A 57,671-nucleotide genomic window follows, 5' to 3' on the forward strand; every position below is an offset into this window, starting at 1 on the left:
CCAATTTTGACGCCTATTTTTCATATTTTTGTTATTCAACAATCGGGCGCGATTGTTGGGCAAGAATTAAAAGGGTGATACATATTAGTCATGTATAATATGTATTGCCCTTTATTTTTTTTACTTTTTACAAATTAGGTCTTGATAACGTAAGCCTTGGGTGAACGGAAATACAGCAGTAAATTGGAAAACTCAAAAGCCATACAGAGGAATTAATACAATGTTATTAGATCCAGGTGAGTATGTTAAGTTTAAACAAGTTCAGGAAGCAAAAGGAAAAGTCAAAAAAGGAGCAAAATCAGAAATCGTGGTTTTCTGGAAGTGGATTGAAACAAAAAATAAAGATACAGGCAAAGAAGAAAAAATCCCATTCCTTAGATACTACAGGGTTTTTAATATAAATCAATGTGAGGGCATTGAAAGCAAACGTCAAGAAGAAGAAACTTTTGAACATGACCCAATAGAAGAAGCTGAAAACATTATAAAAGGGTATATAAATTCTCCAAGCTTTAGCTATAACAGTGGCAGAGCCTATTATCAACCTAGTATAGACCACATAAACATTCCACCGATGAAGGATTTTAGACAAGTTGAAGAATATTACGCCACAATTTTTCATGAGACAGTCCACAGCACAGGCCATACCAGCAGATTAAAAAGAAACGGAATTACCTCAGCTACAGCCCATTTCGGATCAGAAGAATATTCACAAGAGGAACTTGTGGCAGAGATTGGAGCCAGCATGTTAACAGGTTTAGCCGGTTTCGTGGATGTGACTTTTAATAACTCAGTTTCTTATATACAGTCTTGGTTACGAAAATTAAAGGATGATAAAACATTAATCGTTAAAGCAGCTAGTCAAGCACAGAAAGCAATAGATTATATATTAGGAGTTAACTACAAAGAAGAGGATTAAATAAAAACAATAACATATAAAATCACAAGTACAAGAAAATGGCAATTTTTTGTAAATATTAATTGAATAGATAGTGTCTAGATGGTATAATTAGGGTATGAGAAACGACATAAACACATGACCAAGGAGCAGCTTGCTCCTTGGACAGCAAGAAATAAATGAAATGAAATGGAAGGGAAGAGGATGATGATGAAAATTTACTATGTAAGTTATTTTGCAGACGGTTTTCCAAGGGTTTCAATTGTAACTGGAAACAGTGAAAAACAAGCAAAAAATCTTATCAATCATAACCTTTGTGATTTCCAACTAATAGACATTCGTGAAATACCACTTTCATCACCAAATATTATTCACACTGAAATAATCGAAGTCATTTAAAAAAACGTGTGGACATCCAGTTTTTTTAAAATTTAAAGGGGAGGCATAAAAATGAAAACATGTCCTTATTGTGGAAGTGGTGTTGAAACGGTTGATACTTATTTATATTGTGCGTTTTGTGACTTGCATCTGTGTGTAAAGGACGTGCAGGAAAACGGAAAACGAAAAAATCTTCTGCCTGAATCGCAACCATCATATGAGGACTTAAAGTGCACCACTCCGGAATTGATGAAAAAGACTACCATTGAATTATTATTTCTATTGAAGTTTGCCCGAGCGGAGCGCAGCTCCATTTATGGCCGGCGTACTGTCTTTATAAAAGCGATGAAAACAGGAGAAAACGACTTTACAGAGGGTGAAAGGTATACTTATGGGGAGTATGAATACTGGACACGTAAATGCTTTGTATTAGAAAATCTTATTCGTGAACGTATTGGCTATATTCCCCAAAAATTAACAGAACCATATCTCCAGAACCTTGTGGAGAGAATAAATGAATCAACTAAGAAAAGGATGATTATTCAGCAGTCTACACTGGTTTAGAATTCACTCCAACTTAATTGACATTAGGGGATACAAAGAAAGAACAAAAATAACGGTGATACAGCTTTTATTTCATAAGATAATCCCGTATACTTTAATTGTAATACTCTTGTGCTTGAGTATTATATGTTACTAAATACTCCGGCTGATCCCCGGAGTTTGTTTTTTATAATGATTAGTGTCTTAGTGGTATATAATATTAATGTGTAATAAAGCGGAGGGGATTAAAATGAAATTTGAATTTCTAAATTCAGAACATGAATCTAATTTTACAAAATATCGTGTTGAAAATATGGGAGATCGCTTTCGGACAAGCAAAGAGTATTTATCTGTTGTTTATTTAATGACCGGAAATACAGAGTTGTATCAAAAAATGAATCCTTATTTTAATGCAAGAAGTGGGGAGTTTGATTCAAACAAGATGTTTGTAGAACAAGATTTTTGTTCTGGACTGAGTATATTAGCAAAGCTTGCTGCTCATTTATTTGATTCGAATGAAGTAGTTCAACCCCTTGATATTATTTCATCTCTCGATGAACAAAGCTTTAAACTAGCTCTCAATTCAATGATTTTACATCGCTTTGGTGTATCCACTTCTTATGATATTCCAGAAGAAAAGTTATTCATGTAGGACCAAATTGACTCGAATAGCAAATTAACCCGAAACAGTAGGAGCTGCTTTATATGAAACAAGTATCTTTTTCCTTGTTCCCAGAACAAGCGAAATCATTCAAATCTTTGGTTGAACCATCCATACAGTCAAAGATATTAAGAAATTATGTATTGAACGAATACCAATTACCAGAAGACCTAAGCATTTTCAATAAAGGTGAAAAAAAAGGACTTAAACCTGAAAAATTCCTTTTTGATGAATACTCAGATGAAAGACTTAATGAATTGGTGAAAATAGTACGTTCTGCTGGATTTACTGCAAATCGTTCTTCAATAATGCGTCATCTCATTAATCAACTTATAACCAAATTGGAGAAAGAAGATGACTCGTTTTTAAAGGATCGGGAGATCCGTCATTCAAGCTTTTATTTTGAAAAAGGTACCAAAGACGTACTTGAACAGTTTGTTACCTTCCGTAATCGAAATTCTGTTATAGAGAGATTTATTCTTGAAGAATATAAACCTTCACAAAATAAAGCTTCTTTATTTGATAAGCCGAATGAACCTGAATCAGTGAGAATTGGTATTGCAGCTGCAGCAATTGATAAGCTTGATCAATATGTAAAGGAAATTAACACTACTGGGATTTCTAGAACGGCACTTATGCGTGATGTTGTTGAACAGCTAATTACAAAGTTATCGAAGACCGATGCTCGTAAGTTAATCGTGGAGAAAAAGCTTGAAAACGCCTTACGTGAGTTTGAACAAACCCATGGAACTAACATCTTAAAAGAACGCCTGGAAGAATATAAAAAGCATCGAGAGGAGTAAAAAGAAGGTAACCAGAATTCTTAATTGCGATAATAATTTTCGTGGAGACTTATGGGAAAATAATGTGGGGAAGAAATTTGATGGCCAAAAATTCTTATTTATATCCATCTTCAGTATGGTTAATAAAATGTTTAAAAAGATCGAAAGCGCGATCAGATAGACAGTGCGATTTATGTAAAATTGCTGTTTTTCAAAATGAAGACTATCCAGGTGAATATTTGAAGATTAGTAACAAAACAATCTTATGTGTAAGATGTGCGTTTAGGTTAGTTAGTCATCCTGATTTTATGTATTATCATACGTTCACGTATGAACAAATCATGTCTTTAGACTTTAACTTTATATTGTTTTATAAAAAGCTTAAGGATATATATAAATATAATTGGGATTATAAAAAGTTAATTTATTTGGATCGGCAAAAGGAAGGCAAAATTTTGACTGATGCTGATTTTGACAAAAATTTAAGCAGTTACGAAAAATAATCCGGCATGGATTATGATATTGAAAAAAGAAATTGAAAAAGAACAGGAATGAGCAAAATGAAAGCACCCATTCCAGAAGCTGAAGAAAATCTTATAGTTGATTACATTTACACGACCTATCTCATTCAAATTCTTGAAAACGACCATCAAGCAGCTTTAACATTGAAATTTAAAATTCCTGAAGTATACCAGCATTTTATTGAGTCCAAATTAAAGGAATTACGGAGGCAATTGGTTGATTTAAAAGCAAAAATGAAGGAATTAAGAATAAAAGTAGCAGATCCTGTTAGAGTTAATGAGGAGTTTATTGAGTACTCTTATTTTCCACACGGCTATGAAGGAAAGATGCGTTTTTGGGATGCTGCAATGGAATACGAAGGCACCAAAAGGTTAAGACAATTGTTTAATGTCCAATTATAAATAAATCAATAAAACACCGACATTCAAATCGGTGTTTTATTTAATCTCTAGGCTGTAGGGTTATATGTAGGAAACAATAAAAATCAGGTTTATTGTTTATGTATCTTATTAATAATGTGGTCAACTATTGCATTTCCATTTAGTAGTTGTTTTTTGCCATCTACGCAAACATGTAGTTCATTACCTTTATAAAAATATACTGTTTTTTTGTCTCTTACAGGGGTACCACCACATGCCCTAGCTTGATGGGCATGCGGTGGTACCCCTTATATAGAAAAAAATTCTTTACTGATATAGGCTACTTTCTTCAACAATCAGGCCACTAAATTGAATAAGACTTATGGGCTTACATGCATCTTAATTCAATAAGAACATAAAAAGGGGACTAATTGAGATGAAGCGACCCCCTTGAGTTGGACTAATAATCCAGCTTAGGGGGTTTTTTATATTGTTTATTGTTTATTGTTTTTAGCTAGACCTTGAGAATGAATAATCAATAATATCATCAGAAAATATTTAAATCCCATTCTCCTGCTATATGCTTTAATAACTTCTTCCCTGCTATGCTATTTCCACATTCATCTATTGCCGGACTATAAATTCCAATACCACAACCATCTGGAAATGGAGATTTCTTTGTACTGGCATGTGCCGGAACAGCTGCCATGATTCCTCCTGAAACTCCGCTTTTTGCTGGCAGACCGACATAAGCTGCAAATTTACCAGAAGCGTTATACATTCCGCAAGTAACCATCAATGCTTTCGTTAACTTAGCCACTTCTTTTGGGAAAATCTGTTCCATTTGAATTGGATGAAATCCGTCGTAGGCAAGAACTAAACCAATCATGGCTATATCTTGTGTATTTACCTCAATAGAACACTGCTTTAAATATACTTCTAGAGCCTCTTCAACAGTAGATTCTAGAAATCCAGTTTCTTTTAAGTAATACGCCAAGGCTCGATTTCGATGGGCCGTTTGCCATTCTGACTGAAAAACTTCTTCATTGATTAACGGACGTTTTCCCACCATTTTTTCAAATAAATTTAGGAATGACCCTATCTTTTCTGATGTTGATCTTCCTCCTAGTAAAGAAGCCACTGTGAGGGCACCCGCATTTATCATAGGATTAAATGGTCTCCCCGGCTTATTCATTTCTAAACGGATAATCGAATTAAAAGCATCTCCAGTGGGTTCTACATCTACCCTATCCAGAACATATAGAGTACCAAAATCTAAACAGGCAGCCATAAAGCTAATAACCTTTGATATGCTCTGTAAAGTAAAATAGGTTTCACAATCTCCAGACTTTAATACCTTTCCATCAGGACCTGCAATCACAACACCTAATTGTGATGGATTTGCCTTTTCTAGGGCAGGAATATAGGAAGCACATCGCCCTTCCGTTGTGTATGAGCGATAGTGCTCTACCCATTTATCTAAATAGATGTTATCCCCTAGTTTTCCGTAAAGTCTATTTTGGTCATATCGGATTATCTCTTTTGCTACAGCCATTCCGATCTTTCCTTTCTGCAGAAGCACAAAATAAATAATTCTATCATAAACTATTACTATTATACGCGGGCTGCTTTTCGGGGCTGCTTCACATTTTCAGGGATTAAAGACTCATAGGTTTCCCCTTCTAAGCGTTCTTTCCATTCTAATCTTGCCTTTTCGATGATATCTTGATTTTCCATAGCTTCAATTGCAGTGCAAGCGATCACTTTTCCCGCTTGAAGCATGCCTTTGTGGGCGATAGGCATAGCACCTTGCGATACCACTTGCCAGGTATGCAGAGGAGTTCCTAGCACAAAACATGTTGTCATACATTGCATTGTTGGAACAGCCCAACTTACATCACCAACATCAGTGGATCCCGATAAGGCAACCTCATCACCAAGAGGCGGAATGATATCTGCAATGTATTTATCTTTTAATATTTTTGCTGTTTCTTTACACAATCCTGCTAAATCAGCATCAATGTCTTCCTGAGAAAGAGTAGCCCGGATTTTTTCAGCAAATTTCTGATCCAATTCATCATAAGCAGGAACACCGACTGCAGTTAAATTTTTGTACATAATCTCCGCTAAAGTTGTATTCGGTACTAAATTTGAAGCAGTACCTACAAATTCGTCTTCCATCGTTGTTCCAGTCATCAAGGCTGCACCTTTAGCAATATTATAGACTCGTTCGAATAATTCTTTTACCTGCTGCTTTTTCGGTGCACGGATTAAATAAACAACTTCTGCATGAGGTTGTACAACATTTGGTGAAGTCCCGCCAGTATCCGTAATCGCATAATGCACTCTTGCTTCCGGAACCATGTGCTCTCTTAAATAATTAACACCTACATTCATCAATTCCACCGCATCTAGTGCACTACGGCCTAAGTGAGGGGCAGCAGCGGCATGCGCACTCTTGCCATTAAATTTGAAAGTCGCAGAGTAGTTTGCGAGAGTGTTAACGTTCCAGATAGTAGGGATTGTTGATGGATGCCAGGAAAGCGCCAGGTCGACATCATCAAATAATCCGGCCCGAACCATAAATGCCTTTCCAGACCCCGCTTCTTCAGCCGGACAACCATAAAAACGTACCGTCCCTTGCAAACCTGTTTGCTTCATGTAATCTTTAATGGCAACTGCAGCAGCAAATGCCCCTGAACCCAGCAAGTTGTGACCGCATCCATGCCCATTTCCCCCTGCAACAACCGGATCATGTTCAGCAAGGCCCTTTTTCTGGCTTAAGCCTGTTAAAGCATCGAATTCTCCTAGAATAGCTACGATTGGTTTACCATTTCCATAGCTTCCAATAAACCCTGTTTGTATTCCGGCAACCCCTCTATCAACTTGAAACCCTTCATCTTCCAATGCCTTACATAAATATTCCGATGATTGATGTTCTTCGAAGTAGATTTCCGGGCAGGCCCAAATTTTATCACTTAGCTCAATAATCTTGTCTCTCTTTTGCTCAATTAGATCAGAAATAAGTTTTTGTAAATTCATTCAAAAGACCTCCCTCAAAGTTTTCTTGCAATGACGACTTTTTTTCTTATGCATCTAATGCAATGGCTTCTTGCTCGTTTTTTTTGAGAAGGTCCACTTTTTTATCACTTAAGGTTAAAAGTGCTACAATACAGACAATTGCGAATCCAATTAACATCCAAAAAGCAGCATTAAATGAACCATTAAATGCATCAACGATAAATCCAATCGCCATTGGTGTGACAAAACCAGCCAATTGACCACCTGTATTTGCAATTCCCATAGCCGTTCCAGTGACAGAAGATGGCAACTGTTTAAGAACGATTGCCGGTAATAAAGTAATTACAAAAGCAATAAATAGATTAACAATCGCTTGATACGTAATAAATGATGTTACACTCGAAGCTGTAAACATTAAATACAGCAATATTCCGATACATGCACATGAAAAGCTTCCTACCAATCTTTCTCGTCCTTTAGGCAGTTTATCGATGATATAACCACCTAAATAAATCCCTACTAACATGGTCAATCCTGGAATTGTCTGAACCCAGCCAAGTGACATTAAATCAAGACCGCGATTTTTAACTAAATAGGTTGGGATCCATGCTGCAAGTCCCCAGTTAACTGCATAAATACAGAAATAAGCAATAATCAAATTCCAAATCATAGGTATTTTAAACAACGAACGGAATATTCCTTTTTGACTCAAAACAGCGGTATGATTTATTTTGTCTTCTGTATTGTCTGGAAGTTTAATAAAGTACCAGTAAAGAGCTGCAATAATAGCACCTACGGAACCTATTATGATAAACGTGGTGCGCCAGCCAATTGTCGTAAGCAGTGTTGCAGAGGCAATCGGGATAATAAGTGTGATAATCCCGCCTGATGACAGCATGATTGACATCGCTCGTCCACGTTCCGCTTTGGGAAACGTAAGCGATATGATTTTAGAACTGGCAGGCTGAAAGCCGCCTTCTCCGATACCAAATAGAAAACGGATAATCACCATAGATGCTAGAGACCAAGCTGCACCAGTCAATCCAGTAAAGATTGACCATGAAATAACTGCGGCAAGAAGAACCTTTCTAGGTCCAAATCGGTCTGCCAGCCATCCTCCAGGCATTTGCATAATCGCATATCCGGCAAAAAAACTGCTCAGTAAAAGTCCGGTAGTAGATGCACTCAAATGCAAATCCTTCGTAATGGACAATACGGCATAATTCATAATATAACGATCGACATTTCCTAAAGACCAACCCAGAAAAAGTAAAGCTAGAATCCAATTCCTTGTGCGTTTTGAAATCATATATCCAACTCCTCCTATTAAAAAATAATTTAATGTATAGATGTTGAAAGAGAAAAAAATTTTGAAAACACTTTAAAAACGCTTACATTTCAAAAAAGACTATTCATTATATCCATATAGTGTGTCTACACGATTTAACATTTCCATCTTTAAATGAAACGGAGTATTAATGGAACTTGCTAAACCCAATGGTTTCCTCCTTTATCAACAGAAGATAAGATAAATCTTTTCTATTTACGAAAATTTAACGAATACTTAACGAAAATTTCGTTAAATTTATTTTACGAAATATTTTGACTCCCTACAATAGTTTTTTTATTCCAGAACACAAAAAATAAGCATCCTTAATTGGAATGCTTATTTTAACCGGTAAATTTTAATTGGCCTTCCTCGATTGTGATGCAACTCTTCACCAATACACTCGGCTAAGCCTATCTCACATAATTCAGCTACAATTCGCTGAGCATTGCGTTCACCCATTTGAAGATTTGCAGCCAATTCCTTCGTTGTAAAATCACTCCAGCCCATTTTTTTGATCAAAGCGTCTATTTTCTTAAAAGCTTTTACACTGATGTTTCCCTTTTTTAATTTCTCCAAAAAATTTTTATCATCCGTTCGATAGGCATAAGTCAGTTCTTCCTCTTGTCCTGCTGATTCAATAATCGTTCCATCATCTTGAACAATCACAATCCCTTGCTCAGTGTTTTTCTTCGACTGTTGAAGTGCACGGTGAGCATTTATTTCTGCCAATAATACAGTTTTTCCGAAACCAATTCCTACGGAAACCGTTGTATTCGCTTCAAGGGCCAAGTATTGGACTTTTTCCTTTAATGTCTGTATCTCCCTTTCAATTGCCCCCCGAGAACTGAAAATGGTATAACGCCCATTTCCTTCCTCGAAAAGAGAGCCATCTATTTTCTCACAAAGCTGGATAAGTGTCTCCTTCATCCTAAGCTCTAAATACTGGATTTGATAGGTTTTCTCCATTTTCTCTTTAATTGAGTCAAAATCTTTTACCTCGATTTTTTCAACCCCAATTTGTGTATCTTTATAGTAAGAAGTCTTTATCTTCTCGAAAAAAATCCTTATGGTTTGAAAAATTTCAATACGTGTCGGTGACATCAAATTCGCGGGAACACCAGCTTTATTTAAGGCCTCATTAACAGTCGGGTAACATGTCAAAGCACCATCAGTCTTTTTTTGTTCCCATAAATCATAATGGAATTTAAACAATTCTTGGGAATCAATCTCCACATCAAACGTTTTCACGTAAAGATCTTTTACCGTCTTCTTTAACTGTTGCACGCTTTCCCCTTCCGCAACATTTGTGGCGGGAATCATGTCGATGCTTATTCGGTCCAATAATCTCCCTTCGGAATAAACCAGTTCCATGAAACTTTTATAGGTACTTGATTCCGTGGAGAATATATAAACCGATTTTTCATCCGTAGATACTGTCTTTGCAGCCACCCTATAAGGGATATATCCTGAAAAAAGCCAGAAATCAACTTGATCATCATGTTCTAGTACAATTTTCTCTACTTCCTTTGCCTCTGTATAGGAGTATGGTATAAATTCCATTTCTTGTTCAATTTCATTAGCCACTTTGAGAATTCGCTTTACTGACGAACTTGGGCCAACTACGCCGATTCTATACATTCTCTTATTTCCTACTTTCTAGATTCTATATAAAAATATTTTAACTTCAGCTTATAATTAAATCCATTTTTTTGTAAGTTGGTTTAACCTTTCTATTTCTTCCTTCATTTATCGAAACCACACTTATCCAAAGTAGGGAGCCTAATAAGCCTTATTCCATTTAATGGCCCAAATGTTTCCATTTTATGGAGGTATTTATTTGTTACAAAACTCGTGGTTATAGATATATAGATTTTGAGTAATGATTTGAAACATAAAAAGGTTATTTTTTAATCGTTCAAAATTAGCCCAAAAAAAAAAGGTCTCAAAAACAATCGTTTTTGAGATTCATAACACAGAAAAAATGTCACCCTTCAACATGCTGAAAGGTCCTTTTACTTCGAGAGCAGAATAATTCAAGAAACACGTTCGATTTCTTTTTGGAAAATCTATGCCCAAATATTATTTGAAATAAGCATCTGTTAGGGCGTACAAAATTTACGTTTTCTTTGGATCCCGAAATAAAAATTATCTTAGTGGAGATTCCTTTTCTATGGCTCTAAAGGGGTATCTTGAATAAACGATAAATTTTTCTCGTACGTAGCAACCTTTTTCTTCATAGGGAAATAGTATAAAACAGAGGCTGCGATAAGCCCAACAATCCAAGCAATATCGGCACCGTTCAAATATTTAGCTATTGGACCTACATATAAACTTGTATTCATAAATGGAAATTGCACAAGGACAGCGAAGACATACACCGCGATCGCAACCCAGTTGAATCGTCCATATTCCCCATTTGGATCGAATACTGCGTTAACATTATACTTCCCTTTCCTCACTAGATAGAAATCAACAATATTAATAGCTGACCAGGGGATCATGAAATACAATAAAACAAGCAAGAAATTGAAAAAGTTATCCAAGAAGTTACCTTGTCCCCAAATGCTAAGGAAAGTTCCAATGACAGGAAGGATCAGAATGAAAAGAATTCGGTTCCTGGAAGTGATTTTCGACTTTGAAAAAGCACTCACGGTGGTCATAACGGACATAAAACCGCCATATAAAGTTAACGTATTAATGGCCAAAACACCAAACACTGTAATAATATAAGTAATCGTTGTTAACCCTGAACCTGATATACCTGCCAGATAGGAGACCATTTGTGCAGATTGTTTTGGAGCGATAACGGTGGCTAAAGCTCCAATAATCATCAACCAGCTGGCGCCAAAGACTGATCCAAGATAGGTATATAGGAAAGTTGATCTTTTGGACGTATTGGTTGGCAAATACCTAGAATAATCGGCTGCATATGGGCCATAGGTCAATTGCCAAGATGCCATAATGGACAAAACGAGCATAAATGGACCCCATGAAAACTCCTGAACATGTGTGCTAACTGGAATGGGATGCTGTAGAAGACGAAAAGTTAAGTAAATAAATAACAAAAAGAAGAGAATAGATATAATTCTTTCAAAACGATGGATAAAGTCATAACCATATATGACCAATATCACGGCTAAGACATTGACAATCACTACACATATAGGGTAGGGGATATGGAATACCCCAGAAAGTGCCTCGGCCCCAAAAACAGTTCCAGTGGAGAAAAATCCGACATAAATCATGATGACGAGAACGAGAGGAAAAATGGCTCCGATGATTCCAAATTGTGCTCTACTTTGAATCATCTGCGGGATTCCTAATTTAGGCCCCTGTGCTGATTGTAATGCCATGAAAATTCCACCAATCGCATTACCCAGAATGATGGCAATTACGGCCTGCCATAGATTTAAACCTAATTTAATAGCAAGTGCTCCCGTTACCACTGTGGTTATATGCGAATTTGCCGAAAACCAAAGCGGGAACAAGCTCCGAGGATTCCCGTGACGTTCCGATTCCGGAATAAATTCAATACTCCGCTGTTCAATTTGCATCCAATTAACCTCCTTTTAAGGCATCTTAATTTCCATATTGTTGAATATATCGAAACCGCTTTCATATTTTTAAAAATTAAAAGACTAAGAGGCATGTCAAAGTTAACCCGAGGATCAAACATAGCCTCTATAGTCATTTTAAACGATGAAAAAATTAATTTTCAAAAAGGTTCCCTAACTAAACGTTTCGTCCCTCAAGGCCGGCCAACTCTTCTTTTGAAGCAGCTGGTGCCTTCATTTCGAATATTTCGTTGACAACAGTATAATCATAATATCCAAGGCGGGCAATTGGTTTAATTTTCAAGATATCTAGTTTCCCACTAGGTAGAATGATGTCATCTGCAATATGCACATGAGCTACTCTTCCGATCACAATATCGACTGTGGAAACCTCATTACCAGTTGGGATTCTGATAGTCTGAACATACTCACATTCAAATTGAACTGGTGACTCGGCAACACGGAACCCAGGAGCCTCAATGCAACTTTTCTTCGTTACACCCGCAGCCTCAAACTCATCAAAATCTGCCGAAGACGCCTTTGCAGAAATATTGACGGCTTCGCGTAAATCCCAAGTGGCCATGTTCCAAACAAACCAACCGGTTTCCTCCGCGTTTCGAACCGTATCCTTTCTTCCGCCGTATATGGATTGATTGGCCGCAAACATGACCATAGGTGGATCCCAAGTAAGATTTTGATATTGGCTGTATGGTGCAAGGTTATCTATTCCATCTTTTGATTGGGTTGAAAGCCATCCGATAGGGCGTGGTATCGCACTGCTTTTAAAGGGATCATAGGGTAAACCGTGGTGCTGACCTTTCTTTGGTGAATAATGCATAAATATTCCTCCTCTTAAATAGATTGAATTCTCTTATTAGTTATAATAGTAATGAAAAAAGAAAGGAATATCCATAGAGGATATTCCGAATTTTAGTACTATATATTTTTTTCTTCAATTATTTCTTATCCGTTTATCAGGTAAACTGGATTATTTTAATATATCTGCAGAATTTTTAGTTTTCCATGCCCTTGGAGAGTTCCCCGTAATGATTTTAAAAACACGGCTAAAATAATTAGGATCCAAATAACCGACGGCTTCAGCCACTTCCGATACACTCATGGAAGTGGTTTTCAAATATTCCTTTGCTTTTTCAATCTTTTTTGCCTGAAGATACTCTGTAAAAGTAGAACCCATTTGCTGTTTAAATAATGAACTGAAATACTGACTGCTTCTTCCGACTATTCCCGAAACATCCTCTAATGTTATGGGCTGGCAGTAATACTGATCGATATATTGAACCGCTTTTTTAATTAACAGGGACCCGTATTGTACATTTTCCTTTTCCACACGATCAAAAAGTAAAGAACAAAACTGGAGTATTTTTTGAATGATATCGTATAATACCTCTCCGTATAAAACTTCGCGAAATACTTCCTGATATTCTTGGTCATGATAGAACAAGAATTGTTTTTCCGTCATAAATCGACGAATATGGGAAAGCACATTGGTTAACTTGATTCGGACAAAATCGGAGTGAGGATAGCTGCCATCTTCATAGGGAAATCCGCCAAAAACCTGATAAAACCAGGTTTTTGTCATTTCTCGATTGCCTTCATTTAGATAACGAGTTAATTCATCACTCTCAGTTGGAGACAGAAAATGCTCATACGGATCATGTAGTTTTTTAGTCATAGAAGGGAAAATTTGGTTGCCGCCAAAATAAAATCGGCGAAGCAATGCTTGTTTTGCTTCAAAATAAGATTTATAGAGAAGTTTTGGCGAAACATACTGATTTCCAATCCCAACAGAAATGGAAAGATTATTTTTTTCTTTCATCCGTTCGCAAAATACCATCATGACCAGCCATAATGAATGGATGGGATCGTTACCTTTTGGGAGATATTCCTCACTAACCAGAAGGGCAATATGTTCTTCTGCTGACAAAACAAATGGACGATATTCCTGAAGTTCATCATGAATATACTGAATCAAGGTAATCGGTTCAAATTCTTTTTTATTTTGTTGATCTAAAGCCAAAACGGCCACAATACTAGGAACTTGATCATATCCCCAATTCTTAATTTGTTCACTCATAAATGACTCATTGAGAACGCGTCCAAATAAAAGATCGTATGCCCAGCCATGATATAACGAACTTTCTCCTTCATTTTTTGGAATATTCCTTTGGTTGCGTATAATTTGTTTAAATGCTTTCAACCATTCATCGGCAACATATGGTTTAACAAACAAAGCTTCTGCCTTTATTTTTACTGCTTGTTCGGCTGCCTGAAAGGTTTTATGACTTGTATGCATAATCGTTTGAATCCCCATATTCCTAACAGTCCGGAATAAATTTTCCCGCTGATTTGGTTGAAACATTTCAAGCTCCATGACAAAAATATCAGGCTTCCATTCTATCAATAATTCCATGCATTCCTCATCGCTACTTGTTTCTTTTAGTTCATCAATGGGTACTTGATTGGTTAGTAGAAGCCATTTCATTCCTTTTCTTTCTAATTCATCCCGTTCGGCAAGTAATATTTTCATAATTTATCACCTGTTATTGTAAAATTTACACATAAGTTGGAATTCATCATTCATTTAATGGTTTTGAACAGGAAACTGACCTGTATAACCATTATACAGTTTTTTTATAACCCCTAATATTCAGCTATTTACAATTTAATTAAGCAACTCTACTGAATAAAACTTGTAACAAAACTCGTCCTTTTCTGAACACGATCAGTCTAGTTCAAAAAAGCTGAGTTTTTATTATCTTTTATGTAACAAAACCCTGTTCATTATTCAACGTTCAATAACCTATTGATTTTCATCTTATGTTACAATAAAAACAGATTAAAAGTTTGAAAGAGTGATAATTAGTGTTAATTGGATATGCACGTGTGTCGACAGGATTACAAAATTTGGATTTACAAACAGATGCGTTAACGCAACATGGTTGTACGAAAATTTTTCACGATAAAATGAGTGGGACAAAAAAACAACGTCCTGGTTTAGAGGAAGCATTTCAGTATGCACGTGAAGGAGATACAATTGTCGTTTGGCGATTGGACCGACTAGGACGCAACATGCAAGATTTGATTCAAATTGTGAATAACTTAAATGAACGAGGTATTGGCTTTCGGAGTCTGCAAGAAAACCTAACAATGGACAAAAGCAATGCAACGGGGCAGTTGATGTTTCACTTGTTCGCTGCGTTTGCAGAATTTGAACGTAATCTGATTGAGGAACGCTCGGCTGCAGGACGAGCAGCTGCAAAAGCGCGTGGGCGTCTAGGTGGGCGCCCGGAGAAGTATGGACCAAAAGATATTGAAATGATGAAAGCTTTAATTGAAAATGGTACACCGATTAAAGATGTTGCTGAAAAGTGGGGGCTATCTCGCACGACGATTTATCGCTATTTAGAAAAACAGTAAAGAAACCCAGCTATTCTCATGTGAGGGTAGCTGGGTTTTAAATTTGGATGTGCAAAATAGCACTTAGAATAAGCGCAAATTACTTCTAAAGTGACCTTTAAGGCGCTTCTACTACTTCTATATTACTTTTTTTGTTTTAGTTTTGGTTTTGTTTTTCTTTAACTTACTGCGCCGTTGCTCTACGTGTTGAAGCAGCCCAGAAGAGGTTCTCTTATTTAACAAAGGATGCCCAAACAAAATTGCTGAAATTTCGATGTCTGTTCGATGTGGAAGATTAATAATGGTATTGTCGATCAATTCATCTTCTTGAGGAGACCAAAGTTTATTACCAGCCATTTTATCACCCTTCTTTGTTTTTTAACGTAATCGATCCAATCTACTGCTGCTTGAGCCAACCGAGCTCTGTAGTTAAAGTCTTACTGATGGGATCAATCTCATTTTGTTTAAATTTAAACCTCTGTTAACATAAATTGTTCTACAAATAGAGCTACTTCGTGTGTATCAACCTTTTTGAGTTTTGCTTCCGTTGCTATGATATGTGTTTTTAATTCTTTTATTTTTTTAATGTCCTTAAGGGATATGTCACCATTTAATAATTGAACGGCGATATTTTTAACTTCCACATTATCCGATTGGTATAAAAGATAAGATAAACAACAGATTTTGTCCATTTTTACCCTCCTTTTTACAAACGTATTTATAATTATTTCGATTTGATGCATACAATTCCCTGCAAAAATGTAAATTAGATGGAACAAATTAGAAATAGGTACTCGTTTAAGCAACACCCGCAGGCTTAAGCCTGCTTTATATCCTTCAAGATTTTTTCAAATATTAAGTATCGACCTTGTTCAACTTGTAAGGAATAATTCTGATCTAAGGGCATATCCAACAAGTTCACGATCTTTTAAAACTCGCGTCTAAAAGATATATAACTTCCCGTACATTAATTAAAGACTAGCTTTTAGATGTGAAACGAGAAAGAAAAGAAGGAAAAATCCGGATGTTTTGGCAGTGTACATAATTTACAACTTTTAGACTAACTCCACGACTTTTTTGGTCGGCAAAGGGTAGAAAAAAGAAAACACTAATTTTCGTGGAAAATACTGTATGAATAAAAGTATTTTAGTACAATAGAACTAATAGTAAATTTAAATGGACAACGATGTTACTAGCGACAATTTGACTAATAAAAGTGAATGGAGGAATACAATAGCTGATGTGATATTTGGGATTTGATCTGAAATTCGGACATTAAGTGTTGAAATTTTTGGTAAAGGGGATAAATAAATGGCGGATATTCAAAAGTTTTTTTTAGATTTTCATGAGGCAATTAAATTAAAAAGATTTAAAGAAAATAAGGAATTAAGAGAGAAAAGAGATATCATTATTAATAAAATTAAAGATGGTCTAAATAAAAAGTTTGAAAATAGTGAAAATTGTGTCCCTAATGTTGAATTTATTGATCAGGGCAGCTATGCAGTAGATTTGGGAATTATTCCTGAAGATAAGGATTATGATATTGACGAAGGAGTAATTTTTGATTTATATATTGAAGATTACCAAGACTGCGTTGAGTTGAAAAAATGGATAAGGGATATTTTACAAAACCATACGAGTACATTACCCAAAATAAAGAATCCATGTGTAACCGTCACCTATTCTTTAGATGAAGAACCCGTATATCATGTTGATCTCCCAGTTTATGCAAAATCAAAAAATGATGATAAGTTGTATCTTGCTTGGGGAAAAGAGTTTTCAAATTTGGAAAATAAATATTGGAATCCGGCTGATCCAGAAGGTTTAAATGACTTTATTTCTAATAGTTTCAGTGAAGATGATAAAAAACAATTTAAAAGAATTGTAAGGTTTATTAAAAAGTGGAAAGACATATGTTTCTCTTCTGAAGGGAATAAAAGACCTCCAAGTATTGGAATTACAATCACAGCAGCAGATATGTTTTCCCCTAATAAAACATATATAGCCCTTACAGATAAATATGAATATAATGATTTGGCCGCATTAAAGAATTACATTCAATCTTTGAAATCGAAATTTTCATTGAAGTGGGATCAAGATAAAAATCAATTTCTTTATATAATCGAATATAACTTGCCAGTTGAACCTTATAAAAACGTGTTTTCGAAGATGTCTAATGTTCAAATGAACGAATTTTATAATAAACTTGATGATTTATACAATGGACTTTCTTCTGCAGAGCAAAAGGATGATCCATATGAGGCCTGTAAAATCCTAGTTCCCTTTTTTGGTGAAAAGTTCCCAGTCCCAGAATCAAAAGAAGCCAGATTTCAAAAGGTTGCTTTATCAAGTGCACCATCTTCCCACTCTGCGTTGAAAGGATAAGTTGAATAATGGAATTAGATTTTGAAGCATTGTTAAATGAAAAGCCGTACTTACAGGATATTCGTAAAATTGATTTATTTAAGTATGAGTTAATTTATTCATTAAGGAATGGTCGTGATATTCCCCTTATTATTTATTTTGATAAGTTCTTCCCTTCTAGGTTACCGATTATTTCTATTAATGAAAAATTATCTCCAATTCCCAAAATACCACATGTATTAAAAAGTGGGGGAGTATGTTACATCGACACTGAAGGGGTAATATGGAACCAAAATCCTCAAATTACACTTGATTTTGTATTTGAACGAGTTGAGAGAGTTCTGCTTTCAACTCCTCATACAATAGAGTATCATCGGGAATTTAGTTATTATTTTGGTACGCAAACGGAAAAAAAGTGGGCAATTGCAAATTATGAAATACAAACAGATCTTGATGAGGTTAATGTATGGACTATAAAAAATCGGCCAGTTGCATTTTTAGGAAAGAATAAAAAGTTTAATGTTGTAATTGAAAAATTTTTTAATGCAAAAGTATCCACACAAAATTTAGGTAAGGCAACCTTTATTTCACTTGATAAGATATATTCTGGTGATGTCCCCCAATATGATAAAAATTGGAGTTATCAAGAAATAATCAAAATTGTAAAAGAGAATATATCTAGCCAAAAATTGGACAAGTTAAAAATTTTAATTGCAAATAAGAAAGATTATTATTATCTCCTTCAATTACCATTATTAACCGGGAACAAAGTGGTAATTGGACTCTGGTATCAAAAGACCGATTTATCGTTTAAACAAAAAACAAATCCAATTATAGATGAAACTGTATCAGACAAATTTAAAGTCACTCCAATTGAGATTTATCAAATTAATGACGATACATTGGTACAAAGAGGTGGCGGCGTCAAAAAAAATCCCAATATATTACTTGTGGGCTGTGGTGCTGTTGGAAGTGATTTATTATTCCTTTTGGTAAGGTCTGGCTTAAAAAACTTTACTCTTATTGATAAAGATTACTTAGGTATGGCAAATTCATATCGTCATTTTCTTGGAATGAACAAAGCTATAAAACTTAAACCCAAGGTTCAACTGTTAAAGGAAGAAATGGAAACGAGATATCCTAACTTGAATGTCATCTCAGTTGAAAAAGAGGTATTAGAAGTGATTGATGAAGGTGAAATTAATCTAAATGAGTATGATCTAATCATTGTAGCTGTTGGGGATCCTAATATTGAAAGAAAACTTAATGAGTTGATATATAAGACAAGTACTCCTACTATCTTTACCTGGGTCGAAGCATATGGAATTGGAGGGCATGCTCTTCTTGTAAACAATGGTGATAATGGGTGTTATGAATGTTTAATAGATAATGATTTACAAATAAAGTCCTCATTTGCTAGCAGAAGTGATAAACCTTACATTCAAAATATTAATGGATGTGCTGGATCTTTTACCCCATATGGTAGTGTTGACTCAATGGAAACGGCGTTAATTGCCTCAAGACTTATTTTAAGATTTTTAAATGGTGATATTGAAGGAAATCCGCTGGTTTCTTGGAAGGGATCAGCAAATGAATTTCGATCTCATGGGTTTAAGACTTCGAAGAGATATGATGAACCTTCAGAAAAATTAGCTGAACCAAACTATGATTATATTGAAACGCAATGCCCAATTTGTAAAGATAAGGTAGTGGTTTCCACTTCATGATTATAATGAATTATAAGAATTCCTCTATGTTTATTGAGGAAAATGTAATAAAAGTTATTTCAAATTGGAGGCAGGTTAATTTGTCAGATAATGAATCCGGGGGCATGTTAATTGGCGCCATTAGTGATGACCAAAAGATAGTGATGATCAATGATCTAACCCTTCCTATTAAGGAAGATATCCAGTCGAGATTTCAGTATATTCGTAGTGAAAAACACAACAATCTTTTAAAAGAAAAATGGCTTGCAAGTAATAAAACACTAATGTACTTTGGAGAGTGGCACACCCATCCTCAAGATGACCCAATCTATTCTACTCAAGATTATAAAAATTGGAAGATGCTGCTGAATCATTCCAATACGTTCACAGAAGATCTATTGTTTTTAATTGCTGGGAGAAAGCATTTTAAAATTTGGTTAGGGAATAGAAAAAATAATAAAATAACCCTTTTGTTCAAAGGAGAATTTAGTGAAATTGATACAAAAAACAATTAATCTACTACAGTTGGTTATTAACCACCTATTGGCAAGTGTTATTTTAATGTTAATTTTGTTCTTTATGATTATTATAACTTACAAAAAGTTTGGCTGGATCCAGGCTATCTTTAATTTGGTAACAAATTGGATTTGGTTTATAAAAAAAGAATATGTTTTGCTTGCTAATTTTTCAAAAAAGGATGGCCATATTTCAGCCATAAAAAATAAGTATCAGGAACAAGGCTGTCTTTATTTAATTAACAATTTTACAAAAAAATTTAGTCACGACGGCGTAATTGACAAAAATGCACTGGAAGAAATTATCTTTAAACAAATAAAAACTGTTGAAAAAGCCAAAAAAAGGGTTAAAAAGTCAAACTCACTAATTTATCTTGGTTTCCCTCATGTACCTTTAGGGTTTTTAGACGGGAGGCTTTACAAAGATCTTGATGGTGCTATTTTATATGAATACCAAGGAATGGAAAGTGAAACTCTGGGAAAAGGGTTTTATGAATTAAATAAAAAATACAATACAGAAATGGAATTATTTAATAACCGTGATAAATATGAAGAACTTGAGAAGGAGATTGCTTTAAAAATTGAACAATCATTTCCTATACAGAATGAAGACATAAAAAAAACAGTTAAGGTATCACAAATTCTTTCTTTTGGGATTTCAAAACCAAACCGATGGAAAATTAACAATTATGCCCAAATTGAACGTTATCAAACAGAATTTGAAAAATTGCTCAAAGAACTAAAAGAAAATGGTGTTGAAAAAATTCACTTATTTGCAACAACGCCAGTTTCATTAAGTTTTAGTTTAGGAAGAGTAATTCAACACTATCATCCTGAAATAATTATCTACAATTACAATAATAATCGTTTTGATTGGGGAATTAACTTAAATAGTAAAGAAGTTATTTTTTTTACATGAATATACTTTACGACATAAAATTATTTTATGAAGCTGGAGGAAATTTGTACACGAGGTAATAAGTTTTCCTCGTGTTTTTTGTTCCACTTCATGATTTTTGCAATCCAGGCCTTTCGTAAGATAAATGAGAACCAAGGAAGCTTACAACCGCGCAGCTCTTCGTATTCTAGTACGATCTGTAATGCCGCATCTTAAAATTGTATCAAATCATAAAAGTTATGACACTACATATTTTATTTTAGCTAACTTATGGGTTTCCCTTAACTATTTTTTAAAATGCACAAAAAACTCCCGTACAAGTTTAACAGGAGTTTTTATCAGATATTATGATTAATTTTTTTTTAACTGATTTTTACCTTTGCAGTTTCTTTTAATGACTGTACTACATTTACGATATCATCGACCGTCTTATCATCGAATAAACCATAAACACCTTCATTGTGTAGCGAAACAAAAGGCTGATCCAAAAGTTTACCTGGCTCTAGGATGCCATTTACACTTAGATAATCAATGATCATGTTGATAAAATTTATCTGATTGGCATTTAAATTTGTTCTTTGGATAAGGGCTGCAAAAGCATCTTGTGCTGCACTTCTTTCAAGTCCTACAAGGCTCCGGACAAATATGCCAAATGAGTTCTCATCCCCTAAGGAAAACTCCTTATTAAACTGTTCTTTTGTGCCAATTTGTTCTTTTTCAAGCATATCCGCAAATGATTCAATGTCGGTTAAGGTAATGGCTCTATTTCTTTTTAATTTCTGAATGGCAATATGGTCTTGGTGTTTTTGAACGTATTCACTAATATGCGCTTTATAGTCCTTGAAATCACCAAATGAAGGCAACGATTCATCAAAATTTATTTCTTTTAATTCATCCTCAAAGTTTGTGTGAACGATTACCTTTTTATCTTTATCGATCAGACGGATTAATTCACGAAACACTTTTCGGACTTCGTTTAAATCCACCGCAGATGTTCGTTCGAAAAAACGCAAGTCCATTACTTCCTTAATCATTTCGACATGATCCGCTACTTTTGGTACTATTCTTTTTTGGTAAATCGCTTCGGCGATTGTTTGGAGCTGCTTTTTCTTTGTGTCTGCACCTGGTATTACCGTAATTCCTAGAATCGAACGTTGAAGTCTAATTACCAACAGATCCACCCGTTTTTTATCCTCCGGCTCAGAATCATATATAAGCTTTGCAAACCCCTCTTCCTCTGTCAGGCGCTGCATGTCAAGATCTTCAAGCCTTTCCCAGCTCTCGGGATGGCGGAATTTTAAAAGTGTGGTCATATACGGTCGAATGGCGAAATGATGCTCATCCATTCCTTTAAGCTGTCGGGTCAATAGCCCAATCAGTTCGTTTCGGATTTGGTCGTACATTCTGCCCGATGCGTACAATTCCCTGACCAAATGCGCTCGTTCAATGAAGAGTTGCCCTGTTAAATGCAAGGGCGTTGGTTTGGCTTCCTCTTTTTTTCCAAATTTAAAATATTCCACATTGCCACAAAGGTCAAAAAGCAGGGCATGTGTTTTATGAACACCAGGTTCAAACAAATCTTCATGCAGTCGCGTACCCCGACCTATCATCTGCCAAAACTTCGATAAAGAAAATACAGGTTTAAACATGACTAAATTGACAACTTCAGGTACGTCAATCCCAGTATCAAGCATATCTACTGATACAGCAATATGAGGAGCTTTATCCCCTTGTTTAAAATTTTCAATCAAAGTGTCTGCATATGGTACTTTGTAATGGATTTCAGCTGCAAACTTACCCTTTAGATGTGGCATCATCTCATCGAATACTTCAACAATTTGGTGAGCATGCTCATTGTTCCGGGCAAATACGATGGTTTTGCCTAACCGATCCCCGCCTGCTACTTTTATCCCGTGTTCAAATAGAACCTCAATCGCGCGCCTTATTGTATCCTTATTATATAAAAACTTATATACTTCCTCTTTATTAACCTTTTTATCTTGCTTATGTGGCATAACCCGTTTATCGTATTCTTCTTGCTCCTCCGGAGATAACTCATCACGGTCTATTCCCTCATGAAGAAACTTGAAAAATACGGATACAGGTTTAACAGGCACAAGATTTTTATCTTCAATTGCCTGTTCATACTCATAAGCAAAAGTGGGGATTCCCTTTTTTAATCTGAAAAAGTCGTAAGTATCATGGTCGACATCAGATTTTGGTGTAGCAGTTAGTCCGAGCAAAAGAGAATCAAAATACTGAAATACTTGCCCGAATTTGTTGTAAATAGACCTATGTGCTTCATCTATGATAATTAAATCAAAGAAACCGACACTAAATTTCGGTTTAACGCCAGGTTGGATAAAGCTCATCATCGTTTGGTAGGTAGAAAAATATATTCGCGCGGACGGATCATCTTTATCCTCAAGTAAATTACACGTAGTCACACTTGGTAAATGTTTTTTAAATTCCTTGGCAGCCTGTTTAACCAGCTCCCTACGATCGGCAAGAAACAGGGCATTTTTTACCCAACCGGCACGTTTTAAAAAGTCGACCAAGGCGATTGCTGTCCGTGTTTTTCCGGTACCTGTTGCCATAACAAGAAGAGAACGACGATGTCCTCCTTCATAGGTTTCAGCAACACGCTTAATTGCTTCAATTTGATATAAACGACCGGCAATCATTGAATTTGTCTTATATTCAGCTGTGTTTTTCCGTTCTTTTCTTTTTTGAATTGCCCAATCTAAATCTGACTTTGAATAGAAAGAAGCAATTTTTCTAGGAGGATAAAACGTATCATCCCAAATCCATGTTTCATATCCATTGGTGTAAAACATGATTGGGCGCTGCCCATACTGTTGTTCAAGCTGATTCGCGTATAAAAATGCTTGATTTTTCCCTTTTTGAGCATCCTGGATTGTGCTTTTAACTTCTATTACGGCAAAAGGTAAACCATCATTTGCCCATAAGACATAATCACAGTATCCAAGTCCTGTTCGGTTTGGCATCCCCTGAACTTCGTACTCTCTTACATTTTGACCATGGGGATTCCATCCTGCTTCACGAAGCATAATATCAATTATAAGCTGTCGTGTACGAGCTTCATTTTCCGGAGTGAACTTTGGTATAGGCTTTGATGATTTATGCGTCAGTTCGTCAATTTTAGTTTTTAGTTTAGCGTTTTCTTCTTCAACTTTTTGAATGCGAGCATCTTTTTCGGCAATTTGTTTTTCCAATTTTTGAAGGTGTTCTGTCGTGTCCGTGGTTTTACTTGTATTCGTTGGTATCAGTCCACGATCAAAAGATAAATTTTTTAATGGTTTGTCTAAATAATAGTCTTGAAGCCAATCCAAAAAAACAAATAAATGCTCAAATATAAGTAAAGATTGTTCTGAAGTAAGCGGCGCATCATCATGTACGGCAATATTACCAAGCTTAATAATCAACCTTATGGGTTGAAAAAGATCAGGTGAGATAGTTTCTTGAAACGATTTCGTATGAACAAGATCACCTAGCATGTATTTTTCTTTTTCCGGGTATTCCAAATAACCGTCGGTGCTGTACATCCAACGCACGGCACGTTCAAGTGCCGCGCGACAATAAAATAGCGATGTACGTGGGTTCGCAAATACATTTGTTTCCGCCTCAGATGCGTATTCATGAAGTGTTTGCCATTGCGGATATTCTTTTAAAAAATCAACATTTAATGGCATAATCATTCACCTTAGTTTCATTAAATTGGAGTTCTCCGGTAAATGCATGATGTAATATAGATTGACGATACTCTTCCAGTTTTGATAATTGATTTTCAAGATGTTTTTTTTGAATATTTATTTCACAAATAATATTAGAAAATTCCTTTTGTAGTTCAAAAGGTGGTAAGTATATTTCAAAATCTTTTATCTGTTTAAAATTAAATGCTTGCCTTGTAGCACCTGCATTTTGTGAAAGAATTTTCTTCTGATAGTTATCATTAGATAAAAAATAGCTCAAAAATTCTGGTACAAGCATATTTAGTTTAGGCCTAATAATACAAACGTGTTGGTTAACATTAGCGTTATCGTCCTCTCCATAATAAACAGCTACTCTTCCAATGGAAGCCCCTGTAATATTAATTAGAACATCATTCTTTTTTACCCAAGTACGTTTCATTTTTTTGTGTACTTCATCATCAATGTGAACAATGTCTGAATAATCGATTCTATTCATAAGAACATTTTGGCTTCTTATAAATAAAATTCCTTCAGATTTATAAACCTTTTTTCCCCCTAAAGGAGTTGAACCGCTTGAGACAAGAGAAGAGATTGTTTCAATGTTAGTTTTTTCAAAATTATGTTGATTGGCTGTTGGTTCCCCAAACATCTCAAGAAAAACAGAGCGAACCAACTCATCCATCTTTGTAATTACTTCTTTACGCTTTTGAATAAGAATTTCTAACTCTGTAAAAACATCTGCAATTATCTTTTGGATGTTCAGAGAGGGTAAAGGAATTTTTAATTTAGATAAAACTGAGGCATTTACACCAGGCTGAGTCGATCCGTTTGAAACAGTATTAATCTGATTCCAATATGATCTAGATTGCATAAAAGTCCATAAATATCTAGGTAAGACAAGGTTTTTATTTGGTTTTATTCTAATTAAGTAAGAGGCAAATACCGATTCTGGAGGAGATTTTATTAAAAAGCTCTTTCCTGTAGTGGCCCCTGTCCTTGCAACTACAATATCACCATCGAATAGTTTATATTTATTTGTTTCTGCATCACTTATTTCACAGTAAGGAGTCTCTTCCCAATTAACATTATTATCTTGTATATCAGTAATTCTAAGGAATTTAGGTCCAATTTCCTTTTTTGATGAAGATTGTGTATAACCATATTGTATTTCTTCACTAATATCTTTTAACGTTACTTGCCGTAATTTAAATATTATTTTCTCTATTGTATTCTTCACCCTAACATCTCCCCTATTTTTTGAAGACCTGCTTTAATTTCATTTTCCAGGTTATTTATTTCCTGAAGGATCTGCTTTGGGGAAGAATAGCTTACTTCTTCAAAAACTTGTTCCATATAACGTTTAATACTTAAATCGTAGTTATTGGCGCGAATTTCATCAACTTCAACAAAGAACGACTGTTCAGTTCGTGCTCGCGTTCTTTCTGCATCAAGGTTGTGAAAACGATTAATAATATCCGGAATGTTGTTTTCTTCATGATTAGTTAAATCTAATTCACGGCGGTTATCATCAAGTGAATAACCATCTGCTTTCATATCGTAAAACCACACCTGATCCGTTCCACCGATGCTTGTTTTTTGAAAAATCATGATTGCAGTTGAAACCCCCGCATACGGCTTGAACACACCTGAAGGCATCGAGATAATTGCCTCTAATTTATGGTTATCTATAATTTCTTTCCGAATAGCAACGTGTGCATTAGACGATCCAAATAGTACACCATCCGGTACCACAACAGCACAGCGACCACCGTTTTTGAGTAGACGGAGCATTAGCGCCAAAAACAATAACTCCGTTTTCTTTGTTTTAACTTTGGCAAGCAGGTTATCAGCTACTTCGCTATAATCAAGGGACCCTTTGAATGGAGGATTGGCTAACACTAGAGTATATTGTTCTTCCTCCAAATTCCCCTTTGAAAGAGAATCTTTATATTCCATATTGGGATCTTCTACTGCATGAAGCATAAGATTCATGCTGGCAATACGGAGCATGGTTTGGTCCGTATCAAATCCATAGAACATGGATTTTTTATAATGATCCTGAAGCGATTCATTTCCTGACTTAATAAATAACTCTTCATTAAAGTTCTTTGTAATGTATTCAGCAGCTGCAACAAGAAAACCAGCGGTCCCGGCAGCTGGGTCCACGATTTTATCACCTAAAGATGGCTGCATAAGCTCCACCATCATTTTGATGATGTGGCGTGGTGTACGAAATTGACCATTTGTGCCTGAAGTGGATAGCTTTGAAAGAAGGTATTCGTATAAATCACCCATGGTGTCTTTATTTTTGTCCGTCATTTCTTCCAAAAGCGCATCAATAGCCGTTACGACTCGCTGAAGCAGCTGCGGGGTAGGGATAATAAAAACAGCATTGTCCAAATGCCTTGCAAACTTGGAGTCTTTTCCGCCTAGCTCTTTCATGTGCTGAAAGGCTTTGTCTTTTACAATTTCAAACATTTCTTGTGCATCAGTCTTATTTTTAAAATTAGACCAGCGGATATCACTGTCTTCCTCGGTAAATATTGGGTTTGTTATTTTACCACCGCTTAGTCTTGCACGGCGCTCCTGTTTTGTTTGTTGTTCATCAAGTTGCTTCATGAAAAGTAAATAAGTAATTTGTTCGATAACAGACAGTGGGTTAGAAATTCCACCTGTCCAAAACGTTTCCCATATGTTATCAACTTTATTTTTAAATTCACCTGTAAGCATGGTTCTCCCCCAAAATATGATTAAATTATAAAATTCTATGAAGATAGGTAAAAATCCTCTCGACCTTTATTTTAACATAGTAAAAGAGCTCAAGCATTTGCCTGAGCCCTTTAATATTTTACCAACTTTAGTTTATTATTTCTGACAACTCTCCCACTTTTAGGGCATTTAAGCTGGGGACTTTCGTTTTAGATACCAAATACACACACTTTTTTCAACGACCATACATTTGCGAATGGCGTTAAGTTAAAAATGAACGTATGGTGGATAACGATCCGTTGATGGAGCAAGCATTTTAACAGAAGCAGGGCGCTTTCTTCCTCTAAAAGTTATTGTAGTTCATTGGATACCTAAAACAGGCTTAAGCCTGTAATATAAGCCTAAAAGCAAAAAAAACCCCTTAATCATCAAGAAGGGGTTAAATTGGGTACCAACAGATTGATTAGAGAGTAGAAATACTCGCTTTTTTATTGAAGGAAAAAACGGTTAAATAGCGAAAATAAAACGAGGGGAATTTTGGTGTGAAAGGAGTGGTAAAAAGTGAAAGAAGTAAAGCTTTGTTTACATTGTGGAAATAAAACACAGATGGAATTAATAAGTTCTCATCAGCACAATATGCCAGATTTTACATACGAGCCTGGGTTTGGTGAAGTTCAAATTGGTGAAGCTTGGGATGTATATAAACTTTTTCAATGCCCTGTATGTGAGAAATTTACTTTAGAAAAAAGCTCGTCCAGTACATATGAGTGTGATCAAGAAGGGGCCCCTTTTTGGAGTGAAAAAATATTGTATCCTTATATAGAGCCTCAAATTAAAAGGTTGCCTTCCGGTGTGAAAGAAGCTTTCGAAGCAGCACATAAAGTAAGGAACATTGACGGAGCTATTACTGCCCTAGCATTAAGAAGAACTCTTGAAAGAATGTGCAAAGAAAAAGGTGCAGAAGGAAGAGATCTTTATAATAAATTGAAAAAATTATCCGAAGACGGGGTAATCCCACCAATTCTTTCGGAAATGTCTACAATAATCAAGGATATAGGAAATGAAGCAGCACACGGCGATAATGTAAAATTTGACGATGAGTTAGTGAGTTCCTTATTTAAATTTACAGAAATAATCTTAGAGTATGTATACGTAATACCTAAACATCTAAAGCAGATACAATATGATATGAGTCTAAGAAAAGAGGAAAAGCATGAGCAACCAAATTAGGTTGCTTTTTTATTTTTTCCACTATACTCCTTTTTTACGGTTTATTAGTTATTATTTACATTAAAAGTAGCATCTGCAGTAGAAATGTATTGTGTGGAAGAGAAAAATCATCTGTTTGGTTCATTACGTTTTGTACTCAAAATTGCATATTGGGTTTACTCTTTTTTGTTAACTATATATTGTAGCATCCCCCCACAAATATTGAGAAAGAGCCGTAAGAAAAGGAAGAAACCTACAAAAGGGGTGAAGAATATGAGACATAGGACCATGCTTCCTTGACGTCTCCTTTCACAAAGTGCATATGTTTGTTTAGCAATAAGCACATTTGAAATAAAGTAGAAAAAAACCGGGTTTCCCCGGCTTGTGTTTAAGAAATCCATTTATGAAATGAAGGAATACGCAGTTTTTGATTACTGGTCCAGTTTCTAAACTTAACGTTACATTTGATTCCTTCATTAAATATGATTAGTTTGTCTGTTTCTTTTGCTCCAATATCTCTAACCTTTTCGTGGATATATTTTCTTTCTTGATTTGGGACAAACTCCATAACACCAATATTTGTTCCGTCTTCTATGGAGCTTAGTAAAAATGAATGATCTTTTTTATTCATTCCTGTGAGATAAACATCTTGATAAGAATAATTGATGACTTTTTGCCAATGGTTCGAGCGTTTATTTATCTCATATTTGGAGTCTTTTTTCTTTAGGACGATTCCTTCCAGACCTCTTTCTTTTACCAGGTTAAAGTAAGGAATTCCATTCCCTTCGATCCACTGGACATGAACCATTCGTTTCTCATCAAATTCCAATTCCGCGAGCAGCTTTTTTCTTTCCAATAAAGGCAGTTGAGTTACTTTTTGACCTTTGTAATATAGAATGTCAAAAACGCAGTATTGAAGGTAGTGAGAGCTGTTCTTCGATTTAAATCGTTCCATGACAGCTTCGAAATTAGGAGCACCGTCAGTTCCCGGAACAATCAATTCTCCATCCAAAATGGTTCCATCGGGTATATTAAGATTCTCATATATTTCTTTAAATAAGGCCGTAACCTCGTTATTGTGGCGTGTATATAAATGGATTTTATTATTAAATTTAGAAAGTAATAGTCTTATACCATCTAACTTGAGTTCGGTAATGTATTCGTCCGAATCAAATGGCTGATCTACCCTTTCCAGCAGCATCGGACTAATAAACATCTGTTTCACCTCTATATTATTTTATCAGAGGATTAACAATAGTTATTTATCAAAATGCTGGTAAAAGGCTAGTGATGATGGTTAATCTGTACGACTAAATGGCTTTAGCCCGTAATATAAGCCTTAAGGCTAATACTTAAATAATGCTTGATTTGTTTCGGAGGAGTTTACATATTTTACATATCAAAGAAATCATCTGCTTTTACGCTTGGATCCACTTCTCTTAATGCTTTAATAATTTTGCTGATAGTCCTAGTTGTCGGAGACCGATCAGTGTCGCCAGCTGCCAATTCGTTAATTGTATTCCTGTTCACTCCGGCCTTTTCAGCTAACCACGTTTGAGAAATTCCGCGGTTATCAAGCCATCTACCCAATTTGCTTCTCTTTTTACCTAATCCAAAAAAACCAAACATTTTCCCGCTCTCCTATCCAGAAAAAATAAGATGGTCAAGTAATGTCCAAAAAGACTAAAAAAAATACCTATTTTGATGCAAAAACCAGTCAACTTGGACAAACAGTGCTGCATAACTTTAAACACACATAGGCGATTTAGATACTAGCAAGAATCTTAGATCAAGAATTTTAGAATCTTACAAGAATCTCTCAAGAATCTATGTCTAGTGCATTTGTACAGCGGAAAAAGCGGATATAAAGCCAAAAACAAAATCTGTTAAAAGGAGGCGAAGCCGGATGGCCAAGAGAGGGGGTCCGGGGGGATAAAGAATTTTCAGATTATTAGATAACTCAATTGTCATAATAAACCAACAGGAGGTTATCAAAATGAAAAGCTGGGAAACTCTTATTCCATTGCTAGAAAAATATGAAGCTAGTACAGATTTTGTTGCTGAATGTGTATATGCCTATATTGTGAATTACAGCTTTGAAACACAACAGGATAAGGAATTCGCTAATCAGTTAGTTGAATTTATTAAGGGGGTTTAACGATGGAAAGTTTTGATTGGGAATATTGTGCCGAATGTGGAAACCAAAAACCACCGGAAGAATCAAACTATAGATTATGTCCAGATTGTCGGGAAGATCTTGATTGTAATGAGGATTGGTTTAAATAGCTTAATAAAGGGGGGAATTGAAATGTTATTTGGGCCCGGGATGCTTTTAGCAGCTGGTGCAACCATCGGAATAGCTTTAGTTGATAAAGTATGTGAGGAATTAGGGATTCATTGGTTAGGAACAGCATTAAAGCTGATTATACCTATCGTTGGTTTTGCCCTAGCCATTTATTTTATTGAAACTAATCCAATATTGAGGTGGTTAAAATGAGTTTATGGGCTGACATAAAAGCACGTTACAAAATTACAAAAGCTTTTCGAGCCGGTTCCATTTATAAAACGATTGGCACTGGAGAAAATGAAAAGAAAATCTTCCCTAAAATCCACTCTATTGAAATCACTGACTTTTCCACTGAATATGTTTTCACCCTTCCTACTGGACTAAATCCCGATTTAATCAAGAAAGGCTATTATGCTTTTCAGCAAGTGTTTGGCGATAACATAAAGCTTGAAGGTGAGTTTAAAAAGTATGTTCTGACCATCAATAAATCCACATTACCAAAGGAGCTTATCTATAATTTCAAGAAGATTAAACCGGTATTAGAAGGCTTTGAAATGCCAATTGTTTGTGGGGTAGACAACGAAGGGAGCTGGGTGGTATATGATGCTGTCACAGCTCCAAACTGCTTGATTTCAGGCGAACCGGGAGCAGGAAAAAGCACAGAATGCAGAAGTATTTTATCCACTCTCATTCAGTATAAAACTCCTGAAGAACTGCACATTTATTTAGGGGATTTGAAAATGAGTGAGTTCTTTCTTTTCAAGGACATTAAACATGTTAAAAGTGTTTGTGTTTACCCGGAAGATATGACAAAGATGCTGAACCATCTACATCATGAATTGCGAAAAAGGGGGGAATTATTAAATAAACATAGGGTGGATCATATCACTAAAGTTCCCGGTAAACATCCTTACATCCTTTTGGCAATCGATGAAATTGTAATGATTATGGATGATAAGGAAATGAAAAAGAAATTAGTGCAAATTGCATCTCTTGGAAGGGCATTAGGGATTTACTGTATGCTCAGTCTTCAAAGACCTTCTCACGACATATTAGATACAAAAATTAGAAGCCTTCTTACTGTCCGTATGGGTTTTAGAACTACAGATGCTTCCAACTCAAAAATAATTGGCACCCCAGGAAGTGAGAAAATCAGCGAGGAAACACCCGGAAGATTCTTAATGAAACGAAGTGAAATAAAAGAGCTACAAGCCCCATATTTAACATTGGATAAAGCTGAAAAACTTCTTGAAGTATACAGGGTGGAGGGGTGGAAGGATATGTTTGCAAAGGCTGCTACCTCCAATGAGAAAAAAGAACTCACTGAAAAGGATGTATTTAACGATGTTAACAAAAAGGGATAAAGCTATAATTAAAGATTTAAATAGATTCCGAGTGATGGACCGTGATTCAATAGCAGAGCTGCACTTTTCAAACGTAAAAAATCCAAAAGACTCGACTAACCACGTTTTATTAAGATTACTTCGTGACGGTGAGATCCAGCGTTCAAAATCATTTATTCCCTTTGTTTATTTCGGCCCAAATGTAAATATAAAACAAAACAGTGCTAAGATTGGTCACTTTTTAGCCATATTGGAGACTTACAAAGAGATTCGTAGACAAGGAAAGCTTACAACATTTCTGGTGGAACCAAAGTATGGTGGTAAGGGAACAGTGGAGCCAGATATATTTTGTACTTTCCGGGATACTCATTTTTTCATTGAGGTGCAGCGAACACTATACAGTGAAAAACAAATGAATGAAAAGATTCACCGATATGTTGATTTTTTCCATAGTGGTGTTATGATTAAACCCTTTCCACACATTTTAATATTGTCAGAACAACGTTATGTAATTGAAATTGATCTGCCCTTTAAGGTATTTCAAGCACAATCTTTTACAGAGTTTATAAGGTCTCTAAAACCGAAAGAGGAACAAGATTATTCAGTGCCGTTAAAAGTACAATCCAATAATGGTGTATTCAAGCTAACCCTAAAATAGCAAAAAAATGCAGGCTAAATGATATGCTTCCCTTATGGTAGACAGATTAAAAAATAAAAATCTGACTACTATAAGGGGAGTATTTTTGTTTCTAAAACATCTTTTACTCCAGAATTTAAGATTGAAGCATTGAATGCTTGGGAAAAAGGTAATTATTCATTAGCTGAAATTGTAAAAATGTTCAAGGTGTTTGAATCCACAATTAGGGAATGGAAATATCAATTCGATACATACGGTATTAAAGGTCTGGAAGAGTCTTCAATCCAAACCAGAATAAAATGCTATTTTAGATTTCAAGTTTCTATGTTCTCCTGTTTCTGAATGAAAATTGCTCTTTGATGTTGTCCATTAATCCTTATTGGCAGCCATTCGAGAAAATGAATAATAAATGTTTGATATAAGGGTTCATGCAATAAAAAAAGCTTTGTTGGTTGGAACCATATGAAATTAAGTATAAATTGCTTTTTAAATAAAGAAAATATATATAGGAAATGTAAAATCGAGAAAGGTTTGTGTTATCGTGTGAAATATTTAAAGAATAGACTAATACTTATACTTGTTTTTAATTGTACTATAATGTTAACAGGTTTTAATAAATTCGAAGAGAATGAAATAACCGCTCTTGTTAAATCGATGATTAGTACTGTAAATAAAAAAGACGCTGAAGGTTATATTCAAACTTTAGACGAATATTTTATTAAAACAACTTATGGTAATAAAGATTTTATTAGGAAGAATATAAACGAATTTGGGCATTTAGATTTGTTAGAGTTTGACGTAGAAACAATACATACGTATGTTTCTTATGCACATTACAAGTTAATACATACTGGAAAAGACAATATAAAAACAGCCTTTTTTGGTAAAATGATCTTAGTAAAGACAAAGGAAGGTTGGCGAATATATCATATTTCGGAAGAAGAAATATGATAAATTGATAAATATAATTAAAATAAATGCGATTCCTGTTGAAGAAATCGCATTTATTATTTTTCAACAATCTTTTTTCTATGTGTCTTGCACTGAGACGAGTAAATAGTCTGCTTGTGCTTAATGGAATTCCGTTAATACATCTGGCCTCATGGCTTGAACTTTCCCTGTAGAGTCTCCAGGTAAAGAAGGGAGAAAAAATGAATATTTACTAAGAAGCTATCCAACTTTATTGAATAGCTTTTTCAGCTTCTAAGCTTTCAGTGTTATACCTTTCGAATAAAAAAGTTATCTTCAAGCAATAACCAGTTTTGAGGATATGGATAGCCAAGGGTCCAATAACTGATTCCACGAAGCCCGTAGTCCTTCGCTGTATCAAATTTAGCTTGAGCACTTCTTGCATCCTCAAACCATACTTCGTGATTTCTACCTTGTCCATCGGTATATCGGAAGTAAGGTGATTGTGCAATAGGATCATATAAAATATCAACATTATATTGAATGGCCCTTCTGATAGCATCCTGTTGGCTGAAGGTTTCTGCTTCTTGGCCTTGAACATGAGGGAGGAGCCAGTCACGGGCGTAAATTTGGAATCCCATGAAAATTTTATTTCTTGGAATGACAGAAACAGCATAATCCAGCACTCGTCGTATTTGGTTAAGTGGGGATATGGCCTGTGGAGGTCCTAATCTATACCCCCATTCATATGTCATTAGCACAACAAAATCGACGATTCTTCCATGTGCAGGATAATCATGAGCTTCATATAACAACCCTTTTTGCTCTGCACTAACTTTAGGTGCTAATGCTGTGGAAACAAAATACCCTTCCGGGTGTAACCGATCCACTGCTTTTTGTAAGAACTGATTATATAAGTCCCTGTCTTGTGGGTAGACATTTTCAAAATCAACGTTTAAGCCACGATATCCTTTTGCTTTTATCGTGTTCAAAATATTAGTTATCAACTGGTCCTGAATCGCAGGACTTGAGAGGATTGTATGTGCTAGCCGTGACCCAGGATCTTTATAAGTAAAATTTGTAACGCACATCATTGGAGAAACCCTTTCACCTATAGATGCCTGAATAAAAGCGGTATCATCTATAGGTGTTATTCCACCGCTTGCTGTCATTGAATAAGCAAATAGGGAAGAATAAGTTAAATATCTGCCTACTTCTCGAACCAAGGTTCCTCCTCTTTCGCCCGTATCGATGGTATAGGCGTTTACGTCTATTACAGGCTTTGTAAATGGAATTCCTAAAGACATTCCCGGATAAATCATATTCGGATTTTGTATTTGGTTTATTCGGATAAGTTCTTGAACCGTCGTCCCGTATCTTTGAGCAATCTGCCATAAGGTTTCTCCTGGTTGAATGATGTGGGTTCTTGCTGGAATAATTAAAATCATACCAGGATTAATATTGGAAGGATTACTGATTTGATTTGCTTGAACAATTGCCTGAATACTTGTTCCATATTTCTGGGCAATCATCCATAACGTTTCGCCCGAACGAACAGTATGAGTCCGATAGGTTGTTGGAATGACAAGGGCCAATCCCACCACTAATTGATTCGGATTCTCTAACTGGTTTGCACTAACAATTTGATTAATGGTAATCCCGTACCGCTGAGAAATCGCCCATAATGTTTCTCCTTTTTGAACAACATGAATTTGAATAGTATTTACCCCCTTTAATATTTCTTCTTAAAATTTATATTCCTTTTAAAGATAGAAAATATTAATCTTTTACGAGGTTTTATATTTTAATGAAGAGTTTTCCGTTCAGGTACTGATATTTATGTTGAGGTTACGATTTAAATTGGAAAAAGACTGTATATAAATAGAAGGAAAAATGATTGATACGCATCATTAAAAAGGGATGTTCAAGTTTAAATCTTAGTAGAATAAAAATAAATTTTTTAAGAGTGGGCATTTTGGGTTTACTATAATAGAAAAATATCATTTGTTAACACCAGACTTAAGTCTGGTAATATTCTTAAGAATATGAATCAAGTAAGATAATTATTTTTTTAAAACAATTTGTTTCATTTCTGCCATATAAAATAAAAACGGCTACATAAGGAAAGTGCCCCTTTTGGTAGCCAGGATTAAAGTATTTAATTACAATTTTTTTATTGTAAAATTTGCTGCTAGAACTACCCAGTTTTGAGGAAAAGCAGTTCCAAGAACCCAATAACTTAGCCCGCGTAAATTGTATTCTTTGACGGTATCATATTTTACTTGTACACTTCGGGCATCCTCAAACCATACTTCATGCTGTTGGCCTGATTCGTCCGTATAACGGAAGTATGGGGATTGATAGGTGTCATCATAACTAATAGAGACACCATATTTTGCAGCAAGGTTGACGGCTTCTTTTGGAGCGACAATCCTAGCATACGTTCCATATTTCCACGGGATTTTCCAATCATAGCCATACAAAGGCACACCCATTACAATTTTATTTCTCGGAATCACTGTAACTGCATAATCAAGTACCTTTCTTACCTGACTAATGGGTGCTACTGCCATTGGACTTCCTCCAATCCAGCCCCATTCATAAGTCATAATCACAACAAAATCAACAATTTCCCCATGGGCAGCATAATCGTGAGCTTCATATAATAATCCTTTTTGTTCAGCCCTAAGCTTTGGTGCGAGTGCAGTTGAAACAGAAAAACCTTCTGGCCTTAAACGTTCTACTACTTTACGGAGAAAATTATTATAATTTTCCCGATCCTCAGGGAATACATATTCAAAATCAACATTTAATCCTGCGTATCCTTTTTCTTTTAACATTGTCAAAACATTCGTAATAACCTTATTCTGAATGTCCTGATTTCTTAAAACGAGCGCTGCCCGGTCGGAGCTAAACATACTTCCAACAAAATTAGTAAGGACAAGCAACGGAGAAACATTTCGATTTCGAGCCACTTGAATGATTGCGTCATCATTTAAAGGGGTAATGCTGCCATCTTCCTCCACACGATGACTAAATGGACTGATATAGGTAAAATATGGTGCCAGTGGAGCCACAAGATTTGCTCCTGCCTGATTCATATCTGTTACATAGGCATTTACTTCAATGGCAGTTTTAGGGGCCTCCGGGATTCTCAGTCTTTGGCCAACATGTATTATTCCAGGATTTTGAATTTGGTTTGCTTGGACGATAGCAGAAACGGTTGTTCCATAGCGGTTTGCAATCACCCATAAGGTTTCCCCTGGCTGAATATTGTGATATACAACAGGAATGGTTAGTAATTGGCCAATATAAAGTTTGGATGGATCTATTAACTGATTTGCATTGACAATCTCTTGTACGGTCACCCCAAAACGGCTTGCAATTAACCATAGGGTATCACCACGTTGAACAATATATTGTTGATAGGGTGCTGGAATGACCAATGCTTCACCTAACACCAGCCTATTAGGATCATCCAAGCCATTAGCTACAACAATTTGGTTTATCGGGATACCATATTGTTGGGAGATACGCCAAAGTGTATCGCCACTTTTTACTACATGTATCTTCATAAAGTCACCCCAATAGCAGAACAAATTTTCTACAATATCCTTTACGATTTTCAACGTGATATTTGTGTACAGAAATGAAAGTAATATGACATCGCTATATATAAATAAATATTCAAATTAGTGAGGGAGTAAGAAATGGTTTTATTAGTTCAATCACTTTGTTATAGGGGAATGTGTGGGTTAGTATGTTACTTTCACTACAATAAACAAAATAAATTTCGGATTTTCCCTAAAAAAATTTTTTATAGGCACTGTAGGATATTATTTTCTTATATGGGTGATAAACCATTTACTTAGCTAACATATGCATTATAAAAAAAATGGTACCCTTTATCTTTAATAAAAAATAATGTCGTAATGGAAGGTCTTTAAGAATCATTAGAGCCCTTGTTTTAGGTATAGATTATGAATAAGTACTAAAACATGGGACTAGTAGAAAAAATGTTATCTGGGGATGATTAATTTTTGCCCAACTACAAGATAAGCATTGGAACTCAGATTGTTCATTTTGGCAAGAGCTTCAAAACTAACTCCAAATTTTTGTGCGATTTTCCACAAAGAATCTCCTGATTGTACCGTATAGGTGGTCCCCTGGTTTTTAACAGGAATTGTTAACTTTTGACCAACCCATAATGGACTATTCGGATTAATATTGTTCCATTTGGCAATGGAATTGATTGTTGTACCGTATTTTTGAGCAATCAACCATAATGATTCGCCTCCTTTTACCGTATGGACCAACTGTCCTGTAAAATTGATTCGCGACCAATCAAACAATTTTCCGGGATCTGTCTTTCTTCCCGGTGCATACTCATCGTGGCCCACAATATGTTGCCTGTCTCTTTTAATAGTGGGATGACGTCCAATAATATCATCCAATAAAAGATTTAAAGAACGGTACTGTGCATCTGTATATCCAATATTAGAAGGCGCAATCGCCTCATATGTTTGTGCTGACATTAGGGGTAACATCTCATCTCGGGTGCCAATAGCTAATAATTCAATCCCAATAGAATACTCATTTAATCTATTTTGGTACGATGGAAACCCAGGTAGATTACCTTTCCCTGCGTGATAGGCGACGCGATTCTCATCAACCAATCGATACACCTCACCACTTCTTCCAATCAAGTAATGTGAAGAGACACCATTATTGAGAAAAATACGATACACATCTTGAATATTATAAGGATCATTTGGTTTACTTGCAGCATTTGAAATAAAGTGTATCACCACATGCGTAACAATTTCCGTTCTTGGCTTCGAATTTTGCAATGGAAGATAAAGATCACGAATCGAAACAATACGGGTACCCACAAAAGGTATGGATAATTTATATCCTGGATAAATCATGCTTGGATTTTGAATGTTGTTCATAATGATGATTTCTTGAACAGTGGTACTGTATCTTTGGGCAATTTGCCGTAAACTTTCACCTGGTTGAACGACATGAATTTGCATTAAATCTCCCCTCCGATAACTTTATCTTTAACACTATATTCTCGGCATAAGGATTATATCTTAGATTGAATTCAAACCTTAGTATGAAATTAAACACTGGGATATTTTCATTGCCTTTTCCAAAAAATATAAGGAGCCTAAAAGCTAATTTGTAGAAGGGAGATTAAATATGAACAAAAAAGCTGTATTTATTTTAAGCTTGTTCTTAATGTTGTCCCTAAATATTTCTCCAGCCCTTGCAGCTAATAATCCTAGGAATACTTATGAAGTAAAATCAGGGGATACGTTATGGAAAATCGCTAAAACATATGTGACAACTGTAAATGATCTTAAATTATTCAATGGATTACAGTCTGAGGTATTATTAGTTGGTCAAAAACTGCGTGTTCCAATAATATATCAAGTTGTAGCAGGAGATACGCTATGGAAGCTCTCTCAAGCGTTTAATTCGTCAGTTGCATTAATAAAATCGGCCAACGGACTTACCACTGATATCTTATTTGTTGGGCAAAAATTAAAGATTATTCCCACAAAATTAACAATGAATGGACAATTTATATTAATGACGAGGGAGCAATTTAGGGATTGGTTATTTAATCAAAAAATCACAAGGAGAATTACCTGGTTCCAGGAACATCACACATGGTGGCCATCGTATAAGGATTATAACGGTTCCAATCATTTTTCATTGATGTATCAAATGAAGGACCTTCATGTAAAACAGATGGGATGGTCAGATATAAGCCAACAATTGACGACATTCCCTGACGGAAAAGTAGTAGTGGGAAGACCGTTTAACACACCTCCACAAGGTTCGTATGGGCTGATAAATAAATCTGTAACGCCAGCAATTGAAGCAAATGCAGTAGCAATTGAAAATCTTGGGAATTTTGATATTGGAAACGATCAAATGACCCCGGAACAGAGAGAAACCATCATTACGATTGCAGCTTTGCTTTGTATCAAATTTGGATTGACCCCTTCTATAGACAGTATCCAATACCATCATTGGTGGGATATGAATACTGGTGAAAGGGTTTTAGATAACAGTAAAGGACATGCTGTTAAAACTTGCCCAGGTACAGGATTTTTCGGGGGTAATAGCACAACCGATGCAAAAAATGATTTTTATCCTCTTGTAAGAAATAAAATACAAGAAATTTTAGCTACTATGTAGAAATGGGGTAATGGTTTAATAAAAACGGCCACTCAAATCTTTTCTCTTGTTTATAAGTGGCCTCAAAACGAACGAATTCTTGTTGTACCCCTAAAAGGATATTTCTTAATGAAGTAATGGCCCTACAGCCTCTGACTTTCAACAATCGGGCAATTCTAAAACAAAAATGTCGCTCTTCTTTTTGGATGGATTTACGATTATTAAATCGGGTTATTTATTGTTTTTTCTTAAGTAAATGACTTTGAAACTTATCATGAATAATAAATAAATTAACAATGATAATGTTAAGGAAATGATTAATGATATTATTTGGTTTTTAATTTCACCACTAAAGTACCTAAAGGTAAATAGACCAACGTAACCCATAATAAAACCAGAAAAAATTACTTTAATAAAGTCAATTAGAATAAAATTAAAACCAATTATTTTGGATATTGTTAAAAAGTGAAGAGAAGTTCCAAATACTATGCTTGCACATATTGCTAAAGATACACCATAAATACCAAAGTCTGGATTAGAAGCTAAAAAAAAGATTAATACAAGTTTGAAAATAGAAGCCACTAAATCATTAATCATTACAACATTTGCTTTCCCTAACCCTATTATGATTGACTGTAAAGGTACACGAAAATATTGTAAAAGATAAAAAGGGGCCATCATTTTTAAAAGAATAGCTGCTTCTGGTGACCTATAAATAAGGGTAGTTAACATTTCTGCAAAAAGATATAAAATAATGGTGCTTGGGACTCCTACAATTAAAGCGATTCTAACAGCTTGCTGAGTCCTATTATGAATAAGTGATCGTTCATTTTTTTCATTCGCCTCACTAATTGCAGGGATTAAAGGAACAGACATAGAGTTTGTAATAAAACCCGGGAGCATTAATAGTGGTAAAACATATCCCATTATGATACCGTACTGTTTTGTAGCTAGTGCCGTTCCAATACCAGCCAAAGCCAAACTTTGAGTAATAAGAATGGGCTGTATAACTCCGATAATCGATTGTATTAACCCATTTCCTGTTGTAGGTAGACCGGTTTGAAGTAAATCATAAAAAATTTGCTTTCCTTTGCTGATATGCTTGAAGAACGAACGGCGTAACTTAAACTGTTTTCGTTTTGACCATTTAAAAACAGATACTAAGTATAGTAAAGAAGCTCCTTCACCAATAATTCCACTCAGAACTGCTCCAGCAGCAGCGAATTCGATTCCATAAGGAAGAAGGAATTGAACGAAAATAAAGATAAAGCATATTCTAACAATCTGTTCTATAACTTGAGAAACTCCAATGGGTGTCATATTTTGTTTACCGCGAAAATATCCTTTGATTACAGAAGATACTGCAATGATAGGTACTATTGGAATTACCGCGATCAAAGAATAATAAGCTCTTTGATCTGTTAGGAAAACTGAAGATAATAATTTAGCACCCATAAAGGTTCCAATCATTAATATAAGACCTAACATACTTGTCGTCATTAAAGAAACGATAAGTATTTTTTTTACCCTTTTATGGTCTCCTTTTACTTCCGCTTCGGCTACAAGTTTTGATATGGCTACAGGGAGACCTAACGTAGTCAAAGTGATCAAGAGTCCTGTAACTGGCATTGCCATCATGATAAGACCGACACCTTCAGGTCCTATTATATTAGCCATTACTATTCCGTTAGCGAATCCCAATAATCTTGTGATAAAGGCTGCCACGGTTAGAATGATTGTACCTTTGATAAGACTTTGTTTAACCAATTTAAATGCTCACCCTTCTTCTTGTCCATATTTGATGTATATGAAAAGAAAAGGAGGCAAATGTGGTAATTTTCTAGAATTTTGCAAACCTTCACATTGGGAATTTAAATACACTTTCTTTTTTATCTAATTAGGATTACTTTTTAATGCTAAGAAATTAGGATTTTTTTTTTGGAATCTTCTTAACGTTGTAAATTAGCGTTTTGCTGGTGGTACCCCTTTAGGCCTAGTCACAGATGAATGAAACTTATTTTTCAAAATGTTACCTAACAAAGGACGAGTGGATAAGTCCGTTATTTTAGGGAAACCAAATGTAACTTAATATGTATTATGTTACATTAGTATTTTTCAAATATATGGAAATATTGTGATGGAATATGGGGGATAGGTTGGATAAAAAAGGGGGATTCAAAATGAAACGATTTATTATGGCTTTAGGCTTAATATTACTTTTTACTCTTTTAACAGCTTGCTCGTCTAAGTCATCTTTACAACTTGTAAATTCAAAAGCTGATATTGTTAATGATAAAAGCAAGGTTGGCGCAATAGGTATAACAGAAGGTGATAAAAAAGGGCAGGAACTGGTACCAACGGCGTTATATTATGAATTTGAAATTAAAAATAATAGTAATAAAAAAATAGGAGGAATTGGTGGCAAGGGATTACAAGTAAAAATTGAACCAAATGATAAATTAGTGGCTATCTCCAAAGAAACAGTTGGTTTTAATATTTTTAAACCCTCTTCATATGATGGAACGGGTGTAGGCTATGGAACTTCTTTTGATGGGGAAATCTATCCTAATAAAATAGGAAAATACATTTTAACTTTCGATTTGGGTGTAAGCGAAGAAAACCTACAAGTTCCTCTAAGAGTTCCATCAAAAGAAAAATTAAATAAACTTAAGGATAATGCTTTAGAAGCTTCTCTAATAGTAACTTTAGATGGTAAAGAAATAACTCGATTTAACTTAAAAAAGCAATAGCTATTTAAAAAGCATCGGTGAAACCGATGCTTTTTTAGATGTTAAATTATTGTTATTTTGTATGATTTTAAACTTTTGTCCCCTAGAAGGAAACCCTTAGTTGTAAACTATACTCTCTTTTTCTTTTGTATTTTAAAAAGGTTAGAATACTTTTTCGAAATTCACCCAATGTAACAAAATATACATTATGTTATTGTTATTCTTTAATGTCATAAACCAATGTATCGAAGAATTTACCATTAGTATAAAGCAATATGGCCCATTCTCCCGACTTTGGAATTTTCACAGCCGATGGAGCATGTGAATCTGCTCCGTTATTTGGACCGGAAACATCTATTGTCCACCCATTGACTAAAATTTTGTGTACTGTTTGTGATTCTTTATGAAATCCAACAACGGTCAACTCCGCATCATCAACGCCCCAAAGATGCCACATCCACTTTTGACCGTTTAAACTTGGCATATCCGCTCCAATTACACCTGACTTATTTTCGTTCCCAAGAATGCTACCTCTTTCGCCGAATTTAACTGCTTTTTTATCCCAATCAATATTTGCAAAATCACTTTCTTTAACAAAAGTAGGGATATCTTTAGGTAAAGCTATTTTCTTTGTTTTCTCATTTACAGTTTCCTTTGATGAACAAGCCACTAGAACAAGCAACATACTGAATAAAACCAATAAAATTGGTATTTTTTTCAAAGGATCCCCCCTCTAGAACAAGGTATTTTACCAGACTATTGTAAATTATAACAAAATTACCAAAATTATTATATCTATTCTAATCATTTAATAAACAAAAGAGTTGAGATTTCACAATGAAACAAAACGTGTATTTTGTAACATTCATTTTTGGTTTGATCCCACAAAAAAAGCTGCATACACAGCTAATACTAATTAAATTTCAATTTATTCGTTTAAAAGACTGAAAGTTGGTTTTAAAATTAAGATTACCGATAAAAGATAAAAATGGAATGGTGTGTATTCACTATATATAAATCTTATCGGAACCCCTAAAAATATCTCGATTGTGAAATAGACAGCAGGTCCACTTAACCCTATGAGATTATCTGGTAATACACTAATTAACAGTGATATAAATAGCAAAAGGGGTTGCCTGCCTAAAACTGATATAATTGCCAAACAAGAAGGTAATGCTATGAAATTTCAAATACACAAAAGGTAAATAAGGGCCACACCTTAACCTAAGGCCCTTTTCTTTTCATCTATAATTGTTAAACTAACCGTTAGCTTAAGAAGCAACAAATCTGAAATTTTCCAATGTAATAAACAAAAAAGCCCTGTTTTTTTAATCTACAGGAACTTGCTCATGATCAGCTATAACAGTACATAGAAATAATACCTCTTGTCGAATCAGTTCTTTACTAATAGGATCTGAACTCATCATAAAATCTTTTAGAAGCCTGCTGACCTCTCTCTTTAATAAAAATAGTTCTTGCTCATTCATTTCAGTCATCTCGCCTCACCGCCGATATTGTACCCTTTTACGCATTAATCAAAACATGGAAAATTTCGAATCCTAGTTTACAACTAAATTCTCCTTCAATTTTTCATTTTTTCTTCACGTAGTTGGAACCGAAAATCACTGAGGCAGTTATCTTTGATCTTTTAAATTCTTTCAATGTAACAAATATCTATTATGTTACATAAAAATTTTTACTTAAGGCAAAAAAGTAGCTGCCAACGCAGCTACTTTTTTTGCTTTGTTCAAAGGAAAACCAGTTAAAAATTATCATCTGTTTTTTCGGTTAAACACTCTTCTTCGGGCTTCATATTAACCTGTTTCCATTCTTTATTTCCTACTTTACGAAATTGAGCAATTTCCACATCAGTTCCATTCGTTAGCGTGAAAAAAATCATGCAATAATCGGCTCCATCGTTACCCTGGAAGTAAATATTTTTAACATATCCATTTGTTATGGTTGGGTATCTTTTTTGAATCAGCTTGCACCAACCTCCGTATTTCACCTCTACAACTGCTTCCGCATCATGACTCCATCCATGATAAGGCGCGCATAGAAAGTCCTCCTCAATCTTACTCAAGTCAGAAATTTGATACCCATCTTTTTCATTAACAAGCTGGATAAATCCGTAATAATACCCAAAATACTCTGCTCTTTTGTCCAAAGACCCTTCAATCGTTTCGATTTCATAAAAAAATCTTATTCCATGTTTTATATCTGGTACTCTACAAAGCTTTATCAAACTCGTATGCCCTACACCAGCAAACGAATTAAAATATTCATCATAGCTTAATTTATTTTGATACTCTTTAGACAGAAAGTTATAAGCAATTGGAAATGGAGTGCGTGCCTGACCAACCGTACCGCAACTCCTCCCTCCCATATTTTCAGCTTCACGCAGGACGCTAAAATAGTTAAGAAGGGTATCTTCGGGGGTTCTAGTCAATTCAGAAGGTAATTTGATTTGGTCATGAGGCTTTTCAGAAAAAAGTGAATAGAACTCCCAACCGAATCTTAAATTTAAAGCTTTCAAGCAAGATGGACGAAAATATTTTTGATGAATAGAAGTTTTGTCCATCTGGTTCCGTTTTTGCATATTCATCACCCTGTTTTCAGCTTATGGGTGATTGAACGATAGGTGAAAGACCTGTATTTCCTTCTCATAAAATTAATGCTAATTCATAAAAGACAGTAATAACCGAATCAAAAGCAAACAAGGTTTCTCTATAGCTATCCTGCTTCATTAGCTTAACAAACAAAGATTTGACAATTCTCCAATGTAACAAAACGTGTATTAAGTTACATTAGATTTTCACTTAATCACACACAAAAAAGCTGCAAACGCAGCTGATACTTTTGAAACCGGCAGTTAAAGAGGACAGTTCTCTTTTTTTACACTCTTTAATAATATTTTTGTAAGGGTGGTGGTACAAGTGATTTATCCATTGATTTTATTGATTATATTAATCTTAGTTATTTTTGTATATATCCGTAAAGATAAAGATCAGATATTTGATAGTTTTTCGCTTGGTGAGTTTTTAAAAAACAACAACCTTGTTAACGAAAATAAAAGTATTGTGAGTCAAATAAATGACTTTTTCGATACAGATAGTGATGATGGAGACGGAAGTGATACTGATGATGGTGGAGAATAATTGTAAAGCAACAAAACTAAAAATGGCCTAATGTAACAAAACATCCATTATGTTACATTGTTTTTGAGCAACTAAAGCCACAAAAAGCTACAAAACGAAGCCGATACTTTTCTTGTAAGTTCGATTAATTATTTGTAAGATAATGGTACCCCCTTTTGAATATGTTCCTGTTTTTGAGGCTGTTAATTCCATCACTGAGAATGGCAGCCTTTTTTATTTAAACGTAATATAGGTTGCCAACTTAAATAAACAACAAATCTAAAGTAATTAAACGTAACAAAGCCCCTATTAAGGGGGAATCACACTATATGCCGACATTTCGGAAATACGTATGTTGGAAATTCAATAAAATACTTGTAAAAAACAAAAGGGGAAGCTCAAAAGTTCGAGCTTCCTCTTTTGTTAGCTTGACGGGTATGTGGTATATCCATAAAACTATATAATCATATTTTAGTTACTAGTTAGGAAGCTCTTATATCCACATGGCGCTTACATTTTGTACACTGGAATAGGTTTGGCTGTATCTCTTTGTGCCTTTTCAACTTTCTACAAGTCTGACAGGACAATGTAACTAAACGGCCAGATGGTCCATTTACAACCATGTTTAATTCTGGAGAATTTTCTTCAACAGCTAACTGCATTACTTCATTGTCCCTACTACCAGTAAATAAAGCATACACGAAAATTACAGTCATACCGCCTGTAATGAAGCTAACCCAGCTCACAAGTCTTCCCTCCCACTCAGAACATAATTAAGCTCGCCTTTATTATTGATGACAACAACTTTATAAGCTGATTGAATGCAATATTCTTTTTGTAACTCTGCAACCATTTGTGCATTGTTCAAGCATTTTTCAATTATAAGTCCAGCTAATGTTGTATGACCCATTCCACAAGCAGTAGCAAGCTTACGTAATTTTGAATCATATTTGTTTGAAAGTGAAATGCCCACTCGATTTATTTTCTTATTGCCTAATCCTTTCTCTTCAATCATTTTTTCGAATCTCCTTTCAAAATGTAATGACAATTACCAATGTCAACTGTGTTACACTGTTACACTTGCAGCCGATAGGGAAGATGTTTTGGGCATATACTTAATCAGGCTGTTAATCGTCATAATCGTTAAATAAGTATTTTGAAGCAATACTGAGGACTTCTTGTGATATATTTTGGTTTATTGTTTCTCTCCTCCCCTCGTATCGTCTAATATTTTTGTATAGCATGTACATTTGTTTTCCAATCTTCGATAAGATATTTGCTGATTATTTATCGACTTTTGAAAGACTACGAGGAACTACCAAATATGCTTGTAGTAACAGCAATGATAAACATGTAATCTCTGAAACTTAAATATTTTTCTTTAACAATATAAGTTCCGTATGAACACGGAACTTTTTTTATTTAATTAATCGTGATTTTAATTCCACCTGATTCTTTAAAGAATTTTCGCTCAAGAACCTCCCCTGTCCGTCTCTCAGTCTGTTGAATGCATCTATTTTGGATGTTTTCTGGTTCGGTTACAGGTCGTTTAATATCTCCAGGATCAGGAGCTGTTTTAATTTCGGCTCTTCCTGTAGTGACATCATTATGATATCCCTCCCCTCCCCTACTTATATCTGGACATTGTTCCAAGAAAATGGTGTTATCGGATACATCCCACGGAATAGAAGGTAAAGATGTTTTAGATTTTTGGTACTGTCTAAGTAATTTTATAAATTCAGGATTAGATGGAGCTGTTGCAAGTGCTAACCGAATTAGTTGTGTTCTGTCTAAATAAGTGCAATGAAACAATTCATCTAGATAATCCTTAAAAACTGGATGCATACGAAGCGTTGTTCTGTAGGCTGATGTCATCAAGTAATTCCTCCTCTTTCATTGGTTATCCTCATATTTCTACGTTGGTGTCATTAATTCATCATCTTGGTATCTAATGTATGTCCAATTGATTATTTAAGAACTAAATTGTTGGGAAATTTGCGACAATTCATTTTTTAATAGTCGGGAAGTTTGAAACAATTCAGAATTGACCATACTCATACTAAAGAAATTTAATTGGAGATGGAGTTTATGTTTGGAATTGGACGCCGAGGTTCAAAATTCGGGAAGTTTTTAGAAAAACATCGTATATCACAAACGGAACTAGCAAATAGTTCTGGAGTTTCAAATTCAACAATTAGTCGTTTGGCTTCAGGTAATGCCTTTAAACCGTCAGAAAAAAATGCATCAAAGTTAATTAAGGCATTAAAAAAAGTCGATTCAAATGTTGGTTATGATGACTTCTGGAGCATGTAATATGGATAAAAATTTTGCTAAGGCATTCAAGGTGAAATTAATGGACGAAATTAAAGAAATGACAAAGGAAAGTCCGAAACAAGCAGCCCTCTTCCTTGTTCATATGGCTGAAATGACAGATAAGATTAATCATACTCTCAAGGAAAATGGTTGGACTCTGGAAAAATACATACAAAATAGCAGGAAAAACGGATAATTTAGAGATTTGATAATAAGATTCTTCAACAATCTGGCCCTTAACATCAAAGAAAGAAGAAAAACCATCTCTAAATGTTTTTATTAAAAGTCAAGAGAATATTTAGAATACCCTCAAAATAAAGTTTTATATATAATGTCACACATTATATTAGGGAAATATAAAAGGATAGGTAAGCAGAAATAGATACTGCTTTTCCTATCCTTTTTTGTACTACAAATGACCTCATTTACTACAACAACAATATTTTTTGTTGTTGAACTAACGCACCCGTTAGCCATCCATGAATTGCTAAAAACCAGCTCTTCACCACAAAGAATGAAAATGTATTGAATCCGTCCATACTGGTTCTAAGGCTGGGAGAGGAAGGTCGATACACTATGGTGCCATAGAGCCCATCCGTTAGTCTGACTCCAACGACCACGGTGCATCACAAACTGTCGCTCCCTTACGGGAAGCACTCATGGTAGATTAATCCTTATTCTGATTGTTGCACCAGCCTCCAATTTACAAGCCTAGAAAGGAAGAATTTCAATGGATGTAATCATTGAAAGAGCATGTGGTATGGATGTTCATAAGGATAATATCACTGCGTGTATTATGACACCTGATGGAAAGGAGATTCAAACGTTTTCTACTAAAACATTGTTTCTACTCAAGTTAATCGACTGGGTTAAAGAACGTGGTTGTACCCATGTCGCAATGGAAAGCACGAGTGTTTATTGGAAACCTATTGTCAACCTACTAGAATCTGAAGAGATTGAGTTTCTAGTTGTAAACGCCCAACACATGAAGGCACTCCCAGGTCGCAAGACCGACGTTAAAGATGCCGAATGGATTGCACAACTTCTTCGCCATGGTTTACTGAAAGCGAGTTTCATTCCAAATCGGACTCAAAGAGAATTGCGAGAACTAGTTCGCTATCGTCGTAGTATTATTGAGGAACGGGCGAGACAACATAATCGGATTCAAAAGGTTTTAGAAGGAGCCAATATCAAACTAGGTTCTGTTGTTTCTGATATTATGGGGGTTTCAGCAAAGGATATGCTTCGAGCTATTGCAGATGGCGAAGATGATCCTGAAAAGCTAGCAAACTTTGCTCGTCGTACAATGAAAAAGAAAAAAGAGGAACTTGAATTAGCACTTAAAGGCTATGTAAATCCACATCAACGATTAATGCTTAAAACGATTTTAACTCACATTGATTTTCTAACTGAGCAAATCGAAATGCTAGATCAAGAGATAGCTGAACGAGTTACCTCTTATGAAGAAGATATTGAAAGACTGGATTCAATTCCTGGAATCGCCAGAAGAATGGCTGAACAAATTCTAGCTGAAATCGGTACTGATGTTAAAAACCAATTTCCAACTGCGGCACATCTTTGTTCATGGGCAGCTCTCGTACCTGGACATAATGAAAGTGCAGGGAAAAGAAAATCGACTAAATCCAAAAAGGGAAATAAGTATTTAAGATCAGCATTAACTGAAGCAGCTCAATCAGTCAGGGGTTCAAAAAACTATCTTGGTGCATTGTATCGACGAACAGCTGGACGAAAAGGCAACAAAAGAGCAGCAATTGTAGTTGCACATGCGATATTACGAATCGCATATTACCTGTTAACTAGAAAAGAAATGTATGTAGACTTAGGCGAAGACTACTTTGATAAAAAGAGACAGGAATCTATTGTACGCCATTCAGTTCGAAGACTAGAAAACTTAGGCTATTCGGTTACAATAACAGAAGCTTCCTAATTCATTAATTAAGTACATATACACCATGGATCAGACGCTCCTCCCCTTTTTTAAAAAATGAATGAGCTGCGTCTATTTAAGTATTGCCATTTTTCAGATCTCAGAGAAGTTAATTTTCATGGTAGTTTAAGTGTAATTTTTCACAATCTATTTTTGAAAAAAAAAGGGACTTTTTAGATCTTCAATAATTTAGTGCTGTCCTAATTGTAGTATAATTACGCTAAGACTTTAGTTAAGGAATGATTGACAATGGGATTTTTAGATAAGTTCTTCGAAAAAGAGAAGAAAAGGATTAAACCCCTTTTTTATTTACAGATTGTTTTAATTGTCGGATATTTCTCATTGTTTTTCATTGATACCCATCATTCATTTGGTATGCTATTTCTTTCGTTAAACTTTTTGTTATTTGGAATCGAAAGTTATTTATTAAAGGAAAAGAAAGTCAATTATATATTAAATTTTTTAGCCTCTTTTTCGTTCGCTTTAATTTTCATATTAGATTATTTTAACTTATAGGGTACTGTTGTTGCAGTATCCTTTTTTGTCACATTTATCATTTAATAGAACAGTTCTTATTGAACTCCCGGTAGCTGAATAAGAACGCTTTATAATAAAAGCGAAAACCAAAATAGAGATAAAAGTATTAATCCAATTGAGACGATAATCAATAGTCCTTTCATTACCTTAAGTGGCAGTGCCCTTAATATTCGATTGATTAACTCGAATAGGATTGTTTGTTCAAAAGAAGGGGTAGGATCATTAACATACTCTTTTTTATTATGTGTTTCCGAATTTAAGTGTTTTATCGTCCAAATAAATAAAGCAACTCCGCATAACAAAATCATTGTTGCAGCAATAATAATATACATTTTGGAATTTTTCTCCTTAGCCTCTTATGGCAGAAACGCACCCGTTAAAAACTTTCGCCAAACCAACCTATAATTGCAAAGACAATCAACATCATACCTATAAAAATATATCTAAATCGATATAGCCAAACGGGAATAAATTCTGCAATGTACGAGAAGAGAACCCCGTCTAGTTCTTTATCATTTTTTCTATCTTCCTTAGAGTAAGTAAACCCTATTATAATTCCAAATAATCCGAGTATAAAAGGAATTAGTGGGATTAAAATATCAGTGTTCATTTGTTAGACCTTCCTTTAACGTTGGTGGTTAATACTAATTATATAGTACAACTCCTTCTTCAACTATACTGCCAGTTAGTTGAAGAAGAGTAGGAGTTGCAATTAAAAGGATTTTAAATCACTTGAATTTTTGAAAATGATCTGCCACCCATTTTGAGCTATTATCTGCGATATATTGTTCCGCAAGGAGCAGGCGCTGTACCAGCTCCTTTTTGGATAACTTCATGTATTTTCTTTGCGTATTTTCTGCATTTCGATTTGGTTTGATTTTACGAAAATCAATATCATCCATCGTAATATTAGAGACGGATTTAACCTTTTTGCTATTCTCTTTTTGCTTATACGTTAGACTATGTTGCTTATAATACTCATACAACTGTTCATTTGTCCGTATAGTATTTGGATGAATACCTTTCCCTTCGGGATCAATTTCTTTTGATATATCAGTTATATTTGAATATGTTACGGATTTTTCATTTTTAACCAATAAATCAATCGCTTTTTTACCTATCTCAACCGAACGGCTACGACGCTTTTGATGACTCTCTTTTAGCCACGAACTATCATTTGTCGAATTGAATTTGTGGCTCATACTTTTGTTCCTCCCTATATTTCTCAATGAGTTCAATCTCTTTTAACTCATTTCGTGCGTGTTTCCGCATTGCTTTTGCTTTCTTTACTTCTACTGACAAGTTCATTACAGTGAAACGTTTCTCCATGTCTTTTGAAAGTTCTATTACTTCATCTAATTCATGCTTCTTTTCAGGTTGCGGAACTTTGGCTTGACATCCCAAACATTGCATTTTAGTAGGACATACAAAAGCAGTAACACACGTTCCACCCAAAACATTATTAAATACCCCAACTTGTTGTTTATATTCTTCCAGTTCTTTTTCAAGCTCTTCGGGACTTCGCAAAACTGCTTCATCTAAGTCTACATAGTCCGAGATGACATCATGTAAATCACTAACGGATTGAGCCACTTGACTTGGCGTAGGTTCTGAATAGTATTCGGTTACTCCGGTATCACGTTGATGAAGGATCTTTGCTACAATGTCGATAGGAAGTCCTTGTCGCTGAACTGCTTCGGTTGCGAAGGCATGGCGTAATAAGTGTGTTTTAATTACAACTGGCTCGCCTTCCTGTGTTTCAAAGTTTAATCCGTGAAGTAAAAAGCGAAGGCATGAAAAAATAGCATGATTTTGAAATGCACTCTGATAATACTGAAAAAAATATGGTTTAGGATTAGGAAACAAATGACTTCTAGAATAACGATATTTAACACTTGGTATTTTTTCAGTACCATAATGCTCCTTTAAGAGTTTTGCTACCAATTGAATTATCTTCATCGTTTGTTCACTGATATAAAAAGGTTCTAACTCATCCCGACCTTTTGGAATAGCGTAAAAAGAAAATTTAAATTTGTTCTCAACTTTAACTCTTCGGATACATTCCTTTGTATTACTAATTTGTAATAATTCATTTAACCTTGCTCCAGTTGTTGTAAAAATATCTACAGCTAATAAACCGAAGGTTACAGCTGCATATAGCGGTTCTACATCAAACAAAGTTCCTTCCGATATATCTTTGTTACGAGAAACAAAGGTACTGGATGTAATTATTCCTTTATGCCTACTATTAAAAGGCATTGGATTTTCACCCAAACTTTCCTCGCCATAGCCCCATGAATATAACAATTCTCGTTTTTGTTTAATTTCTTCATCAGTGGCATTTTGATACCACATTCTAATAACATCTTTTTCAAAGAGTTCCATAAACCAAAGACCTTCTGCTTCCTCGTCATCATCTAATCGTTCTGCTTTAACAAATTCAACAAAATAATGATTATTTTCATTTGAATAAGCACCTGTACGTTTATAAGCCGATTTTAATGATGAAGCAGGGAATTGTTCTTGATGATTCAAAACAAACGAAGCCTTGTCCCACAGACGAAAATAAAAGCGTTCACCCACACGTTCAGGTTCATCATAATGGAATTCTAAGGGTAATCCGCAATTGGTTGATTTAGCCTGTTCACACGCTTTTAAAAACGCTTGTCTAAGTCGTTTTAGCTGATTCCATCGAAAATGTCCTTCTGCTCGGATTTGCGGAAGTAATGGAACTATGGCATCTGTTTCACTCTTACGAGTGCTTTGAGCCTGCTCCTTAGCTGATTTAGTAAAAGTGAAATCCCTTGAATCATATGCTGGAGTCGGAAACAAAAATTGTTTAAAGTGTATTTGCTGTTTGTTATTTAATTTAGATTTCACCCATTTTTTAACCGCATACTCATTACTACAATACCATGTTAATAATTCCTTTCTCATATTATTCGAATGCTCTCTATAAACCGTACCTTTTAAATACTCGTACATGTGTGTTTGAACATCAAACTCTATTATGTTGTTTATTTGAAATACTTCAAACAAATTTTTAAATCTTGGATTAAGTCTATCAAGAAAATTTGATATTGTTTTAACATCTGAATTTTTTTCAACATATACAAAAATCGAAAGCAAAAAATGATTGTTCCAAGGTTTGTCTATAACTTGGTTCATATAATATTTTAAATTTGTTTCATGGACTTTATCTAACAAAAATAATCCTCTTGTATCCTGCAAATGAAGAAGTTGTTTGTCAACTCGCCCCAATAATTGCTCATAAAATGGTGATTGTGGCTTATCTATAAGTACAGACAGTGCAATCACTCCAATCCATCTAATAATTTTTGAATTTCATCATCTATTTCAATACCCTCAAAGTTATTTTCTATTACTGTTAAGGTAGGTTTCTTCTTACGTTTGTTTTTCTTTTGTTCCAAGTATTCTTGCTCTTGTTGTGCCATGCTTTCTAACATTTCATCGTGGGCTTTACGGTGGCTTTCTTCGTCAAAGTAATGCTCATAAACTTTAATCGTTTCTTCATCTTTCCACTTGATATATTTAATCATTTCATTTTTCTTTTGCTTTACCTCTGCTTCAGTTTTGGAAGTATTATAGATTTCACGCAACCTTGAAGTGACAAACCAATGTCTTGTTTTATGAGGATTTAGCTTAATTTCACATTCTTTCATCGCCTTATCCCAATGGTAATACCACGATTCATAAGTTAAAGGTGTTCCAAGTTCCGTAAGGAAAATTGGTGCTTCATCTGGTAAGGTAACAAAGTTACGTTGTAACTCGTCAAATTGCTTTCGATCTGTATTGATATATCGCATGAGTAACTTGACCGTATCTTTGCTAAATCGAAGAAACTTCACTCTTTTTCCATGACTACCTTTGTTGAATGTACTTGCTTCTTGAAATGATTTACGAGAACGATAATCTCCAATCGTTAATTCAATCACTTCGGATGCTCTTGCCCCTGTTTCAAAAAGCATACGAGCAATCACAACTTCTCTTAATGACCAATTTACTTTTTTTCCTGCTTGATAAACTTGATAGGGAAGGTGAATATCGCCTATGATTTCAGGTTGCCATTCTTCATTGATTAGTTTGAAATAAGAATCTGTTAACCTTCTATGTGGTGTAGCATCCTCTGTTCCTGCTTCTGAAGGCATACGAGGTTTGTCCTTTCTCACACCTTCGGTATTACTTTTATAGTCATTTAAAATTGCATATGAATCTATAAGAGGATTGGAATACATATATTGCTTTAAATGAATTAGAGATTTATAGAATGACTTTAATGCCGAAAGGAAACGATTAACTGTATTAGGACTTTTATTTGTTCGATTAACAAATCGAAAAGTATCTTTTTCTTTTACTTTACAAGCCATTTCAGTCATAAGGTAATCTTCAATACCTATTCGTATGATGTCAGGCGAGTCATTCCATTTAATACGTTTTCCTTGAAAGTTGCTAAATTGATCTAACCATGTGAAAAAAGGAAGAAGGCATTGGATATACGAAAGAGCAGAACTTTTACTAATCCTCCCAATACAATCATGATAATGCTCCGTTAACGGCAGAAAAGGGTGATTTTGTCGATCAAAAACTAATAATTCAAAACGACTTTCCACACCATCAGGACAATAATCATACCAATATTTAGACATGAGAATAACACCCTACTTTTACTAAGTTAATTTTCAAGCCAATTATAGAAAGGGATTTTTGACTGTTGGTTTTCTACTGTATTAAATTGTTCTTCATATTCATGTTGTGATAACTCATAAACCCTTTTGCTTTGCTTTCTTGGCATCTTTAAAGGAGTAGAAGTCGGACTCCAATTCTCACGAATTGCTTTACGAATAAACCCATCAGGGTTCTTTACCTTTGTTGCTGATTGCTGCATGATTAAAAGTATCTCTAAGGTCCTTTTAATTCCTACAACAGATAAAATAGATAAAATTTCATCAGTAGGAGAAGTAAGAGTAACAGCCTTATATGCTAATTTAACTAATTCCGTTTCATCAGACTTAGAATTTATTTCATCTACCTGTTGTTCTGTTTTGTTGATTGAGATAACATTATTTAGCTTTAATAAATCAGATTCAAGTATTCTCCAACCCTCTTTGTCGCTATTTCTATATGAGTTAGGTAATTTCCCTGCTCGAATCCAACGCTTAATTGTTTCTTCATGTTTACCAGTGAGGTCAGCTACCTCTTTGACAGTGTATTCTTTCAACACTTACACCACCTTTAAAAGAATATACGTTCCAGGAATATATGTTCCTATTTTATTTTACTACAAAATGTTGTTGTAGTTTCTATATTTTTCACTTCATGTTGTAGTAGTAAATGAGGTCATTCAAGAGGTCGATAAACAAAAAAAGTACACCACTATATATAAGAGATGTACTTTTTTTATATTATGTGTGACATTAAAGACAAGTTGTTATTATCATAATAAAAACATACATTCACTTGTCTTTAATTTTACAGAGTATGAGATGGTTTTGTATTATACGAATCTAAGAAACTTATCAGCTATAAAAACGCCTTAATGCGTAATCGTTGCCTTCAGGTAACCAATGACTTAATAAAGAGTCTGTCATTCGTCATCATCATCAAATAAGTATTTTGAAGCAAAGCTGAGGGCTTCTTCTGATACTTCTTGATTTACTGTTTCTATTTCTGTACTTTCATCCATTTTTATTTCTGATTTCTCTTCCGTTATTGCTTGTTGCCCAACTGTAGGTACAGGAACAACAGTTGCGGCATTTATTGGAGCACTCCCAAAATAAATAGGTGCATTTTGTAAAGCAGGAGTAATTGTCTTTGTTAATAAAAAATATGCTAAACTAGACATCATATCCTGAAATTCTTTGCTTGCCAGCGTTTTGCGTTGCTCTTCTGTTAAAAAAACAGGTAGTTGTAAGTGTAAAAAATGATTATCATTTACCTGTTTTCCTTCTGAAAACATATTGTTCCATAGGTCAATGATTTTAGAAGTAAATTCTCTACCGTGCTCTTCTTTTAGTTCATTTAACGTATCCAGCACAATATCTGGTGTAGTGTTTGGAAAGCGGATCGTAAATAAAGACCCACCTTCGTATTTGGTTGATTTTTTCATAAAAATCACCTTTAGACTGAAACAATTTCAAGATTCTTATGTTTGGCATAAAGTTGTAGTGCTTTCCAGTACGCACGGGAGATCATCCATACCGATTCATCTGGATCTATAAATTCTAAAGGATAATTAATTTCTTTATTCAGTTCCAGAATATATTCTTTTAGAAGTGCAGAACCACCACCGATTAAAAATGCCTTTTCAAGCTCAGGGGCTGCTTCCCACGTATTTTCAATGTGTTTGAATTGTACTTTTGCTGCCTTTTCTAAGGTTGGAATAATTTCTTTTTCAGCAGAAACTTTTCGCCCTTTCACTAATACCATTTTGTCATTTTTAATCACATCTAAAACATGCTGCAAGCTTGGTAGTTTTACTTTATGTGTCTTATCAATCGCTTCTAGGATTTCTTGTAGGTATTTTAATGTACCCTCGTCTATTCCTTGGCTTGCCTTATTATGAATTTCTCCGTCAGCTTTAAATACGGCTGTGTCAGTTGAGACACCACCAATGTCATTAATCATGATGCATTTGTTGTTTAAATATCCATTCCGAGTTTGTAAGGAATCATCAGTTGTTAAGTCTAAAAATGCTGCATACCCTTCCCCGTTAACTAAAACATCTGAAAATGTAATTTTTACGGATTTCCCTTGTAACTTAGGAGTCTGTAAAAATGTTACTACATGCTCCTTTCCCATTAAACGTTGTTTGAGTACTTTTTTCTTTTTGTCCTTCACTTCGTCAAGTGGTAACCCTGTGCTTAATAGAAAATTCGCTTTATATTCACCGTTCATAGAAGGAAAATGTTTCACAGCATCGATAGCTAGTGCTGTTAATAGCACGACAAGTGATTGATCACTCTCAGCCTTGATAGAGCGGATTCCCATACGATCATTGTGATCATAGCCAGTTGCGAGATTACCAACGACATAAATGCCCGTT

The 57,671-nt window shown here is 34.9% G+C and carries 58 protein-coding genes (1 of these 58 running past the window's edge); 26 read left to right on the top strand and 32 right to left on the bottom strand.

The genetic code is table 11. The features are described 5' to 3' along the window. Positions 1-160 precede the first annotated feature (160 nt). The 7 genes from E2K98_RS24605 to E2K98_RS24635 all read left to right on the top strand — a co-directional run bounded on the left by E2K98_RS24605 (position 161) and on the right by E2K98_RS24635 (position 4,182). The gene (locus tag E2K98_RS24605; protein ID WP_133338890.1) at positions 161-916 is read left to right on the top strand and encodes an ArdC family protein; all 756 of its coding nucleotides are present in this window, start codon (positions 161-163) and stop codon (positions 914-916) included. Between the two features lie 183 nt (positions 917-1,099). Continuing rightward, positions 1,100-1,294 carry a hypothetical protein gene (locus E2K98_RS24610; RefSeq protein ID WP_133338892.1) on the top strand — a complete coding sequence of 65 codons (195 nt, stop codon included), beginning with the start codon at positions 1,100-1,102 and terminating at the stop codon, positions 1,292-1,294. 51 nt (positions 1,295-1,345) lie between these two features. Continuing rightward, the gene (locus E2K98_RS24615) at positions 1,346-1,837 is read left to right on the top strand and encodes a hypothetical protein (protein ID WP_133338894.1); all 492 of its coding nucleotides are present in this window, start codon (positions 1,346-1,348) and stop codon (positions 1,835-1,837) included. A gap of 229 nt (positions 1,838-2,066) precedes the next feature. Then, on the top strand, positions 2,067-2,468 hold the full coding sequence (locus E2K98_RS24620; RefSeq protein ID WP_133338896.1) for a hypothetical protein: 402 nt from the start codon (positions 2,067-2,069) through the stop codon (positions 2,466-2,468). A 53-nt stretch (positions 2,469-2,521) separates the two neighbouring features. Then, positions 2,522-3,280, top strand: a complete 759-nt coding sequence (locus E2K98_RS24625; protein WP_133338898.1) for a hypothetical protein — start codon at positions 2,522-2,524, stop codon at positions 3,278-3,280. A gap of 80 nt (positions 3,281-3,360) precedes the next feature. Next, positions 3,361-3,762, top strand: coding sequence for a hypothetical protein (locus E2K98_RS24630; RefSeq protein ID WP_133338900.1), 402 nt, complete (start codon positions 3,361-3,363; stop codon positions 3,760-3,762). Positions 3,763-3,819: 57 nt separating this feature from the next. Further along, positions 3,820-4,182: a hypothetical protein gene (locus E2K98_RS24635; protein ID WP_133338902.1), complete on the top strand. Its 363-nt coding sequence runs from the start codon at positions 3,820-3,822 to the stop codon at positions 4,180-4,182. Between the two features lie 505 nt (positions 4,183-4,687). On the opposite strand, the gene E2K98_RS24640 is transcribed toward E2K98_RS24635, so the two are convergent. The 7 genes from E2K98_RS24640 to E2K98_RS24670 form a co-directional block, all read right to left on the bottom strand. Further along, positions 4,688-5,695: a glutaminase gene (locus E2K98_RS24640; RefSeq protein ID WP_133338904.1), complete on the bottom strand. Its 1,008-nt coding sequence runs from the start codon at positions 5,693-5,695 to the stop codon at positions 4,688-4,690. A gap of 59 nt (positions 5,696-5,754) precedes the next feature. Continuing rightward, positions 5,755-7,182: a M20 family metallopeptidase gene (locus tag E2K98_RS24645; protein WP_133338906.1), complete on the bottom strand. Its 1,428-nt coding sequence runs from the start codon at positions 7,180-7,182 to the stop codon at positions 5,755-5,757. 46 nt (positions 7,183-7,228) lie between these two features. Beyond that, on the bottom strand, positions 7,229-8,470 hold the full coding sequence (locus E2K98_RS24650; RefSeq protein ID WP_098576623.1) for an MFS transporter: 1,242 nt from the start codon (positions 8,468-8,470) through the stop codon (positions 7,229-7,231). 357 nt (positions 8,471-8,827) lie between these two features. Beyond that, positions 8,828-10,129 carry a hypothetical protein gene (locus E2K98_RS24655; RefSeq protein ID WP_133338907.1) on the bottom strand — a complete coding sequence of 434 codons (1,302 nt, stop codon included), beginning with the start codon at positions 10,127-10,129 and terminating at the stop codon, positions 8,828-8,830. A 530-nt stretch (positions 10,130-10,659) separates the two neighbouring features. Next, positions 10,660-12,045, bottom strand: a complete 1,386-nt coding sequence (locus E2K98_RS24660) for a purine-cytosine permease family protein (protein WP_133338909.1) — start codon at positions 12,043-12,045, stop codon at positions 10,660-10,662. Positions 12,046-12,223: 178 nt separating this feature from the next. After that, positions 12,224-12,883 (bottom strand): flavin reductase family protein, encoded by a 660-nt coding sequence (locus tag E2K98_RS24665; protein ID WP_133338911.1) that lies wholly within the window; start codon positions 12,881-12,883, stop codon positions 12,224-12,226. 150 nt (positions 12,884-13,033) lie between these two features. Beyond that, positions 13,034-14,593, bottom strand: a complete 1,560-nt coding sequence (locus tag E2K98_RS24670; RefSeq protein ID WP_133338913.1) for an AraC family transcriptional regulator — start codon at positions 14,591-14,593, stop codon at positions 13,034-13,036. Between the two features lie 335 nt (positions 14,594-14,928). Here E2K98_RS24670 and E2K98_RS24675 point away from each other — a divergent pair, with 335 nt between their 5' ends. After that, a complete protein-coding gene (locus E2K98_RS24675; protein WP_133338915.1) occupies positions 14,929-15,483 on the top strand; it encodes a recombinase family protein in 555 nt (184 codons plus the stop codon). A gap of 117 nt (positions 15,484-15,600) precedes the next feature. On the opposite strand, the gene E2K98_RS24680 is transcribed toward E2K98_RS24675, so the two are convergent. Then, positions 15,601-15,819 carry a hypothetical protein gene (locus E2K98_RS24680; protein ID WP_133338917.1) on the bottom strand — a complete coding sequence of 73 codons (219 nt, stop codon included), beginning with the start codon at positions 15,817-15,819 and terminating at the stop codon, positions 15,601-15,603. 113 nt (positions 15,820-15,932) lie between these two features. Further along, positions 15,933-16,154, bottom strand: a complete 222-nt coding sequence (locus E2K98_RS24685) for a hypothetical protein (protein WP_133338919.1) — start codon at positions 16,152-16,154, stop codon at positions 15,933-15,935. A 619-nt stretch (positions 16,155-16,773) separates the two neighbouring features. On the opposite strand from E2K98_RS24685, the gene E2K98_RS24690 reads away from it, so the two are divergent. The 4 genes from E2K98_RS24690 (at position 16,774) to E2K98_RS24705 (ending at position 20,966) form a co-directional block, all read left to right on the top strand. Beyond that, the gene (locus E2K98_RS24690) at positions 16,774-17,847 is read left to right on the top strand and encodes a cyclic GMP-AMP synthase DncV-like nucleotidyltransferase (protein ID WP_133338921.1); all 1,074 of its coding nucleotides are present in this window, start codon (positions 16,774-16,776) and stop codon (positions 17,845-17,847) included. An 8-nt stretch (positions 17,848-17,855) separates the two neighbouring features. Then, the gene (locus tag E2K98_RS24695; protein ID WP_133338923.1) at positions 17,856-19,553 is read left to right on the top strand and encodes a ThiF family adenylyltransferase; all 1,698 of its coding nucleotides are present in this window, start codon (positions 17,856-17,858) and stop codon (positions 19,551-19,553) included. An 80-nt stretch (positions 19,554-19,633) separates the two neighbouring features. Beyond that, on the top strand, positions 19,634-20,047 hold the full coding sequence (locus E2K98_RS24700) for a Mov34/MPN/PAD-1 family protein (protein WP_165976375.1): 414 nt from the start codon (positions 19,634-19,636) through the stop codon (positions 20,045-20,047). Continuing rightward, positions 20,022-20,966 carry an SAVED domain-containing protein gene (locus E2K98_RS24705; protein ID WP_133338927.1) on the top strand — a complete coding sequence of 315 codons (945 nt, stop codon included), beginning with the start codon at positions 20,022-20,024 and terminating at the stop codon, positions 20,964-20,966. Before E2K98_RS24700 ends, E2K98_RS24705 begins: the two co-directional genes overlap by 26 nt. 341 nt (positions 20,967-21,307) lie before the next feature. Here E2K98_RS24705 and E2K98_RS24710 read toward each other — a convergent pair whose 3' ends face one another. The 3 genes from E2K98_RS24710 to E2K98_RS24720 are packed head-to-tail and all read right to left on the bottom strand — an operon-like array spanning position 21,308 to position 27,388. Continuing rightward, positions 21,308-24,658, bottom strand: coding sequence for a DEAD/DEAH box helicase family protein (locus E2K98_RS24710; RefSeq protein WP_165976376.1), 3,351 nt, complete (start codon positions 24,656-24,658; stop codon positions 21,308-21,310). Continuing rightward, positions 24,642-25,895, bottom strand: a complete 1,254-nt coding sequence (locus tag E2K98_RS24715) for a restriction endonuclease subunit S (protein ID WP_133338931.1) — start codon at positions 25,893-25,895, stop codon at positions 24,642-24,644. The genes E2K98_RS24710 and E2K98_RS24715 overlap by 17 nt, the downstream gene beginning before the upstream one ends. Further along, positions 25,892-27,388 carry a type I restriction-modification system subunit M gene (locus E2K98_RS24720; RefSeq protein ID WP_133338933.1) on the bottom strand — a complete coding sequence of 499 codons (1,497 nt, stop codon included), beginning with the start codon at positions 27,386-27,388 and terminating at the stop codon, positions 25,892-25,894. The genes E2K98_RS24715 and E2K98_RS24720 overlap by 4 nt, the downstream gene beginning before the upstream one ends. Positions 27,389-27,928: 540 nt before the next feature. Here E2K98_RS24720 and E2K98_RS24725 point away from each other — a divergent pair. After that, on the top strand, positions 27,929-28,597 hold the full coding sequence (locus E2K98_RS24725) for a DUF4145 domain-containing protein (RefSeq protein WP_133338935.1): 669 nt from the start codon (positions 27,929-27,931) through the stop codon (positions 28,595-28,597). A 367-nt stretch (positions 28,598-28,964) separates the two neighbouring features. On the opposite strand, the gene E2K98_RS24730 is transcribed toward E2K98_RS24725, so the two are convergent. Together E2K98_RS24730 and E2K98_RS24735 are read right to left on the bottom strand one after the other, a co-directional pair. Continuing rightward, a complete protein-coding gene (locus tag E2K98_RS24730; protein WP_133338937.1) occupies positions 28,965-29,792 on the bottom strand; it encodes an ATP-dependent DNA ligase in 828 nt (275 codons plus the stop codon). Between the two features lie 176 nt (positions 29,793-29,968). Continuing rightward, entirely contained in the window at positions 29,969-30,205 is a 237-nt protein-coding gene (locus E2K98_RS24735) for a helix-turn-helix domain-containing protein (RefSeq protein WP_133338939.1), read from the bottom strand. A gap of 367 nt (positions 30,206-30,572) precedes the next feature. Here E2K98_RS24735 and E2K98_RS31200 point away from each other — a divergent pair, with 367 nt between their 5' ends. The 7 genes from E2K98_RS31200 to E2K98_RS24760 all read left to right on the top strand — a co-directional run bounded on the left by E2K98_RS31200 (position 30,573) and on the right by E2K98_RS24760 (position 33,794). Next, complete coding sequence (locus E2K98_RS31200) at positions 30,573-30,734, top strand: hypothetical protein (protein ID WP_165976377.1); 162 nt, start codon at positions 30,573-30,575, stop codon at positions 30,732-30,734. A 2-nt stretch (positions 30,735-30,736) separates the two neighbouring features. After that, positions 30,737-30,862: a hypothetical protein gene (locus tag E2K98_RS32145; protein ID WP_268884137.1), complete on the top strand. Its 126-nt coding sequence runs from the start codon at positions 30,737-30,739 to the stop codon at positions 30,860-30,862. A 22-nt stretch (positions 30,863-30,884) separates the two neighbouring features. After that, the gene (locus tag E2K98_RS24740) at positions 30,885-31,073 is read left to right on the top strand and encodes a hypothetical protein (protein ID WP_133338946.1); all 189 of its coding nucleotides are present in this window, start codon (positions 30,885-30,887) and stop codon (positions 31,071-31,073) included. Further along, positions 31,070-32,227, top strand: a complete 1,158-nt coding sequence (locus E2K98_RS24745; protein ID WP_133338948.1) for an FtsK/SpoIIIE domain-containing protein — start codon at positions 31,070-31,072, stop codon at positions 32,225-32,227. The genes E2K98_RS24740 and E2K98_RS24745 overlap by 4 nt, the downstream gene beginning before the upstream one ends. Continuing rightward, a complete protein-coding gene (locus E2K98_RS24750; RefSeq protein ID WP_133338950.1) occupies positions 32,208-32,864 on the top strand; it encodes a hypothetical protein in 657 nt (218 codons plus the stop codon). The genes E2K98_RS24745 and E2K98_RS24750 overlap by 20 nt, the downstream gene beginning before the upstream one ends. Positions 32,865-32,945: 81 nt before the next feature. Further along, positions 32,946-33,185 (top strand): helix-turn-helix domain-containing protein, encoded by a 240-nt coding sequence (locus E2K98_RS32430; RefSeq protein WP_133339044.1) that lies wholly within the window; start codon positions 32,946-32,948, stop codon positions 33,183-33,185. A gap of 120 nt (positions 33,186-33,305) precedes the next feature. Continuing rightward, positions 33,306-33,794, top strand: coding sequence for a hypothetical protein (locus E2K98_RS24760; RefSeq protein ID WP_133338952.1), 489 nt, complete (start codon positions 33,306-33,308; stop codon positions 33,792-33,794). A 266-nt stretch (positions 33,795-34,060) separates the two neighbouring features. Here E2K98_RS24760 and E2K98_RS24765 read toward each other — a convergent pair whose 3' ends face one another. From E2K98_RS24765 to E2K98_RS24775, 3 genes are all read right to left on the bottom strand, one after another. Next, entirely contained in the window at positions 34,061-35,470 is a 1,410-nt protein-coding gene (locus E2K98_RS24765) for a LysM peptidoglycan-binding domain-containing protein (protein ID WP_133338954.1), read from the bottom strand. 444 nt (positions 35,471-35,914) lie between these two features. Continuing rightward, positions 35,915-37,327 carry a LysM peptidoglycan-binding domain-containing protein gene (locus E2K98_RS24770; protein ID WP_133338956.1) on the bottom strand — a complete coding sequence of 471 codons (1,413 nt, stop codon included), beginning with the start codon at positions 37,325-37,327 and terminating at the stop codon, positions 35,915-35,917. Positions 37,328-37,771: 444 nt separating this feature from the next. After that, a complete protein-coding gene (locus E2K98_RS24775) occupies positions 37,772-38,788 on the bottom strand; it encodes a LysM peptidoglycan-binding domain-containing protein (RefSeq protein ID WP_133338958.1) in 1,017 nt (338 codons plus the stop codon). Between the two features lie 169 nt (positions 38,789-38,957). Here E2K98_RS24775 and E2K98_RS24780 point away from each other — a divergent pair, with 169 nt between their 5' ends. Further along, a complete protein-coding gene (locus tag E2K98_RS24780) occupies positions 38,958-39,965 on the top strand; it encodes a peptidoglycan recognition protein family protein (protein ID WP_133338960.1) in 1,008 nt (335 codons plus the stop codon). Positions 39,966-40,175: 210 nt separating this feature from the next. Here the strand turns inward: E2K98_RS24780 and spoVB are convergent, their stop codons facing one another. Beyond that, positions 40,176-41,711 (bottom strand): stage V sporulation protein B, encoded by a 1,536-nt coding sequence (gene spoVB, locus E2K98_RS24785; protein ID WP_133338962.1) that lies wholly within the window; start codon positions 41,709-41,711, stop codon positions 40,176-40,178. A gap of 413 nt (positions 41,712-42,124) precedes the next feature. On the opposite strand from spoVB, the gene E2K98_RS24790 reads away from it, so the two are divergent. Next, positions 42,125-42,694 carry a hypothetical protein gene (locus E2K98_RS24790; RefSeq protein ID WP_133338964.1) on the top strand — a complete coding sequence of 190 codons (570 nt, stop codon included), beginning with the start codon at positions 42,125-42,127 and terminating at the stop codon, positions 42,692-42,694. A 196-nt stretch (positions 42,695-42,890) separates the two neighbouring features. Here E2K98_RS24790 and E2K98_RS24795 read toward each other — a convergent pair whose 3' ends face one another. The 3 genes from E2K98_RS24795 to E2K98_RS24800 form a co-directional block, all read right to left on the bottom strand. After that, complete coding sequence (locus tag E2K98_RS24795; RefSeq protein WP_133338966.1) at positions 42,891-43,394, bottom strand: hypothetical protein; 504 nt, start codon at positions 43,392-43,394, stop codon at positions 42,891-42,893. Positions 43,395-44,001: 607 nt separating this feature from the next. After that, on the bottom strand, positions 44,002-44,160 hold the full coding sequence (locus E2K98_RS31205; protein ID WP_165976379.1) for a hypothetical protein: 159 nt from the start codon (positions 44,158-44,160) through the stop codon (positions 44,002-44,004). A 275-nt stretch (positions 44,161-44,435) separates the two neighbouring features. Next, complete coding sequence (locus E2K98_RS24800) at positions 44,436-45,278, bottom strand: hypothetical protein (RefSeq protein ID WP_133338968.1); 843 nt, start codon at positions 45,276-45,278, stop codon at positions 44,436-44,438. Between the two features lie 331 nt (positions 45,279-45,609). Between E2K98_RS24800 and E2K98_RS24805 the strand changes: the two genes are divergently transcribed. Then, positions 45,610-45,831, top strand: coding sequence for a hypothetical protein (locus tag E2K98_RS24805; protein ID WP_133338970.1), 222 nt, complete (start codon positions 45,610-45,612; stop codon positions 45,829-45,831). 461 nt (positions 45,832-46,292) lie between these two features. Here E2K98_RS24805 and E2K98_RS24810 read toward each other — a convergent pair whose 3' ends face one another. The 3 genes from E2K98_RS24810 to E2K98_RS24820 form a co-directional block, all read right to left on the bottom strand. Then, positions 46,293-46,556, bottom strand: a complete 264-nt coding sequence (locus E2K98_RS24810) for a hypothetical protein (protein WP_133338972.1) — start codon at positions 46,554-46,556, stop codon at positions 46,293-46,295. Beyond that, positions 46,553-46,825 (bottom strand): hypothetical protein, encoded by a 273-nt coding sequence (locus E2K98_RS24815; RefSeq protein WP_133338974.1) that lies wholly within the window; start codon positions 46,823-46,825, stop codon positions 46,553-46,555. Before E2K98_RS24815 ends, E2K98_RS24810 begins: the two co-directional genes overlap by 4 nt. Before the next feature lie 407 nt (positions 46,826-47,232). Then, a complete protein-coding gene (locus E2K98_RS24820; RefSeq protein ID WP_133338976.1) occupies positions 47,233-47,685 on the bottom strand; it encodes a hypothetical protein in 453 nt (150 codons plus the stop codon). Between the two features lie 213 nt (positions 47,686-47,898). Here E2K98_RS24820 and E2K98_RS24825 point away from each other — a divergent pair, with 213 nt between their 5' ends. From E2K98_RS24825 to E2K98_RS24835, 3 genes are all read left to right on the top strand, one after another. Further along, on the top strand, positions 47,899-48,123 hold the full coding sequence (locus E2K98_RS24825; protein ID WP_235824927.1) for a helix-turn-helix domain-containing protein: 225 nt from the start codon (positions 47,899-47,901) through the stop codon (positions 48,121-48,123). Between the two features lies 1 nt (position 48,124). Continuing rightward, the gene (locus E2K98_RS24830; RefSeq protein WP_133338978.1) at positions 48,125-48,319 is read left to right on the top strand and encodes a hypothetical protein; all 195 of its coding nucleotides are present in this window, start codon (positions 48,125-48,127) and stop codon (positions 48,317-48,319) included. 534 nt (positions 48,320-48,853) lie between these two features. Further along, on the top strand, positions 48,854-50,071 hold the full coding sequence (locus tag E2K98_RS24835) for an IS110 family RNA-guided transposase (RefSeq protein WP_133338980.1): 1,218 nt from the start codon (positions 48,854-48,856) through the stop codon (positions 50,069-50,071). A 605-nt stretch (positions 50,072-50,676) separates the two neighbouring features. On the opposite strand, the gene E2K98_RS24840 is transcribed toward E2K98_RS24835, so the two are convergent. The 8 genes from E2K98_RS24840 to E2K98_RS24875 all read right to left on the bottom strand — a co-directional run. After that, positions 50,677-50,940: a hypothetical protein gene (locus tag E2K98_RS24840; protein ID WP_133338982.1), complete on the bottom strand. Its 264-nt coding sequence runs from the start codon at positions 50,938-50,940 to the stop codon at positions 50,677-50,679. A gap of 44 nt (positions 50,941-50,984) precedes the next feature. Then, on the bottom strand, positions 50,985-51,218 hold the full coding sequence (locus tag E2K98_RS24845; protein ID WP_133338984.1) for a hypothetical protein: 234 nt from the start codon (positions 51,216-51,218) through the stop codon (positions 50,985-50,987). Positions 51,219-51,336: 118 nt separating this feature from the next. Next, positions 51,337-51,810, bottom strand: coding sequence for a hypothetical protein (locus tag E2K98_RS24850; RefSeq protein ID WP_133338986.1), 474 nt, complete (start codon positions 51,808-51,810; stop codon positions 51,337-51,339). Then, entirely contained in the window at positions 51,782-53,917 is a 2,136-nt protein-coding gene (locus E2K98_RS24855; RefSeq protein WP_133339048.1) for a site-specific integrase, read from the bottom strand. Before E2K98_RS24855 ends, E2K98_RS24850 begins: the two co-directional genes overlap by 29 nt. 5 nt (positions 53,918-53,922) lie before the next feature. Beyond that, the gene (locus E2K98_RS24860; RefSeq protein WP_133338988.1) at positions 53,923-55,275 is read right to left on the bottom strand and encodes a tyrosine-type recombinase/integrase; all 1,353 of its coding nucleotides are present in this window, start codon (positions 55,273-55,275) and stop codon (positions 53,923-53,925) included. 26 nt (positions 55,276-55,301) lie between these two features. Continuing rightward, positions 55,302-55,847: a helix-turn-helix domain-containing protein gene (locus E2K98_RS24865; protein ID WP_133338990.1), complete on the bottom strand. Its 546-nt coding sequence runs from the start codon at positions 55,845-55,847 to the stop codon at positions 55,302-55,304. 366 nt (positions 55,848-56,213) lie between these two features. Then, the gene (locus tag E2K98_RS24870; RefSeq protein WP_133338991.1) at positions 56,214-56,735 is read right to left on the bottom strand and encodes a hypothetical protein; all 522 of its coding nucleotides are present in this window, start codon (positions 56,733-56,735) and stop codon (positions 56,214-56,216) included. Between the two features lie 11 nt (positions 56,736-56,746). After that, positions 56,747-57,671, bottom strand: the 3' portion of a protein-coding gene (locus E2K98_RS24875) for a ParM/StbA family protein (RefSeq protein ID WP_133338993.1). Its footprint extends 197 nt past the window's final position; the window shows 925 of its 1,122 coding nt (coding positions 198-1,122); its start codon lies off the right edge, out of view; the stop codon is at positions 56,747-56,749.

The organism is Bacillus salipaludis (genome assembly GCF_004358205.1).

Coding starts and splice junctions, on each gene's coding strand:
- E2K98_RS24610 (WP_133338892.1), top strand. CDS start 1,100: ATGATGATGAAAATTTACTATGTAAGTTATTTTGCAGACGGTTTTCCA.
- E2K98_RS24615 (WP_133338894.1), top strand. CDS start 1,346: ATGAAAACATGTCCTTATTGTGGAAGTGGTGTTGAAACGGTTGATACT.
- E2K98_RS24620 (WP_133338896.1), top strand. CDS start 2,067: ATGAAATTTGAATTTCTAAATTCAGAACATGAATCTAATTTTACAAAA.
- E2K98_RS24625 (WP_133338898.1), top strand. CDS start 2,522: ATGAAACAAGTATCTTTTTCCTTGTTCCCAGAACAAGCGAAATCATTC.
- E2K98_RS24630 (WP_133338900.1), top strand. CDS start 3,361: ATGGCCAAAAATTCTTATTTATATCCATCTTCAGTATGGTTAATAAAA.
- E2K98_RS24635 (WP_133338902.1), top strand. CDS start 3,820: ATGAAAGCACCCATTCCAGAAGCTGAAGAAAATCTTATAGTTGATTAC.
- E2K98_RS24640 (WP_133338904.1), bottom strand. CDS start 5,695: ATGGCTGTAGCAAAAGAGATAATCCGATATGACCAAAATAGACTTTAC.
- E2K98_RS24645 (WP_133338906.1), bottom strand. CDS start 7,182: ATGAATTTACAAAAACTTATTTCTGATCTAATTGAGCAAAAGAGAGAC.
- E2K98_RS24650 (WP_098576623.1), bottom strand. CDS start 8,470: ATGATTTCAAAACGCACAAGGAATTGGATTCTAGCTTTACTTTTTCTG.
- E2K98_RS24655 (WP_133338907.1), bottom strand. CDS start 10,129: ATGTATAGAATCGGCGTAGTTGGCCCAAGTTCGTCAGTAAAGCGAATT.
- E2K98_RS24660 (WP_133338909.1), bottom strand. CDS start 12,045: ATGCAAATTGAACAGCGGAGTATTGAATTTATTCCGGAATCGGAACGT.
- E2K98_RS24665 (WP_133338911.1), bottom strand. CDS start 12,883: ATGCATTATTCACCAAAGAAAGGTCAGCACCACGGTTTACCCTATGAT.
- E2K98_RS24670 (WP_133338913.1), bottom strand. CDS start 14,593: ATGAAAATATTACTTGCCGAACGGGATGAATTAGAAAGAAAAGGAATG.
- E2K98_RS24680 (WP_133338917.1), bottom strand. CDS start 15,819: ATGGCTGGTAATAAACTTTGGTCTCCTCAAGAAGATGAATTGATCGAC.
- E2K98_RS24685 (WP_133338919.1), bottom strand. CDS start 16,154: ATGGACAAAATCTGTTGTTTATCTTATCTTTTATACCAATCGGATAAT.
- E2K98_RS24690 (WP_133338921.1), top strand. CDS start 16,774: ATGGCGGATATTCAAAAGTTTTTTTTAGATTTTCATGAGGCAATTAAA.
- E2K98_RS24695 (WP_133338923.1), top strand. CDS start 17,856: ATGGAATTAGATTTTGAAGCATTGTTAAATGAAAAGCCGTACTTACAG.
- E2K98_RS24710 (WP_165976376.1), bottom strand. CDS start 24,658: ATGCCATTAAATGTTGATTTTTTAAAAGAATATCCGCAATGGCAAACA.
- E2K98_RS24720 (WP_133338933.1), bottom strand. CDS start 27,388: ATGCTTACAGGTGAATTTAAAAATAAAGTTGATAACATATGGGAAACG.
- E2K98_RS24730 (WP_133338937.1), bottom strand. CDS start 29,792: ATGTTTATTAGTCCGATGCTGCTGGAAAGGGTAGATCAGCCATTTGAT.
- E2K98_RS24735 (WP_133338939.1), bottom strand. CDS start 30,205: ATGTTTGGTTTTTTTGGATTAGGTAAAAAGAGAAGCAAATTGGGTAGA.
- E2K98_RS31200 (WP_165976377.1), top strand. CDS start 30,573: ATGAAAAGCTGGGAAACTCTTATTCCATTGCTAGAAAAATATGAAGCT.
- E2K98_RS32145 (WP_268884137.1), top strand. CDS start 30,737: ATGGAAAGTTTTGATTGGGAATATTGTGCCGAATGTGGAAACCAAAAA.
- E2K98_RS24740 (WP_133338946.1), top strand. CDS start 30,885: ATGTTATTTGGGCCCGGGATGCTTTTAGCAGCTGGTGCAACCATCGGA.
- E2K98_RS24745 (WP_133338948.1), top strand. CDS start 31,070: ATGAGTTTATGGGCTGACATAAAAGCACGTTACAAAATTACAAAAGCT.
- E2K98_RS24750 (WP_133338950.1), top strand. CDS start 32,208: ATGTTAACAAAAAGGGATAAAGCTATAATTAAAGATTTAAATAGATTC.
- E2K98_RS24760 (WP_133338952.1), top strand. CDS start 33,306: ATGAAATTAAGTATAAATTGCTTTTTAAATAAAGAAAATATATATAGG.
- E2K98_RS24770 (WP_133338956.1), bottom strand. CDS start 37,327: ATGAAGATACATGTAGTAAAAAGTGGCGATACACTTTGGCGTATCTCC.
- E2K98_RS24775 (WP_133338958.1), bottom strand. CDS start 38,788: ATGCAAATTCATGTCGTTCAACCAGGTGAAAGTTTACGGCAAATTGCC.
- E2K98_RS24780 (WP_133338960.1), top strand. CDS start 38,958: ATGAACAAAAAAGCTGTATTTATTTTAAGCTTGTTCTTAATGTTGTCC.
- E2K98_RS24790 (WP_133338964.1), top strand. CDS start 42,125: ATGAAACGATTTATTATGGCTTTAGGCTTAATATTACTTTTTACTCTT.
- E2K98_RS31205 (WP_165976379.1), bottom strand. CDS start 44,160: ATGAATGAGCAAGAACTATTTTTATTAAAGAGAGAGGTCAGCAGGCTT.
- E2K98_RS24800 (WP_133338968.1), bottom strand. CDS start 45,278: ATGAATATGCAAAAACGGAACCAGATGGACAAAACTTCTATTCATCAA.
- E2K98_RS24815 (WP_133338974.1), bottom strand. CDS start 46,825: ATGATTGAAGAGAAAGGATTAGGCAATAAGAAAATAAATCGAGTGGGC.
- E2K98_RS24820 (WP_133338976.1), bottom strand. CDS start 47,685: ATGACATCAGCCTACAGAACAACGCTTCGTATGCATCCAGTTTTTAAG.
- E2K98_RS24825 (WP_235824927.1), top strand. CDS start 47,899: ATGTTTGGAATTGGACGCCGAGGTTCAAAATTCGGGAAGTTTTTAGAA.
- E2K98_RS24830 (WP_133338978.1), top strand. CDS start 48,125: ATGGATAAAAATTTTGCTAAGGCATTCAAGGTGAAATTAATGGACGAA.
- E2K98_RS24835 (WP_133338980.1), top strand. CDS start 48,854: ATGGATGTAATCATTGAAAGAGCATGTGGTATGGATGTTCATAAGGAT.
- E2K98_RS24840 (WP_133338982.1), bottom strand. CDS start 50,940: ATGTATATTATTATTGCTGCAACAATGATTTTGTTATGCGGAGTTGCT.
- E2K98_RS24845 (WP_133338984.1), bottom strand. CDS start 51,218: ATGAACACTGATATTTTAATCCCACTAATTCCTTTTATACTCGGATTA.
- E2K98_RS24850 (WP_133338986.1), bottom strand. CDS start 51,810: ATGAGCCACAAATTCAATTCGACAAATGATAGTTCGTGGCTAAAAGAG.
- E2K98_RS24860 (WP_133338988.1), bottom strand. CDS start 55,275: ATGTCTAAATATTGGTATGATTATTGTCCTGATGGTGTGGAAAGTCGT.
- E2K98_RS24870 (WP_133338991.1), bottom strand. CDS start 56,735: ATGAAAAAATCAACCAAATACGAAGGTGGGTCTTTATTTACGATCCGC.